Origin of the sequence: Chitinophaga sp. (assembly GCF_039596155.1) — a bacterium.
In the GTDB taxonomy this organism is placed as follows: domain Bacteria; phylum Bacteroidota; class Bacteroidia; order Chitinophagales; family Chitinophagaceae; genus Chitinophaga.
The window spans coordinates 1-57671 of sequence record NZ_JBCNKF010000025.1 but is presented as its reverse complement, the minus strand read 5'-3'; the positions used below and the strand labels follow the sequence as shown (position 1 = coordinate 57671).

The following is a 57671-nucleotide window of genomic DNA, read 5'->3' as shown; positions in this document are numbered from 1 at the left end:
CTGGATGCCGCGGTATTCTATTATAAACTACAGGATGCCATCGTACGTCAACTGCATGATGATGGTACTGAATATTTTATTAACGCAGGTGGTACTGAACAAAAAGGTATTGAATTACAAGGGATGACATGGTTGACAAAATGGCTGCAATTCAATGCCAGCTACGCATACAGTCATTTCATTTTCAGTGATTACAAAGCCGCAGGCAAAGACCTTTCAGGTCATGCACTCACAGGTGTACCAAAGCAGGTAGCCTACGCAGGGCTGCTGGCACAATTACCGGCACATCTTTCTGCATATGCACAATATACCTTTACAGACAAGTTACCGCTGGACGATGCGAATACTGCTTATGCCAAACAATATCATTTAGTGCAGGCCAAGATCAGCTGGCAGGCAATGCCGCATGTTTCTCTCTATGCAGGTGCGGACAATATACTGAACCAGTTTTACAGCCTTGGCAATGATCTGAATGCGGTAGGCAGCCGCTACTTTAATCCTGCTGCCCTGCGCAGTTATTACGGCGGGATAAGGGTCAGTCTCTAAAAAAAGAAAGGGGCCGCCTAAAGGCGGCCCCTACACACATTGGATCAAAAAAAACAAAAAAACATAGATTAAACGAGCTGCCCGCTTTTGTAATGGACTGCAGACAAAGTCCTCAGCCTTTCAGCTGCATATTCCGGCGTGATATCCCGCTGTGGATTTGCCAGCATCTCGTATCCTACCATGAATTTCTTTACTGTCGCGGAGCGCAGTAATGGCGGATAAAAGTGCATATGCCAATGCCATTCAGGATGTTCACTGCCATCATTCACCGGCGCCTGATGCATACCGGCAGAATAAGGAAATGATGTTTCGAATAAGTTATCGTAACGGATAGTCAGTTGTTTCAATATATCTGCCAATCCCGTTCTTTCATCTTCATTGAACTGCAGCACAGACTGTACATGACGGCGGCTGATGATCATGGCTTCGTAAGGCCATACTGCCCAGAAAGGCACCAGTGCCACGAAGTGTGCATTTTCAGCAATGATCCGCACTTGTTCTTTTACCTCTTTTTCAAGATAAGCAGACAGCAGGCTTTTACCATGCTTGTCAAAATACAGCTTCTGCTGGCGGGTTTCTTTTTCCAGCTCCATCGGAATATTCTCAGATGCCCAGATCTGTCCGTGTGGATGCGGATTACTACAACCCATAATATCTCCTTTATTTTCGAAGATCTGGATGTACCTGATATAGTCTACAGCTTTCAGTGCCTCATACTCTTTTACCCAAAGGTCTACTACCTGCCGGATAGCAGGAACGTCCATTTCAGGGAGTGTCAGGTCATGCCTTGGACTGAAACAGATCACACGGCACAAGCCTTTCTGTGACTGTGCTACCAGCAGATCATCCTCATTTACACCGCCAGATGGCGTGTCGGACAATAATGCAGAGAAATCGTTTGTAAAGGCGATAGGCCCTGTATACGCTTCATTTTTGCTACCATCAGCACGTGTATTGGTGGGACATAGATAACAGTCTTCTACGTAAGAAGGACGTTGCGCCACCGCAGAGGATTCTACTTTTCCCTGCCATGGTCTTTTAGAACGATGAGGAGAAACAAGCACCCATTCTCCGGTCAGGATATTCAACCGGGTATGGGGATGGGACGTTAAATCAAAGGTATTTTCAGACATTGCTCTTAGAAATTTCACTTGACAAGGCCATCTGCGTGAAAGCGCCCCTTCACGCAGATGGAAATGGTATTAATTATTCACCAGATTGTTAACAGTACGACAACCGTCTTCAATGCTGGTCACATACGCTTTCAAATTAGTATTGAACTGTTGTTTGTAACCTGCAGCTGCTTTTTCCAGCAGGGCTGGTACCGCAGTTTTCTTCACGATATTGATGGTACAGCCACCAAAGCCACCGCCCATCATACGCGCACCGAGTACGCCATTTTCACCGGCAGCGAATTCCGCCAGCCAGTTCAGTTCAGGGCAGCTTACATTATACAGCTTATCGAGGCCTTCGTGTGTAGCAAATACTTTCTGACCGAATGAGGTAAGGTCGTCATTCTGCAGATCGATACAGGCATCCTGTAAGCGCTGAATTTCTTCCACCACATAACGGCAACGATTATATACAGTCGCATTTTTCCCTTTTACATAGGCATCCAGCATATCCATACTTACATCGCGCAGGCTGTTCACATGCGGGTGGTGAGCCTTTACCCAGGCTACACCCTGCTCGCATTCAGCTCGACGGGTATTGTATTCAGAAGATGCCAGAGAGTGTTTTACCTGTGTATCCAGCAGAACGAGGTTGACATCATCAAAGTTGAACGGGATGTATTCATATTCAAGAGAACCACAATCCAGTTTGATCAGCTGTTGTTTCTTACCGAACATGCTGGCAAACTGGTCCATGATACCACAACGTACGCCTACGAACTGGTTTTCGGCAGCCTGCGACAAGAGCGCCATTTCCTTGCGCCCCAGGCCAAGGCTGAACAGTTCATTCAGACCAAATACGGTAGCACATTCCAGTGCTGCGGAGGATGAGAGGCCGGCGCCCAGGGGAACATTACCGCAAAATGCACATTCAAATCCACTGATGATATGACCACCCTGCTGCAATTGCTGCACAACGCCCAGCAGATAATCAGGCCAATGCTGTTTCGTACGCTCCAGTTTATCCAATGACCCGGTGTAAGTATCATTTACATCCAGTGCATGCATCACAATTTTGTTGTCGTTGCGCTTGATAATGGCGAGGTAGATAGCTTTGTCAATAGCAGCAGGTAATACGAATCCATTATTGTAATCCGTATGTTCTCCAATGAGATTAATGCGTCCTGCAGCTCTTACCATAATTGGTTCCTGATCAAAATGCTGCTGGCAATAAGCGTTTAGTTTAGCTTGCTCCACGTTCTAATTTTTTAATCAAAAGTTTATTGATCCTAATTTTTCCCGGTCAGTGATTTGATCACCGCGATCTCTTCCGTGCTGTAAGGTGTTCCATCTTGTCTGAAAATGTCGTGGAACCAAATTTTAGGTTCTGCGCCATCAGGCATAGGAGTATCCCAGGCATAGATAGTATTGGTCTTTCCGGATACAAGTCCCCAGTTGTAAGCAGCTACCTTTTCCTTCTTCAGGAGCGGCATAATGTTCGCGAAGAAGCTGTTACGGGAGCGGGCCATGTATTCAGTACAGATCAGTGGACGCCCATACCTGCGCAGGGTGTCTATTACTTCCTGGTGTTCCTTTTCGTCAGCATAGTTGTGATAGGTGATCACGTCTGAATTGTTCAGTTGGAACTCGTTCAGTTTCGTGAGACTTTTATTCCATACACCTGAGCTGATAGGCTGTTCTGTATTAGCCTCCCGGCCCCAGGTGAATACCAGTTGTAATAAAGGCAGGCTTTTCTCACCATAGTCAGAATTGCCCGGTTCGTTATAAAGATCCCACAGGAGGATACGTTTATCTTTCCTGAAGGAGGTCATTACATCCACTACATATTTATGAAGCGTATCGTTCAGCATAGGAGAGCTTTCCCTGCGGATACCCGGATCCTGCAGCCAGCCGGAATTGTGAATACCAGGTTTGGGCGCGGGTTGAGTACCGATCGCATACGTTTTATTCCAGCAATCGTCGAAGAGTACAAAAATGGTGGAGATACCGTACCTGTCAGCAATGCTGAGGTAAGTGTTTACACGGTCTTTGAAACCCTGTGGGTCCTGTTCCCAGGCAGCGTGATGCAGGAACACCCGCATAGAATTCATGCCAATAGAAGCAGCATAACCCAGGTCACGGCTGATGGTGGCGGTGTCAAAAGTAGCAGCCTGCCACATTTCCAGCTGGTTGATAGCAGTGCTGGGAATGAAATTGGCGCCGCGCTGCCAGGCATGGGACGCATACCATTTCTGCGCCTGTTTTTTGGACCATTGAGCTCTTGGCTGTGCTTGTGCAACAACGGCCATCGTTGCAATCAGCAGTGCAAGTAATGAAACTTTTCCTTTCATGCTTTTTCAGTTTTGTGGAGCAGTATAGATGTTGGATTTAATAAAGGAGGTTATTAGATCTTTTTTCTATAGCCATGGAATTATCATGTTTAAAAAAAGTGGAATTGCGATATAAAAATAGAAGATTTACGTAAACGATTACAATAAATCTTACAAAAGGTGAAAAATTTTATCTAAACTACTGTAAATGAACCAATTATTTTTTCGTAATCGTTTACATTTGGGGTCCTTTCACGTTAAAAAAGCTGTTTGCACACACTTGTATGCCCGCCAATTATTCTGCCTGTTAACAATCATTTCCGGGCACCTGATGCCCCAACTACCCCGGAAATAGGCACCGCTAATTGCCACCAGTTTTATCTCCGCATAGACGACTGCCTATATACCGGCAGCGGGTCTAATACCACTCTTGACTTTACCAATGTACTTTCTTCCCCCTCATTGATCAACTCCATCAATAATTTAAATGCCTCCTTCCCCATCTGTACTGTCTGCTGATCTATGCTGGACAAACTCGGCGTTATATGCTCATCAAATGATTCATTCGCAAATCCGACCACTCCAAACGCGCCCGGCATGTCAATCCCCCTGTCTTTCAATTCCTTCACTACCCCCAGGGCCGTAAAATCCTCCACAGCAAACACCGCATCCGGTGGCTGCGGCAGCCCGAGAAAATGCTGTATCGCCTGCCTGCCCGCCTCAATCGAAACATTCCCCTGGTAAATAAGAGCCGGCTCCACGGGTATACTATAAGCAGCCAGTGCAGCTTTGTATCCCTCTAAGCGGTCTTTAAAAATCTTCAGGTGCTGTTGCCCGGTAATATGGGCAATACGCTTATACCCCTGCCGGATCAGGTGCTCAGTAGCGTAGTAGGCGCCCTTATAGTCATCCACTACCACGGAAGGAATATTCAAACTATCATTTGCACGGTCAAAGAAGACCAGCGGTACACCCCGCTCCTTAATCTCCAGGTAATGGCTGAAATCTAAAGTCTCCTTGGCAATAGACGCGAGGATACCATCTACCCGTGTGCTCAGAAAGGTTTCAATTCCCTTCTGCTCATACTCCGGCAGCTCATTAGACTGGTAGATCAATACGTTGTAGCCATGCTGATTGGCCATGCTTTCAATACCGTGGATAACAGAGCCAAAGAAGTTGATCTCAGCACTCGGAATAATGACCCCAATAATATTGGTCCTGCCGGAGCGCAGCGACCAGGCGATCCTGTCTCTCCGGTAGTTCATCCTTTCCGCCGCTTCCTGTACCATCTTCCGGGTCTCCTCACTGGTGCCCTTGCGGTTATTCAACGCCCTGGACACAGTCGCACCCGTCAGGTTCAGCTCCCTGGCAATATCTGCTATAGTAACTTTGTGGTTCAATAAAGGCTGTGTTTACTACTAAAGTATAAAATGATTATTTAATACAGCAAAAATAATGGGGGAAGATAAAGGTTATTATTTCAATAGATTCATTGCAATAAGAAATTCGTTGCATTATATTTATACTAATCTAATCCTTACCGATGCAAGCAGCCAATCAACGCTTTTTACCACTGGATGTATTCCGTGGCCTTACCATCTGCTTCATGATCATTGTAAACACTCCCGGTAGCTATGATCATGTATTTGCACCACTGGAACATGCTGCATGGCATGGTTTCACACCCACCGACCTGGTTTTCCCGTCCTTCCTCTTCGCTGTGGGCAATGCAATGAGCTTTAGTATGCGCAAGTATTACGAAATGGACAATGCTGCCGTACTTTCAAAAATATTCAAAAGGACCCTGCTCATCTTCCTGCTGGGCTTCATTATGTACTGGCTACCTTTTGTACACCACACGCCCGATGGCGGACTTGCCTTCAACCCCTTCCATGATACCCGCATCATGGGTGTACTGCAAAGAATTGCCCTTTGCTACTGTTTTGCCTCGCTGATGATCCGCTTCCTGCCCGAAAAAGCAGTATGGGCTATCAGCGGACTGATACTGGTGGGTTACTGGCTCATCATGCGCTTCCACGGAGACCCTTCCGATCCATTTGGTTTCAGCAACAACGCAGCCGTTCGTTTCGACAGGCTCATTCTTGGTGAAAATCACATGTACCATGACAGAGGTACTATCTCCGAACCCGAAGGATTGCTCAGTACACTGCCAGCCATCGTGAATGTGGTAATAGGTTACTACACCGGCCTCTATATTCAAAAACGCAAGCCCAACACACTAAGTCTGCTGTTAAGACTAGGCTGTTTTTGTATCGTCCTGGCCACCTTCTGGAACAACGAATTCCCAATTAATAAAAAGTTATGGACCAGTACCTTTGTATTATTAACCGCCGGTCTGGACCTGTTGATCCTTACATTGCTACTCTATATAATAGATGTCAAAGGGCAAACCAGGTGGACCGGATTCTTCACCACCTTCGGGAAAAACCCATTATTCCTTTATCTTTTATCAGAAGTGCTGGTTATATTCCTGTTTTTCTTTACTATTGGGAACGAATCGGTATATGAATGGTTGAATAACCACATATTCCAGCCAATAGCCCCAGGTAAAGTAGGTTCTCTCCTCTTTGCAATTACATACATGCTGTTTTGCTGGTGTGTGGGTAAAATCCTGGACAAAAAACGTATATACGTTCGTGTATAAGAAAGGTGGTATAGTATATTGCCTTATCTTAGCTTCCTGAAACCCAACGTGTTTAGCTTTGTTTTGAGAAACTGTTAGTCATGAAATAGTATGGAACTATCTTTAAAGGGAAAAACCGCCCTGATCTGTGGTGCTACACAGGGAATTGGATTAGCCACAGCCAGGGAACTGGCCGCTTTAGGAGCCGAATGTATCCTGATGGCCAGGGACAAAGAGGCCTTAAAAGAAATAATACCTACGCTCGAAGCAGAACATTTCCAGGAGCATAGTTATCTTGTAGCTGACTTCAGAAACCCTAAAGAGGTCGAAGAAGCCATCAAAACAGTCACAGAGAAACAGACCGTTCACATCCTGATTAATAATACCGGCGGCCCTGCCAGTGGCCCGATCGTAGAAGCAGAAGTACAGGAGTTCACAGATGCCTTTAACCAGCACCTGGTGAATAACCATATACTGGCGCAGGCCGTAATCACAGGTATGATTGGCGCAGGTTATGGCAGGATCATCAATGTGATCTCTACTTCTGTAAAAGCCCCCCTTAAAAATCTCGGCGTATCCAATACCATTCGCCTCTCTGTTGCCGCCTGGGCCAAGACCATGGCGACAGAACTGGCACAATATGGTGTGACCGTCAACAATATTCTGCCTGGTTCCACTAATACTAACCGTCTTCAATCCCTGATAAAGACAACGGCCAAAAAGCGGAATGTAGAAAGACAGGTAATCGAACAGGAAATGCTGGGTGAAATACCAATGAAACGATTTGGAGATGCTAAAGAAATTGCAGCCGCAATTGCATTTCTGGCTACACCTGCCGCCGGTTATATCACGGGTACAAGTATTCCTGTTGATGGCGGCAAAACACCTACCTTTTAATATAGCTTATAATATAAAAGCCCCGACAAATGTCGGGGCTTAATTCATCACTTTTTACTATTACAAATTGAACAAGTGTGTATCTGATTGTGCAAAAATCCTTCATCTGAACGCATAACCAGGAGCGGAAAAGGAATTTTATTTACGCAAAGGGGAAAAACAAAAAAGGGGGGCAGTCTGAGACTGCCCCCCTTTTTTTCTTGCTGATTATCTTACATCGAACCATAACCTTGTCACTAGCTGATCCGCACCCTGGTTTGCTACCGCCGCTTTGTAATTAGCTCCATTCAGTGCCTGCTCTGCAGAAGGATAAGTCAACCGCAAAGGCATCTTTCCATCCAGGACACCGGCATAGGCAGGTTTCAGCACCGGATAATCCAGTCTTCTCCACTCTGCAAATCCTTCCAGCCCCTCACCAAACAGCGCCAGCCATTTCTGTTCGCCGATAGACTTCCTGTAGTTCGCCGCATCGTATGCTACGGAAGTTTGTGCCAGGTAGGTAGCCACCGCTGCGTCACTCAGATTATACTGTTTCAGCGAGGCTGTAACAGCCTGTCTGTACAGATCTGCCGCATCACCGCTCAGTAACCCCCGCTGTGCTGCTTCTGCTTTGATGAACAGCAACTCGGCGTAGTTAAAGATCACTGCGGGTGCAGTTGTTGCCGTAAATACCGCACCTACATCTGATGTTTTGTTGAAACCCAGTTTGGAAGCTGAATCCGTAGGCAGACCATTCGTAATGCCTACCACGGTATTGGTATCTCTTGGCACCGCACCATATATTGCCAGGCGAGGATCATTGTAAGCACGCAGTAAGTCGACCACAGTCTTACTGATACGATAGTCACTACGAGTTTCCCTGTTCTTTGCCACCGGATTCTGGTTAGGAGATGCCAGGTACACCAGTTGGGCATTTTCAGCATTTGTAGCAATCAGGCCACTGTTGTCAGCCCCGATTTCGTCGAACACTGCTTTCGCTGCATCGAACTCTTTGTCTGCTATTCTCAGTGCAATACGTAGTCTCAGAGAGTTGGCAAACTTTTTCCACTTATTCATGTCACCGTTATACAGCACATCTCCACCGATCGCATTGTCAGTAGTACTGATCAGTCCTGCCGCCGTCTTTAGTTCTGCCAGCAAACCCAGGTAGATGTCACGCTGGTTATCGTATTTAGGTGTCAGGTACTTTTCAATGTTCGCAGCCTGTGAATAAGGAACATCGCCATACAGGTCTGTCAGCACCTGGAAGATCCAGGAACGCATGATGATACCTACTGCTTTGTAATTCGGATTGTGCAGTGTATCGCCCAGCTGAATCAATGTTGAGAAATCCTCTACACCCTGTGCATAAAAGTTATTCCAGATGGTTTGAATGCTGGTAGCAGCAGGAATATATTTATCAGGATCTGTATATTGGATCTTTGCCCAGTACTGTACATACAGCAGGCTCGTTTCCATAGATGCATCCGTGCCCCAGTAGGTATCCACATTCGATTTGATACCATTCGTGAGCAGGTAATCCGGCTGGGCAGATGTTGCTTCGTTCGGATTTTTGTTGATCCTTTCCAGCTCTTTGGAGCAGGATGTGAGCACCACTGCAATACCAGACACCCACAATATATATTTGAATAATTTCATGATCTGATTTTTTGATGGTTGAATTAGAAGGATACTTTCAGGTTCACTCCTATACTACGGGTAGTAGGGATCTGCAATGTTTCCAGCCCCTGTCCGTTACCAGTATTAAAGGCTGTTTCCGGATCGATATTGGGCACTTTTTTATCGATATAGAACAGGTTGCGTGCAGTTAAGGTCAGGTTCACACCTTGTAATCCCCATCTATGTGCCAGCTCCTGTGGCAATGCATATCCTACCCTTACCTCTCTGAGTTTGATAAAACTGGCACTGTATACGCTGCTTTCATTCAAAGAGCTGCTGTATACTGCTTTGTAGTAACGCTGCGCAGGCAGAATTGCTTCGTTCTTTTTACCATCGGCAGTGACACCATCGAAGATGATACCATCATGATAGACAGTTTCACCATTTGGCGCCGCAGCGGTATGACTTTCCAGGCGGACTGCAGTACCCTGCTGGTTGTTGTTGGCATAGTAATAAGGAATACCACCATGCTCTGCATCACGACCTGGCATAGTCGATGCCAGTACACCGGTATAATTACCGGTATAGTTAGTACCGGACCATATCTGGCCGCCCTGGCGGGTATCGATCAGGAAGCCTACACTGAAGCCTTTGAAAGTAAAGTTGTTGTTGATGCTACCACTCCATTTCGGCGTATAGTACCCCAGCACTTTCTTATCATCAGCCACTACAGGTGCTCCGCTTGCACTTACGATGATCTCACCCTTATCGTTACGTTTGTAAGCTTTACCATACAGGGCACCATAGCGCTTGCCTTTAGACGCCAGTACCTGCATGTTGCCTGAGCTACCCATTACATAATCGTTCAGGAAACCTTCTTTGTCCAGCTCAATTACCTTGGAGATATTTTTCGCATAATTGATATTCACATCCCAACGGAAACCAGAAGCAGTTGTAACAGGCGTACCGCCCAGCATCACTTCCACACCGTGGTTGTTAATTTTACCTGCATTCAGGATCTTTTTCAGATCGCCGGTGGTCGCACTTACGTCTGCCAGCAGGATCTGGTTGTAACTGCTGGAAGAATAGTAAGTCACATCAGCATGGATACGGTCTTTCAGGAAACCTGCTTCCACACCAAATTCAGTAGCCTGTGTAATTTCCGGTTTAAGGTCTTTCTTCAGGAACTTGTCATTGACAGTCAACATCGGATAGCTACCAAATGGCTGGCTGAAAGGATAAGTATTCACCAGCTGGTAAGGATCGGTATCCTTACCGACCATTGCCCAACCACCTCTTACTTTCAGATTAGTCAGCACATTGCTTTGAATATGCAGGGCGTCGGTCAGCACAACGCTTGCATTTACAGAAGGATAGAAGTAAGAATTATTTCCTGCAGGCAGCGTGGAAGACCAGTCGTTACGTGCAGTTGCATTCAGGAATGCCCAGTTACGGTAAGACAGTGAGGCAGATGCAAAAGCACTGTACACCTTCAGGCGGGTAAATACATTTGTTGAAATCAGCGGATCGCGGGAGTTATTCAATGTGTACACATCTTTCACCGCCAGCTTGGGCGCCTGCTGATAGTTATTTTCATATTGGTTGGTACGAATGTTACCGCCTACCAGACCATCAATAGTGAAGTTGCTGTTCAGCTGCTTTTTCGCATTCAGGGTGAACTCACCGTTGGTTTCCGTTACTACGTAATTGTCTTCGGTATATGAACCGAAAGGTGTACCATTGGTGTAGTAAGCCACCTTGTATTTACGCTTATCGTTGTAAGTATCGGTACCTACACGGAAGTTAGCAGAAAGCCAGTCAGTCACATCGTAGCTCAGACGGGCATTACCGAAGAAACGGTTACGCGCCTGTCCTACAGTATTTTCATATTGTATCCAGTATGGATTGCTATAGTAACTATGGTTCCAGTTGAAATCTGTACCATCCGCATTTTTATAATTCCTGAGGAGGCGGGTATCTACCTGGCGGCCGAACCAGGTGTATTGCAATGTCACACTGTTGGCACGTTTACCATCGATCCCCGGCAGGTTATCAGCACCCGCTTTTACGTAGTTGGCATACGTACTCAGTGTGAGCTTCGGTGCCAGGTGGAAGGTGGTATTCACCGCAAAGGAGTTGCGGGTGATCCCTGTGTTGGGCATAATGCCCGTCTGCTTTGTATTATTAAAAGAGAAACGGTAATCTACCTTTTCATTGCTACCACTCACGGCCACTCCATTGTTCAGGGTGTAACCGGTCTGGTAGAAATCCTTTACATTGTCCGGGTGTGCTACGAAAGGAACGGCCACACCGTTGGAGAAAAACTGAGGGATCAGCCGGCCGTCCATTTTAGGCCCCCAGCTTTCATCCACGCCATCGTTGATACCACCTCCTTTACCATCTACATAAGAGAACTGTCCGCCGGAACCCTGTCCGTAGCTATTCTGGTATTTAGGCAATACCAGGATGTTTTCGAAGGTCGCGCTGCTATTTACAGTCACACCATAACCTTTTACGCCTTTGCCGGTTTTGGTCCTGATCACCAGTACGCCACCAGCAGCACGTGAACCGTACAGCGCAGCCGCGTTAGGGCCCTTCAAAACGTTCAGTGATTCAATATCATCAGCGTTCAGGTCGGCAATGGCATTTGCAAAATCACGACCGGTACCTACACCCAGCTGGCTATTATCCAATGGAATACCATCCACGATAAATAAAGGTTGGTTATAACCAGCGATAGAGGTCTCACCTCTGATCACGATACGGGAAGACCCCATACTACCCTGGCTGCTTGTTACTGTCACACCGGCTATTTTACCTGTCAGTGCATTGACAATATTGGATTCGCGGGCTTCAGCGATATCTTTCGATTTCAGTTCCTGTACAGCATAGCCCAGGGAACGTTTTTCCCGGCTGATGCCGAGGGCTGTTACCACTACTTCCTGCAGTTTGCTTTCGTTATTCTCCAGCGCGAAGTTCAGGGTGCGGCTGTTGCCAACTACCTGCTCAACAGCGGTATACCCAATAAAGGAAATGCGAAGTGTATCCTTTGGAGATACATTGATGGAGTACTTACCATCAGCATCAGTTTGTGTACCATGATTACTACCCTTGACAGCGATAATGGCGCCCGGAATAGGCGTAGCATCGGTACGGGAAGTGACAACGCCGGTAATCCGGGTGTCTTGTGCCTGCCCCCATTGATATGTGAGCATGAGAGCCAGTAAAATGCCGGCGATTCTGCGTAGTTGGTTGTACATTGGATCAGATTTCATGTAATTAATGCCCATGGCAATGCCTGGCCGGTTAGGAACCAGCAGTTGACATGACTCACAATTGCGTTGACTTAATATTTGATGAGTAGGAGAATTGCCACTACTTATACAGACGTTTAAACGACGATTGCTAAATACAGGGGCGAAATTAAGAAGGATTTTATTATCCTACAAGTTTTATAGACTAAGTTGTTAATATTTTTATAAAAATCACTCGCTTTTGAGGAAACCAGCAGACTCTAAAAGCCTGTGTATATTGGGATTACTACTATAATTAGCAATAGGGGTTTTTAATTCCTTTGTGATCAGGCTCAGTTTGCTATACTTATTGCCAAAGGCATTAGCGAAGGCGTTTCCATAGATGAGGTTCATAAATCCATGGTAGGGTTCATAACGGCCGTATCCCCTGTCCTGCCAGAATTTGTCCATTTTATTATTAAAGCCTTCCAGGGCGGCGCGGAATTCTTCTTCTGTAATTTTAGAGACAGGACCTTTGCGGCGTTCTGCGTCTACGACTTCTTTTTTAAATAAGGTAATATAGAAAGCAGAGCCTTTGTCTTTTGTGATGCCATCCAGGGCTTCGTTGAGTCCTTTGTACCCGTCTTCGCTCCCGTCGGCGCAGTACATCAGCACAGAATCGCCGGAAGCGGTTTTCCGGAGGGTGGTCACGAAATACAATCCATCGAATGACTGAAAGATGAGATAAGTACGGTCATTCTTCTCTACTTTCTTCAGGATCTTCAGGTGTTCAGCTTCCAGGTCACCTGACTTTCGGCCGCTGATCCCTCCCTGTCTGGAGGCAGGATCGGTACGGTCCAGCACTATTTCGTCACTGCCGATGGTCACATGGACCGCAGGCGTCGTGCCTGTGCTCCATGTATACCAATCGCCTTTCTGGGCCGTAGTAGCCGATATAAAGAAAAATAAACAAAAACAGCTACTGATTATCCGTTTCATATCAGTTATTCACTTTTTTGCATGAGGTTATAAAGGATCTTCTTCTCTCCTTCATCCAGTTTTATGCCGGTTAATGAATCGGCGGGTATAAAATGCCTTTTGAAGGCAATAATTGCAGCACTGGTATCCTTCACATCATAACCGAAAAGGCGCAGGGCCTGTTTGGTATTAAAATCTGCGGGCAGGGTCACATTGGTCGTATCGTACCAGAGGCCAAAACCTTTTTCTGCCAACTGCTGCCAGGGGAAATAGCGGTTGGGATCATTTTTACGGGTAGGCGCAATATCTCCATGACCAATAAAATTAGCTGCTGGAATGTTATACCGGTGTTTTAAGGTATCCAGCAGCACCATCAGGCTGTTGATCTGCTGCGGCTGAAAAGGCACGTGTCCATTATTATCCAGTTCAATGCCGATAGAGCAGGAGTTCATATCTGTTACATTCCCCCATTTGGACAAGCCTGCGTGCCATGCGCGGAGATAATCGTTCAGCATTTGTACGACAGTACCATCCTGACAGATTACGTAGTGAGCACTTACATTGGTACGGGTCAGGGTAAAGGTCCTGAATGTACTGTCGCATGTGCCTTGTGCGGTATGGTGAATGATCACATAATTAGGCTTCCGCATATTGAAGTTGGTTGTCCCAATCCATTGGCCTGTGCCGGGTTCTGCACGCAGGGTACGGGCGTAAGACCTGGCTTGCCTGCGGTATACCTTGTTCGTAGCACCGTATGGCGTATGTGCACAGCTGAATAGAATAGCCGGTAGGGCTAAGCAGAGTAATAATCTGACCTGTTTCATAGCTAACAAACATACAATTTAAATACCACGTTCCTCTATCTGCTTATGCCCTAAATGTACTTCAACGATACTATCAAGCGGTCACTATAAGGGCACTATAAGGGCACCTATATATCACCTCAATATCCAAAGGATATACAAGTGCCCTTATAGTGGCGGTTTAGTGGCGGTTTAGTGACGGGTTAGAGACGGGTTAGAGACGGGTTGGTAATACAGTCGAAGTATCGCTACACAAAAAAGCCCACTCTTCCGAGTGGGCTTTCTATCTATAATGGTATTATATTATCTTATTTAACCTCCTGAGTCATAGAATAAGGTACGTCTTTATCAGAGATACCTCTGCTCTTATTAGGCATTGCATCCATGTCAAAGTTGATCGTTGCGCCCTTCATCAGCGCATCATAATCCAGCCAGTTGTTAGTCAGGTTCTCCCCATTGAAGGTAGCAGATCTGATGTAACGGTTTTCTTCGCTGTTTCTGGGTGCATTGATCACGATTTCCTTCCCATTTTCCAGCTTTACAGTGGCTTTTTTGAATAAGGGGGCACCTACTACGTACTGTGGTGCACCTGGTGTAACCGGGTAGAAGCCCAGTGCACTGAATACATACCATGCTGAAGTCTGGCCGTTGTCCTCATCTCCGCAATAACCATCAGGAGTAGCAGAATACAGGCGGTTCATCACCTCTCTGAGCCAGTATTGAGATTTCCATGGAGCACCTGCATAGTTGTACAGGTAGATCATATGCTGGATTGGCTGATTACCGTGTGCATACTGGCCAAAGTTCATGATCTGCATTTCGCGGATCTCGTGAATGGTAAAGTTATAGTAGCTATCGTCGAATACCGGCGGCATTGCAAATACAGAATCCAGCATTTGTACGAAAGTCTCTTTTCCCCCCATCAGGTTGATAAGCCCCTGTACGTCGTGGAATACAGACCAGCTATAGTGCCAGCTGTTACCTTCTGTGAAGGCATCTCCCCATTTGTAAGGATTGAAAGGTGTCTGGAACTTCCCATTCTCGTTCTTACCACGCATTAATTTACTTTCAGCATCGAATACATTGCGGTAGTTACGCGCCTGTTTGGCAAAACGGTCAATTTCTGCTTTCGGACGCTTCAGGGCTACTGCCAGTTTCCAGATAGTCCAGTCATCATAGCAATATTCCAGGGTACGGGCAGTGTTCTCATTGATTTTCACATCGTAAGGCACATAACCTAGTTTGTTATAGTATTTCACTCCTTTACGGCCTACTGATTCCAACGGACCTTCGTTGTTGGAGTTCTTGATGATCGCTTCGTATGCCGTATTGATGTCGAAACCTCTTACACCTTTCAGGTAAGCATCCGCGATCAGGGAAGCAGAGTTGGAACCGATCATGCAATCGCGGTGACCAGGACTCGCCCATTCAGGCAACCAGCCACTTTCTTTGTATGCATTCACCATACCTTCCATAATGTGCGCGTTCATAGAAGGGTACATCAGGTTGAAGAACGGGAACTGTGCACGGAAAGTGTCCCAGAAACCATTATCAGTGAACATATAGCCTGGCAATACCTGGCCATTATAAGGGCTGTAGTGCACCACTGCACCTTTTGCATCGTACTCATAGAACTTACGAGGGAACAGCATAGAACGGTACAGGCAGGAATAGAAGGTACGGGTCTGGTCTGCAGTACCACCTTCCACCCTGATACGGTTCATTTCTGTATTCCATGCAGCTTTCGCCTTGTCCCTGATGGCCTCGAAAGTGCTGCTACCTATTTCCTGGTTCAGGTTCAATACCGCCTGCTCGGGGCTGATGAAGGATGAAGCTACTTTTACGTTTACTTTTTCACCTTTTATGGTTGAAAAACCAATCACGGCACCTACATGGTTCTCTTTTGCTTCTGCCACACCTCTGGTCAGCTCACCATTTTTAAAGGTAGCCACATATGTGAATGGCTTGTCGAAGGTGAGAACGAAATAGTTTTTGAAGTTGGCCGGTACACCACCGCTATTCTTTGTAGTATAGCCCACAATCTTACGCTCTTCAGGCAATACCTTGATATAGGAACCTTTGTCCAGCGCATCGATCACGACAAAAGCGCTGTCCTCTTTACCGTAAGTAAAGCGGATAGCGGCAGCTCTTTCAGTGGGCGTGATCTCTGTGGTCACATTATGATCTGCCAGGTATACGCTGTAGTAATATGGCTTTGCTACTTCCGCTTTGTGCGAGAACCAGCTGGCTCTGTCATCTTCTTTAAATTTTACAGATTTAGTCACCGGCATGATGGCAAACTGGCCATAATCGTTGATCCATGGGCTGGGCTGGTGGGTTTGTTTAAAACCACGCAGTTTGTCTGAATGATAGGTATATGCCCATCCGTCACCCATTTTGCCGGTCTGCGGCATCCAGAAGTTCATACCCCATGGGCAGGCAATAGCCGGATAAGTGTTCCCTGTTGACAAGGAACCCTTAGAATCGGTTCCCATAAGTGGATTGACCCATTCCACCGGGTCGGAGACGCTGTTCACAGTCTGGGCCTTCGCAAAACAGGATGCCAGCAAAAGGGCCGGAATGATGAGTTTTTTCATGTTGAGAATGTCTGGAATTTTAGCATGATAAAGGACGTAAAAATAAGTTTTCGCAGGTTAAAATACAGTTTATTTTATAAATGGAAGAATAGCTGTACTGGCGTGCAGAGAAAGGCTAAATTGTTTTAGCTATAATGGGTATTATCGGGACAATATTAACTTTTCCTTAAAAAGTAAACTTTAAACCAACCGCCGAGTCCAATACTCTCGTATTTACTATCACATTCATTGATAATCCATTCTTCTCATGAATAAAAGATTTACGCTGGCCGTACTTTTTGCGGGTACATTAGGTGCAGGCTTATTTTCTGCCTGTAAGAAAGAGAGTGAAGCCGGGGGTACAACTACCACTACCACGACTACCGGTACTGCTATCTCGGACGAGGACTCCCTGAAATACCTGATGTATAATACTATGCAGGTAAGCTATGTAGATGGCGGCAGAAGCACGACCACGAATCTGCCCACCTACTACTGGTATTCAAATGTACCAACACTGAACCCCCTGAGCAGTACTTACGCCAATGCCGATTCCCTGTTGTCAGTTATGAAAGGATATGCGGTAGGCACTGGCTCTACCGTACTGGACAGGTATAGCTTCCTGGATAGGACCGGATCTTTATCTTCGTCCCTGCAGGACGGTGTATCCGGCTCCCTGAAGAAAGTAGCCGCAACCTCCGGCGATTATGGTATGGAGGTAAGTTATGTATATGCTGATGCCAGCAAAAGTACCACTTACCTGTACGTACTTTATGCAGATAAGAATTCCCCGGCTGGCCTGGCAGGTGTACAGAGAGGAGACCGGATCACCGCAATTAACGGGGATACGAATATCTCTTACGATGGGGCTTCCGGCAGTAATACCACCAAGGTGAACAATGCGCTGTTTAACTCGACTTCAGTTACACTGAAAGTGCTCAAGGCAGGTACGACTGCGACGACCGCCTCCTATTCGCTGGCCACTACTACTTATAATATTAACCCGGTGCTGTTCGATACGACTTTTACCATCAATGGGGCTAAAGTAGGATACTTTGTGTTTTACACGTTCACCAACACCTATACGAGCAAAGGCGTGGCTTCCAATACCAAGACGATCCTGGATGCACTGTTTGCAAAATACAAAGCAGCGGGTATTACTAACCTGATCGTGGACCTTCGCTATAATGGCGGCGGTTCCGTTACGACCGCCGAGTACCTGGACAGTGCAATAGCTCCGGCCAGTGCTGCGGGTAAGACCATGTACTACTATCTGTACAACGATAAGCTGACGGCAAATCTGGATAAGGTAGGGCTGGATGCGAGTGTGAATTTCCCGTCTTCGACTGGCGGACTGGCATTGGACAATGTGTTCTTTATCGTATCTGGCAATACAGCGTCTGCAAGTGAGATGACGCTGAATAACCTGAAGCCCTATATGAATGTGAAGCTGGTAGGGGAAACGACTTATGGTAAACCTTGCGGGTTTATTACGTTTACGCTATCTGATTACGATAGTACAGGGAAAGAAAAGTACCTCGCAGATCTGTATGCGATCAACTTTGCGACCGAGAATGCCAATCATGTTGGCGGGTATTTTACCGGCATTAACCCAGACGCTTCCGCAGTGGATTATATTAATGTGCCCTGGGGAAATCTGAGTAATGATGATAACCTGGTAGCAATTTCGAATTATCTGACCACCGGTAGTTATACTTCCAGTGGCGGCAGATTATCATTGGGCAATACAGGTGGCATGCTGAAGGTATCCAAAACACCGCTGTCAACCAAGAGCTTCAATGGAATGGTGGACTTCAGGATTGGGAAAAAACTAAAGTAGGTTAATAACAACTTTCATAACAAAACCGCTTTTGCTTACGGCAAAAGCGGTTTTGTTTTTGGGGAGGGTCTACACCGGCCTTCCCGTGTTATCTATGCTGGTCATAAACGTTTGGTTGAATGGATTGCTGTAACAAGGTCATTTCCTGCTGCGTTAACGTCGCTGATCTGAACACCCCCACAGCTTCTTCCAGCTGGTTTTGCGTTCTGATCCCAACTACCGCAGCTGCAATTGCCGGCTGGTGCAATACAAACCGTAAGGCGGTCTGTGCCAGCGTACGGTCGGGCCCTGAAATATTTGCCACAGCCAGTGCCGCTTTAGCCACTGCTGCTGCATCGTAACTCAGGTAAGGTTCGGGATGCTTACCGGCGAGCAGGCCTTTTGCCACCCCTCCCCTTGCCAGCACTCCAATATTATTTGATTGTAACAGCTGCAGGCAGGTTTCTTCCGGTCTCCGGTCCAGCAGGCTATACTGCATCATCACACTCACGATATTCGAACGGTTGATATACTCCCTGATCACGTTCGGGCGAATAGAGGAAATACCATAATAACGGATCTTCCCTGCCTGTTGTAATTGTTCAAATGCGTCAATGGTCTCATCAATAGGATCTTCTATCATTCCTCCGTGCAACTGGTACAGATCGATGTAGTCAGTACCCAGGCGACGCAGACTCTCCTCTACTGCCTGCAGGATGTAGACTTTGGAAGGGTTCCAGTCCCACCCGCTTTTGTCCGCTCTCCACTGGTTACCCACCTTGGTAGCAATAATTGCCTTATCCCGTTTTCCTTTCAGTGCCTGGCCCAGCTGCACTTCGTTGTCTCCATGGTTGTAGAGATCCGCCGTATCAAAGAAATTGATCCCTTTTTCCAATGCCCTATGCACCAGGAAAGTGTTCTCTAAGGTATTTTCTCCCAACGACATACATCCGAAAGCAATTTCGCTGATCTGAAGGTCCGATTTACCAAGGGTGTTGTATTTCATAGTACTAATTTAACTGCCCTTGCAAAAAAATAGCACCATTATTAAAAAAATTTCTACATTTTGCATACATATCCTCGAATTGTCATTCTGTCACCATGGAACAAGTCCTCATTGGCAAATGTGTGTATATTATCAATACAGGGAAAAACCTTTACAAGATTGGGAAAACCCATGACCTGCAAAAAAGGCTTTCTTCCTATCATACCCACCTGCCCGTCATGTTCCGTGTGATCCGCCAGTACCCGGCAGCGAATATGGATGACCTGGAAGAATGTCTTCATGTGATCTTCCAGCACAAAAGAGTCAAAGGCGAATGGTTTGAGCTCCAACCTTCCGATCTCGTCATTTGTGACAATGTTGCCCGCAACTACGCACTCAGCCGTATACATAAGCAAGCCAAACAATATGGACAGATCCGCTATAGCGATGATCCGTTATTACAGGTAATGGAAGCGAATGAAAAGTATCTGCAGGATTATAGCAGGGTAGCGCAGGACATAGACCTGGGACTGAGTACCGATGAAGTATTTGAGCTCCACGAAGGCAGTGTACCCAAAGCTGTCATAGAAACTGTACGTAGATTACTGAAATATCGTACACCGAACTCGGCATTCCTGAGTAAATGGCTGCCGGTGGTCAACGAACTGAGCACAGGTAGCACTGAAGCTGCTATTTTAAATAAATACAAAGGACAAATAAGCCGCAACACGATCCAGATGATCAAAAGGATCCTCCGCAACCAACTGTTTTAATGCCATTTTAAGCGGGATTTAAGTCCTCCAATTTACCTTCACATAAAATGTTAAAGCAGGTTTTAACGTTAAACTAAGTGTATCCAAACCGATCTAATATATAAATTCAGGCAAGATGAAGAAGAGAATATATATGTTGCTGACACTTATAGCCCTGGTGAGTATGGCAACCATGGATAGTGCTTTTGCACAACGAGGACGTGGAGGAGGTCATGTTTCCTTTGGTGGTGGAGGCCGCGTGGCATTTAGTGGCGGCGGTCGTGTTGCATTTGGTGGTGGAAGCAGAGTTGCCGTTGGTGTAGGCGCCCGTTTTGGTGGTCCACATTTTTATGCAGGTGGTTATTACCGCTCTCCTTACCATTATCATTATTATCCCCGTCCATATTATTATCGTCCATACCGTTATTATGGGATGCCAGTAGGATTCGTAGTGAATGTACTGCCTTATGGTTTCCTTTCTTTTAACACTGCATGGGGTCCTTATTATTATTCTGATGGATTCTTCTATCAGCCCTATGCAGGAGCGGGCACAGAGCGTGAACAATACCAGGTAGTCGATCCTCCGATGGGTGTAGTGATTCCAAGTTTACCAAGTGGGGTAAATACCGTGGTGATTGACGGGAATACTTACTACGAAAAAAACGGTACTTATTACCAGGAAATCCTACAGGATAAACAAGTAAAATATGTGGTAGTAGGAAAAAACGGACAACTGGATACAGGCAAAGCACAGGATGAACAACCTGCCCCTGCACCAGACCCTGAGATACTGGATCAACTACCAAATGGTAGCAGAGGAGTCGAGATTAATGGTCAGCAATTATACGTGTCTCCTGATGGTATGTACTACCAGGAAGTCACTAACGCAGACAGTTCCAGAGGATATAAGCTCGTTGGAAAACAGTCTGCAGATTAATAAGTATCTGTTTTCAATTCTGGCAAGTGGCATGGGTTTCCATGCCACTTGTTTTTTTAGTAGTATCCCTTTCGCAAACCTACATAAGTATGATTAAATAATATTAATTTCCTGTTACGTACTTCAACTTGATCGCTAACCCCTATATTTTTTTCAAGGAAAATTCATTAGCTTTAACATAACATTAAGGTATTCCTGTAACACTAACCATGGATACATCTCAAATAACCAGATAACCTATAATTATATCTTTAAAGTCTATGAAGACCACAACCCGTAAACAGAACCAAACCCGGCAGGAGCGTGCAAAATCAATTGTACTTGTGCATCAGATTATCTTCGAACGTCACGTCAATTAAGCTATGTGCTTTATTCACATCGTATCAGGATAACCATTACCGGAATCGTTTTAATTTTTAGTAGGAATCGTCATAAATACAGCTGCAAGATCAGGACTCTTACAGCCATTTAACTTTCTGTAGTAAAAAGAACAGTTGTTCATGTGAGATCCGTTTAGCCTTTATAAGCCTGCGTTATGAAAAAAATCCAGTTCGTAAAAACAGGATGGAATGCTATGTCCAGACGTCAGCATAGCAGGCTCCAAGGCACAATAGCTATATTAAAATAATCAGGAAGCGCGGTATAGAATTACGATGATCAGGCATGATCACGCCTGGTATATCCATGCCCGTTACCTAACTCAAATAACCTAGTATGAATATGTCTACAATTATCGGGATTACCCCGTTTGAAAACCCGGACGTCCGTTTAGCTATCGCTTTATCACAAGCAAAAGCCTTCCCTGTACTCCATTTAGGACGAAACCGACAAGTAGCGGAACAGGCACTATCTGAACTGGCGCAACAACTTTCACAGCCATTTGGTGTATGCATCGTTCATACCAGTGTTGCTGATATCTCCCTCCCTGAGCAGGTAACACTGGTGATCGCCCCTTATGGTATGCAGTTAAAATTGCCAAAGAAAGTACAACTGTATTATCAGGTACACAGCCTTGCGGAAGCGAAGCTGGCAAAGAAAGAGAAGGCAGCCGGTCTCATACTCAAAGGAAATGAAAGCGGAGGTAAAACAGGTGATGAATCATCTTACATTCTTTTCCAGCAAGTAGTAAAAGCAATGCCGGATGCCCACATATATGTACAGGGAGGTATTGGTATTCATACTACAGCGGCCCTTATAGGCACTGGCGCAACAGGCGTGGTACTGGATAGCCAACTGGTACTCTTCCCCGAATGTAGCGCTCCTAAAGCATTAAAAAACGTATGCGAAAAACTGAACGGCAATGAGACCCGTGTCATTGATCATTATCGTGTACTGGTACGCCCCAATTCTCCGGAGCTACCAGAAAATGCGACCATGGCTGATGTAGAGCCATTGCTCCAGACTCTGGAACTGGACAAAGGCTACCTGCCGCTGGGTCAGGACATTGCCATTTCTACTGATCTCGTAAATCGATATAAAAAACTAGGCAGGCTTATCACCGGTATGCACCATGCCATTCGTGGTCATATCAGGCAGGCACAGACACAACCTGTTCTCAGTCCGAACAATGCACTCGCACAGCAACTGAACATTACTTACCCTATTGCACAGGGTCCCATGACACGTGTGAGTGATGTTCCTGCTTTTGCTGCTGCCGTAGCCCATGCAGGTGCGTTGCCTTTCGTGGCCCTTTCTTTATTGAAAGGAGAATCAGCGAGGAACCTGATCCGCGAAACCAAACAACTTGCCGGTAACAAGACGTGGGGGGTAGGTATACTGGGGTTTGCACCGCAGGAATTGAGAGATGAGCAAACTGCTTATATACAGGAAGAAAAGCCGCCATTTGTACTCATTGCCGGTGGCCGTCCCTCGCAGGCAAAAGCGCTGGAACAGCAGGGAATCCAGTCTTTCCTGCACGTACCATCCGCTTCTCTGCTGGATATGTTTATAAAAGAAGGCGCCCGAAAATTTGTGTTTGAAGGCCGTGAATGCGGAGGACATGTGGGCCCACTGTCCAGCTTTGTACTTTGGGAAAAACAGATCGACAGATTACTGCAGGAAGAAAATGCCGGGCAGTTCAGCCTTTTCTTTGCCGGAGGTATTCATGATGCGTTGTCCGCTGCATTTATTGGTATAATGACGGCTCCACTGGCTACTAAAGGTGCGAAGATCGGCGTGTTGATGGGTACAGCCTATATCTATACCAAAGAAGCGGTAGAAACAGGTGCCATCCTGCAGCAGTTCCAGGATCAGGCGATTGCACATAATCATACTGTACTGCTGGAAACGGCCCCCGGACACGAAACCCGTTGTCTGCGCTCTCCTTTCGCTGATTTCTTCAATAAGGAAAAGGAGCAGCTGATCGCTGCGAATGTGGATAAAAAAGAGATCTGGGCAAAACTTGAATCACTCAATGTAGGACGCCTGCGCATAGCGGCAAAAGGCGTGGACAGAACGGATGCCGGTTTAGTGAAGATAGCGCCGAAGCAGCAGTTGAGCGAAGGTATGTACATGATTGGCCAGGTAGCTGCTATGAGGAATGAAGTTGTGACCATGCAGGCGCTGCATGAAGATGTAGCTGTCATGAACCAGATCATTATTGATAAAGCGGTATTGCCGGCTCCATTATCTTTTGATCAGAAGGCACTGGATGTGGCCATCATTGGTATGGCATGTATTTATCCCGGTGCAAAGAATATTGACGAATACTGGGCGAATATACTAAACGGTGTAGACTGCGTGACAGAGGTACCAGATGATCGCTGGAATAAGGAATTGTATTTTGATAATAATAGTAATGATGGTGAAATGTCGCCGTCTAAATGGGGCGGTTTCATTCCACGCATTGATTTCGATCCGATGGCGTTTGGCATTCCACCGCAGTCACTGGCTGCCATCGATCCCACACAGTTGCTGGCACTGCTGGTAGCGAAACAGGCACTGGACAATGCAGGATATGGTGGCAAAGAATATAATGCAGAAGATGTATCAGTGATTATTGGTGCAGAAGGTGGTACCGACCTGGCCAATAGTTATGGCTTCAGGTCTACATACAGGCAATACCTGGGTGAGATGCCGGAAGAGTTAAAAGCAGTATTGCCTAAAATGACAGAAGACAGTTTTCCAGGTGTACTGGCCAATGTAATTTCTGGCCGTATCACGAACAGGCTGGATCTGGGTGGTCGTAACTATACCGTGGATGCGGCGTGCGCATCGTCACTGGCAGCAATCGATCTGGCTTGCCAGGAGCTGGTGTTGGGAAAATCAGAAATGGTGCTGGCAGGCGCTGCAGACCTGCACAATGGTATCAATGATTACCTGATGTTCAGCAGCACGCATGCGCTGTCCAAAAAAGGTCGTTGTGCCACTTTTGATAGCGAAGCAGATGGTATTGCACTGGGTGAAGGCGTGGCGATGATCGTGTTGAAAAGACTGTCAGATGCAAAGCGGGATGGTGATAAAATATATGCTGTAATAAAGGGTGTAGGAGGCAGCAGTGATGGTAAGAGTCTGGGGCTGACAGCACCCCGTAAGGCAGGACAAATAAAGGCGCTGGAACGCGCTTATGAGATGAGCGGTATCTCTCCTGCAAATGTTGGTCTGGTAGAAGCACATGGTACAGGTACGGTAGTTGGCGATAAGACAGAGATCAGCGCCATCTCGGATATGTTGATTCAGAACGGGGCTGTGGTTGGACAAACCTATCTGGGTTCTGTGAAGACACAGATCGGGCATACCAAGTGTGCTGCGGGCCTCGCAGGGTTGATTAAAGCGGCGTTGTCTGTGTACCATGGTATCAGGCCGGCCACCCTGCATATGAAGACACCGAATAGTTTCTATAACCCATCGAACAGTCCTTTCCTGTTTAATGCAGCTGCCGGTATATGGCTGGACGACAAGCGTACGGCAGGTATCAGTGCATTTGGTTTTGGTGGAACCAATTTCCATGCTGTGATAGAAAACGATGCCAGTGTACAGGATATGGGTACTGCGATGAAGACCTGGCCTGCAGAGCTATTTGTATTCAGAGGTAATAGTCAGCCGTTGTTAAAAGCGGTGAGCAACATACTCCAAAACAATGATAACATCTCACTGAAAGACCTGGCGTATAGCCTGGCTGTGTATAGCCAGGAGCCGGTAACCTTGTCAATTGTGGCAAGTGGTAGAGAAGACCTGATGATGAAGTTAGATCTGGCATTGGCCGGTGCTACCTCCAAAGAGATCTATGTAACAGCACCTGTGGAAGGTAAGCTGGCATTTCTGTTCCCCGGACAGGGTAGCCAGCGGATCAACATGGCGAGAGAATTGTTTGTGGCTTTCCCCGTCATGAGACAGTTGCTGAAGCAGCATCCTGCTTATGAGCGATTATTATTTCCTCCGGCCGTGTTCAACAATGAGGCGCTTCAGCAACAGAAAGAACAGATCAAAGATACACGCGTTGCACAGCCGGTGTTGGGTATCGTAGATCTTGCCATGGCGCAGTTCCTCCAATCATTGGGCATTGAACCTGATATGGTAGCGGGCCATAGCTATGGAGAGCTGCCGGCACTGTGTTTTGCAGGAGCATTTGCACCAGCGCAGTTAGTGCCGCTGAGCGAACAGCGCGCTAAGGCCATCCTGGATGGAATCAGTGATGACAAAGGGATGATGATAGCTGTAAGCTGTGCGGAAGAGGTGTTAAAAAACTTTACCGGTGAAGGAACAGGGGTATATCCTGTGAATCATAATTCGCCTACGCAGTGGGCGCTGGCTGGTAAAACGGCAGATATAGAAGCGCTGATGGTCCGCCTGCGAGAGGCGAAAATCACTTTCAAACAAATGGAAGTGGCGTGTGCTTTTCACAGCCCGGTAATAGCTGGTGCAAAAGCCTTGTATGCACAAGCGATTAAAGATGTGGATTTCTCCGCACTTTCAATTCCTGTGTGGTCCAATACGACAGCGCAGTTATATCCTGAACAACCTGAAGAGATCAGAGCGCGGCTGGCGGAGCATATCGTGCAACCTGTATTGTTTGCTGAAGAGATAGCGCAGATGTATGCAGCAGGTGCAAGGGTGTTTATTGAAGCAGGACCAGGTAAGGTATTGAGCAATCTGGCAAAATCTACTTTAGGCAAAGAGACGATCGTGCTACATACAGAAGATAACGCACCATCTGCAATCACGCACTTACTGAACACCCTGGCGAAATATATCAGCACCGGCAGAACGATTGATTGGGAACAGCTCTTTGCGGGAAGAGATGCAAAGGTGTTACAGCTGGATAACCCGGCGCAGTACAGGAAGAGTGCAACGGTCTGGCTGGTGAATGGACATATGGCAATACCATCCGTAGGTAAGTTGCCGGCACATGGCGCAATGCCGTTGTTACAGCCATTGAAGCTACAGGCTCCGGCAGCTGTACCTGCCGTGATCGCCCCCGTTGGTAATGCAGAACATATGGTGCAGGAGTATCTGAACAGTGTGAAACTGTTAGTGCAGGCACAAAGAGATGTAATACTTGGTTATTTAGGGCATACACCGGCCGCTATGCCGGTAGCAACACCTGTTATGACCCAGGCTCCGGTATCAGCACTAGTTCCTGCTGCAGTGCCACCCGTTGCACCAGCTCCTGCCAGAAGAGATACCAAACGCATCCTCATTGAAGTAGTCAGTGAAAAAACAGGTTATCCACATGAAATGCTGGGTCTTGAAATGGACATGGAAGCAGACCTGAGCATTGACTCTATCAAGCGTATGGAAATCATTGGTGAGCTTCGTACCAAAATGGGTGGCTTTAAATCTGCCGGTAAATCAGAAGAAGCCGTGGTAGAACAACTGGCAGGCATCAAAACACTGAATGGCCTCTTGCAATGGATCGCTGAAAATGTTGATGCACAGGCATTCCCTGATGCAGGTGGCGTATCTCTCCAGCATGCCATTGCACAGCAACCGGTTGTGGATATCAAGAATACCATCCTCCAAATTGTGAGTGAAAAAACCGGTTACCCACAAGAGATGCTGGGACTGGATCTCGATATGGAAGCAGATCTGAGCATAGATTCGATCAAGCGCATGGAGATCATTGGTGAACTACGTACCCGTTTGGGCGGTTTTAATACAACCACTCAAAGCGATGAATCTGTGGTAGAGCAACTGGCAGGCATCAAAACGTTAAACGGATTGCTATCATGGATTTCGGGCAATATGGCTCCACAGCAGCCAGCGCCTTCCGTTACAGCACAACCCGATGCCACCATATCATCATCCGCCACGTGGTCCGAAAGCGAAATTAAAAATATCCTGCTCCTCACAGTGAGTGAGAAAACAGGTTATCCTGCTGACATGCTGGGCATGGACCTGGACCTGGAAGCAGATCTCAGCATCGACTCCATCAAGCGTATGGAAATACTGGGTGAACTGAAAATAAAGATCGGCAGCTTCTCTCAGAATGGAGAAGATAAAACAGAAGCACTGGCTGGCATCAAAACACTGAATGGATTACTGCGCTGGATAGCGGACAATGTAGGTGGTAGTACCCCGGCAATACCTGTGTATAACAAGGCCAATGCAGTGGCAGCAGCGACAGCAGCAAGTCTTTCACGCCTTTGCTTTTCTTTGACGCCTGCTGTTTTTGGGGAAGCCGTTGCCATTAAAGGGGCACGCTTTGCTATCATGGATGACGGTAGTTCATTGCCGGCAACTTTGCAGTCGTTACTTGCGCAAAATGGTGCCACAGCTACTATTATCAATGGTACCGCCTTGCTGGATGACTACGAGGGGCTGATCATTCCAGACCTGCTTACATCTCCCGGCCGCCCCAACATCCTGACAGCATTTGATACCATCAAAAAGCTGCATCCGGAGAAAGCGAAATGGGTATATGCCATCTCCGGGGTACTGAATGGGGATGCCAAAGACCTGCGCAGTGTACAGGGTTATCCCGGCTTCCTGAAAAGCCTGGACAAGGAATGGGAAACGACCAAATGCCGTAGTATCACGCTCACCGGCCAATTCCCGGCGGACCGTATTCCGGGTATGATCATCGATGAAATACTACATCCCGATGAACCTGCAGAAGTGATTTATCACAACGGCAGCAGGCATACCTACAATCTGATTCCTTCTCAGTTGCCGGTAGGAGATACCAGCCAACTGCACCTGAACAGTGACAGTGTAGTACTGGTGTTAGGCGGTGCACAGGGCATCACGGCAGAGCTCATGGTCCGCTTCGCAAAGGACTACCCCTGCAATTATATACTGGTGGGACGTTCCGCCGATCCACGCAATACCGTGGCGTCACAATATACCTCCCTGACAACCAAAGATGCGATTAAGCAGCAACTGATTGCCGAAGGACAGCTCACCAGACCTGCGGACATCGAAAAGAAAGCATCAGACATTCACAAGGCTAACCAGATCTTAAGCACCATTCAATCACTGGAAAAGAATGGCGCAGTGGTGACCTATCGCTCACTGGACCTGCGCAATGAGCAGGAGATCAGTCAGCTCATCACACAAGTGTACAAAGACTATGGCCGGATTGATGGAGTGGTGCATGGTGCCGGATTACTGGAAGACAAACTCTTCCAGCAGAAGACCACTGAATCGTTTGAACGGGTGTTCACCACCAAGGTAACACCGCTCAGGATTCTCGCGGAACAACTGCGCCCCGATGTACAGTTTGTTATCTTCTTCTCCAGTGTTGCCTCTGTGTATGGCAACCGTGGTCAAACTGACTATGCCGCGGCCAACAGTGTAATGGACCGTTATGCATGGGAACTGCGCAATACTATTAAAGGCAAGGTGACGGCTATCAACTGGGGTCCATGGAAAGGTACCGGGATGGTATCGCCTGCACTGGAAAGGGAATATGAGCGCAGAGGTATTGCCCTCATCCCTCTGCAGGAAGGCATGGAGCTCTTTGTGAATGAATTGAAATATGGCAATGAGAGTCAGGTACTGATCATGGCTTAACCTTTTAAAATCGTCCGCAGATATGAATGTAGCTATCATAGGGATGTCCGGTATCTTCCCCGGTGCGGGCAATATCCAGGCTTTCTGGCAAAATATTATACAGAAAAAAGACGCCATACAGGCTGTGCCTGAAAACAGGCTGGACGCCACCTTCTTTGATACGGAGACAATAGCGGTGGACCGTTTTTATTGTCGCAAAGGTGGGTTCATAGACGAATACGCCAGCTTCGACCCTATCCGGTTTGGCATATTGCCACTGGCAGTAGAAGGCACAGAACCGGAACAACTGCTCACGCTGGCGCTTGCCCAGCAGGCATTGCAGGATGCGGGTGTGTCGGACAAAAATACCTCTTTAGAAAAAACAGGTATCATCATCGGGAAAGGGAATTACCCCGGACCCGGTGCTACCAGGGCTATTGAGATTGTACGCACAGGCGAGCAGATCGTACAGCTGCTACAAAACTTATTGCCACATCTGTCTGGTGCTGATCTTGAAAAAGTAAAGAAAGAGTTCCAGCAAAAGAAAGGTCGTTTTGGCCCGGACACGGCTATGGGACTGATCCCTAACCTGGTCGCCTCTCTGGTGGCGAATCGATTGAACCTCGGTGGTGTAGCCTACACACTGGATGCCGCCTGCGCCAGTTCTCTGCTGGCAGTAGATCATGCCATACAGGAACTCAGTTCCGGCAGGGCTGATATGGTCATTGCCGGTGGCGTACATGTATCCCAGAATGCACCTTTCTGGAGTATTTTCACACAGCTGGGAGCCCTCTCCAGGAACCAGCAAATCCGCCCATTCGATCAGCAGGCTGACGGATTGCTGATAGGCGAAGGTTGTGGCTTTGTCGTGTTAAAAACACTGGATGATGCACTACGGGATAACGATCGCATCTATGCTGTCATTAAAGGCAGTGGTGTCTCCAGCGACGGTGCCGGTACCAGCGTAATGAGCCCTTCTGTAAAGGGGCAATCTGTTGCTATCAGACAAGCCTGGCAACGTGCAGGGATTTCACTGGATGAAATCGGGTATATCGAAGCACATGGTACCGGTACTCCATTGGGCGATAAAACAGAACTGGAAACGTTGTCGCAGGTATTTGGTCAACATAGCCGCAAGGCAGGCATTGGTTCAGTAAAATCTATGATAGGCCATGCGATGCCGGCAGCTGGAATGGCTGGTCTGATCAAAACCGCACTGGCATTGTATCATAACACGCTACCTCCTACCCTGCATTGTGAGGAACCCATAGCTGCCATGCGCGAGACCCGCTTTGCCCCTGTACAGGAGGCGACTGACTGGCAGGCCACTGGTTTGCCAATGCGCGCAGGTGTGAATGCATTTGGTTTTGGTGGCATCAATGCCCACCTGGTGGTGGAAGGCTTCAACAGCATGCCGAAAGGAGTATTCAATGGATTTACCCCCACGAATGTTCTATTGCTGGCACGAAATAGCTCCGAAGCCCTGATCCGTGCATTAGAAAACAAAGAAACCGATCCGGGGCAGGGCAATTACCGCATTGCACTGTTTGATCCGTCTGGTGACCGTATCAAAAAAGCGGTGAAGATCGTAAGTAGAAATATCCCCTGGCGGAACAAGCAGGACATCTGGTTCACCAATGAACCATTGATTTCCAATGGAGGGAAAGTAGCTTTTCTATTCCCCGGTTTAGATGGATTAGGTGGTGGTGAAGTGGAGAGCCTGGCTGCACATTTTAAACTTCCAGGCACACACACCAGCAGTAAGGACAGCGTGTATGAATCAGCTATTACCCTGCTGGAAAGAAGCCGTATCATCGATACCGCCCTGAAGCAAATGGGTATCCGTCCTGATCTGAATGCAGGTCATAGCATGGGAGAATGGCTCGCAGGCCGCTCCGCAGGTATGGCGACTGAAGCTTCAATTCTTGAAATATTACAGGATCTGAATCCACAGGCATTGGAAACAGAGAACGCAAAGTTCCTGGTAACAGGCGTGGGATATGATCAGCTGCAGCCCCTGCTGGAAGGGAAAGAAGATATTTATCTTTCCATGGATAACTGTCCGCAGCAAGCCATCCTTTGTGGTACAGATGCAGCGGTGGCAGACTTTATAGAAATACTGAAAGCAAAACAGATCTTTCACCAGGTATTACCTTTCCAATCTGGCTTCCACTCACCTTTTGTGGCGAAGAAAACAGATATATTGCTGGCAGGCATCAGCAAGATCCAATGGTTAAAACCAGAGATCCCCTTCTGGTCAGCCACTACATTGGACCTGTACCCTGATACCTATGAGGCGATACGGGATCTGAGTGTAGATCACCTGATAAAGCCGGTTCGCTTCAGGGAGTTGACGCAAAAACTCTATGAGCAGGAAAATGTACGCGTGTTTATTCAGGCTGGTGCAGGTGGATTGATAGGATTTGTAGATGATACACTGAAAGGGAAAGCTTATAGTGCTATTGCCGCCAATGTGCCTACACGGGGCGGATTGGATCAGCTGTACCGGGTAATGGCGGCACTATTTGTAGAAGGCAAAAATGTAGATCCGGGATGCTTAGGCATCTCTCCTGGAAGAAAAACCACAATGCCGCTGCAACTGGGATCCCCATTTGTAAAAGAACTGGATAGCCTGAAGGGAATTGCGATGCCTGCTCCTGCATTAAAACCGGCGTTTCCTGTGAGTAAAAAACCGGTTTTACAGGCATTCCTGCAAAATGTAGACGAGATCACCGCTATCCAGGATGAAATTATTGCCTTGTTCAATGATCCCATCTCCGTACAGCCCATTTCACATACGCTTGATATTTCATTGGAGAACACACCTTACCTCATCGACCATGCGTTGGTAAAACAAAAGCCGGGATGGCCCATTAAAGAGGATATGGACCCCGTAATACCGATGACGATGATCTTCGAACTATTTGGTGACATTGCCCGGGCGAACGGCCAGAATAGAGCTGTAAAACGCATTTTCAATATACAGGTGTTCAAGTGGATGAACGTATCCTCCCCGTTCAGAAAAACCATTACCGGGAAGTGGGAAGGGAACGACACCGTACATATGGAATTGCCTGATTACGCCAATGCAAGTGTACAACTTACCCGGAGCTTTCCGCCACCTCCGGAAAAAGACTTTTCCATTGGCCGCTCCCTGGAAGAAGAATTATACAAAACACCCGCACAGATCTATGAGCGCCATATGTTCCATGGTCCGGGTTACCAGGGTATCAGGAAAATCGTTCACATGGGCGAAAAAGGCATCACGGGCATCATCGAAAGCAGCACTGGTAAAGGCTCTTTATTAGACAATGCCGGACAGCTCTTTGGCCTGTGGTTACAACTGACCTTACAAAAGGACAGGATCGCATTTCCTGTTAAGATCCATGAAATCGCCTTCTATGGAGATATGCAGGACCAGTCGGGTAGTTTTGAATGTACGTGCCAACTGACAGAACTGAACGATGAATTTGCCACGGCGGATTTTGTGATTAAAAAAGCCGGACAAATTTGGGCGATTGTAACCGGCTGGCAGAACAGGAGGCTGGAAATAGACGAAGCGCTCTGGCAGATCTCCATGGCTCCTTTACAGAACAAACTGGCCAGGGAAATCGCCCCCGGTGTATTCACTTTTCACAACGCTTACCAGCGCGTGGTATCCTGGGATTTTATTCAGAAGCGCTATCTGAACCAGGCGGAGAAAGCCTTTGTAAAAGGGCTCATGCCTATGAAACGCAAAGAGCGGATTATAAGTCGTGTGGCGGCAAAAGACGCAGTGAGGGCAGTTTTACCACAACACTGTTTCCCAATAGAATTTGAGATCAAAAACAATGGTGCCGGTGCGCCTTATGTAGACGGTGTGGAAGGTATTCATGTATCCATTGCCCACAAAGGGATGGACGCCGTTGCCATAGCGCGCTACCTGCAGCCGGTCGGCATTGACATAGAAGAAATAAAACCACAGAGTGAAGGTTTCTGTGAACTGGTATTCAGTGCAGCGGAACTGGCGCTACTACCTGCTGAGGATCGTGATGAGTGGATCATTCGGGCCTGGGTGGCTAAAGAAGCATACGGTAAGTACCTGGGCAAAGGCCTGCAAGGCAATCCCAAAGGATATACCATTACCGCTATCAACGGCCAGGAACTTCGTATCAATGATATCAACATTCAAACAATTAAACACAACAACTTTATAATCGGATGGACGCTATAGCTGCACACAAACTGAACAGCGAAGAGATCTTCGCCTTGCTGAAACAATTCATTACTGAGGTAATCGGAGAAGAGTTCGTAGAAGATATGGATATCTCCAAAGAAAGCTCTTTTACCAGGGATCTGGAAATGGACAGTATTGAGATCGTTTCATTTTCAGAGAAGGTAAAGAGCCACTTTGGTGAGCACGTAGACTTCACGGGATGGCTCTCTGGCATGGACCTCGACCAGCTGATCAATCTCAGTCTGGGTGACATTATAAAATATATTGAACAATGCCAGTAATCAAAATCAATAATACCTCCGTTCATGTACAGGAAATGAACAAGGGAGCGAAGGAAACCATTTTGTTGATCCATGGTATGTTCAGCAACCTGTCGGTTTACTATTTCAACATTGCCCCGATTCTGGCTAAACAATTTCATGTAGTCATGTATGACCTGAAGAGTCATGGCATGAGCGGCAAGGAGAAAGATGGCTATGACCTGAACTCCCTGACCGACGACCTGTTAGCCCTGATGGAAAACTTAGAACTCAAATCCGTACACCTGGTAGGTTATAGCTTTGGCGGACTTGTAGCCCTGCGCATGGCCAGCCGGTTCCCTGGCAGGGTAAAGAAACTGGCCGTAATTGAAGCACCGGATCCGGGCGAAAACGAGCGGCTGGGTATCATGGACATGTATAGCAAAGAGTTCCTGATCGACTATATCAACAACTTCACCGACACTACCAAATTCCGGATGGGCAAACGACAGCTTGAGAAAAACCATCGCATGTACGAATACCTGTTCAATGAAACCTCAATTAAATCTGATCTGAGCAAAGAACGTGGATTCTTCTCAGGAAAAGAGATCGGGTATATCAAACAGGATACACTGCTGCTGTATGGAAAAGACTCTGACTGTGTGCCTTCCGGACAAACTTTATACGACAGGCTCACCCGTTCTAAAATTGCATTACTGAACGGGGATCATAATCTGCCGCTGCAACAGCCGGAAGAAACGGCCATACGGTTAAAAGAATTCTTTGAAGGATGGCAGAGCAAATTCAGACAAATCAATAATAGAATATGGCAAGGTTTGCGTTTATAGTTCCTCCCTTACATGGGCATGTGAACCCAACATTGAGCCTCGGTGCTGAATTATTGAAAAGAGGGCACCAAGTAGGCTGGATTACATTAGATCCGTTACTGGGCAGCAGATTGCCGGCTGGCGGTCAGTTGTTGCAGGTAGCGTACGATGAAGATAGCGAAGCCTATCTGGACCAGATCACCAAAAAGAACGTATCCGGTATAGAAAGTATCAAGTTCCTTTACGAAGAAGTACTGGTACCACTGAACAGATTCATGTACGACGGGATCAATACACTCCTCGACCAATTCAGACCTGATGTAGTGATCAACGACCACCAGCTCTTTGCCGGTGCCATTGCGGCCTACAACAGGAATATGCCTTATGCGACTTCCGTGACCGCACCAGCAGCCATCAAAATGGTGGAAGATCTGCCCGGCGTGCACGATTGGGAAGTTAAGCAGATCGTAGGACTACAGCAGGAACTTGGCGTTCCCGGGAATGACGCCATCGTTCTTTCAGAAAAACTCACACTGGTATATACTTCAAAGGATTTCTTCGGATATATGGACACGCCGGATCATTATAAGTTCATCGGCCCGGTGTTCAATAACCGGAATACACCCCCACCGTTCAACTGGGAGCAATTGTCGCAGATGGGTGCCCATCCAAGAATACTGGTCTCGATTGGCACCACCTTCGATCATGCATATAAGAAAGAATTCTTTGGGAAAGTAATTGAAGCCTTTGCCGGGCAGGCAGTGACAGTGATCGTAGTATCTGATGAAAGCCTCTTTGATAGCTGGCCATCCAATTTCATTGTGCAGCGCAGGGTACCACAGCTGGATCTATTGCCACACCTGGATGGAGTCGTTTGTCACGGTGGTCACAACACTGTGTGCGAGACACTTTCACACGGATTACCGATGGTTGTGATTCCGATCGCCTATGATCAGTCGCATGTAGCAGGTCAGGTTGTAAAGGCGGAGAGTGGTGTACGACTGAACTATAAACGTTTTAAGGCAGCTCATCTCAGGGAAGCGGTATGGGAAATTCTGCAAACCCCCGTGTATAAACTGGCTGCACAAAAAATACAGGATTCCTTTGAGCGAGCGGGTGGCGCTGCTACAGCCGCTGATCTGCTGGAAGATCTGACGCCTGTGATACCTCCTTACGGTATGACCATGAGCCAGGCATTTTATCGTAACAAAGTCTATTAATCTATTTAAACCACTATCCTATGTCTAAATTCATGTTTGTAGTACCACCCTTCTTCGGGCACATCAGTCCCACCCTCAGCGTAGGCAGCAGCCTGATTGCCAAAGGACATGAAGTGATATGGGTAGGATTAAAAGAACTCCCTCCCGAGCATATACCTGCCGGAGGAAAATTTATAGTACCACATGCAGAACTGGCGGAATACCAGACAGCCATTCATCATATCTTACAAAAACAGGATGAAGGGCCGAAACTATCAGGTGTGGAAACCTTAAAACTGGCGCTGGAAGAGACGTACCTACCCTTCTGCAGGATCATGATCAACGGCGTAAACAGGGTCGCAGATGATTTTCAGCCGGATGTGATTGTGAGTGATTGTATCACCTTTGCAGGAGCAATTTGTGCTTATCAAAAAGATATTCCCTGTGTAACTACTACTCCCGTACCACCTGATGTAACAGCAGATAGTATGCAGTCACCAAAGATCTTTGAGTGGCAACAGAACCTGATCAGGGGGCTGCATCACGAGATGGGGATTTATTCAGGCGAGTTTGCCATTCATTCCAGGGAAATGAATATTGTGTTCACCTCCGAAGAGTTTTCAGGGTGTAAGCAACCGTTGCCACATATGCGTTTTGTGGGTCCTGTAAAGGGCAGACCGAATAACACACCTTTTGACTGGGAGCGTTTATCCAGTGCTACCGGTCCGAAAGTGTTCGTATCACTCGGCACATTGCTGGTTGATATCAGGAAAGAGTTTTTTGCTAAACTGATAGAAGCATTTGCCAATGAGCCACTGACCATAGTAGCAGCGACAGACCCTGCCATCTTCCCTGAATGGCCGGACAATTTCATTGTACAGGGTTATGTACCACAAACCCAACTGATGCCACATATGGATGCGGTAATCTGTCACGGTGGGTTCAATACAGTGAACGATGCTTTCCTGAATGGATTGCCCATGCTTATTACCCCCATTGCATATGATCATTTTCATACGGCATCACTCATTGAAAATGCAGGCTGTGGTATCAAACTGCGCTACAAACGGCTACGGGTAAATGATCTGCGGGCAGCTATGTGGGAAGTATTACAAAATGATATGTACAGGAAAGGCGCACAACATATCAGAGATACATTCATTCAGGCCGGAGGAAACGATAAAGCCGTAGAACTCTTAGAAACTTTTGCACAACGCACTAAAGCAAGGTTAACTGCATGAAAAGAAAATTACTTTTCCCAGAAAGGCTGATGTTGGGAGATGGCAACACACCTTTCAATGTCGTATCTACCATCCGCATCAAAGGTAGTATTTCAGAAGAGAACCTGTTACATGCCCTGGCTTGTATTCAGGCGAAACACCCTTTGCTAAGGGCCAGTATCATTGACGATCATTATGTAGTGCAGGATGCACCGGGCCCTATTCCCCTGAAGCTCCTTGATGACGCAGACTGGCAAGCGGTCACTTTATCAGAACTGGCCCTGCCTTTTGATGTGACGAATGCACCATTGGCAAGACTGACCTGGATCCGGTCAGGTGTTTACGCTGACCTGATCCTTTCCCTGCATCACTGTCTGTGCGACGGCGGTGGCCGTTGGGCGTTGATCAAAGAGATCATTGCCTTGCTGGATAACCCCGCCAAAGATATCGGGCTGCATCGCTCGCTACTAACACTGGAGGATATTATACCAGCTGCACAACGTAAAGGGTGGCCATTATTCAAAGCGAAGTTTACCGGTCGTATTATTAAGTACGGTTCTTTGTTACTCAGCTCACTGGTGGCGGCGAAAGGGAAATCAAAAACCACCCGGGAAAAGGATTACTTACTGCACTGGAAACTGGATACTTCCATGACTGCGGCGCTGGTACGTCAATGCAGTGCTATGGGCGTGACGGTGAACACAGCGCTCTGTGTAGCACTCACCAGCGCCTTCAGGAAAGTAAAAGGCCTCCAGGGCACGGCCAAGGTAACCTGCCCGGTAGACATCCGGAAGTATGTACCAGCCATTACCAAAGACACCATCTTTGCAGTAGGCCTTTCTATAACACTTGAAATTGGAGATGAACAGACCCAACCTTTCTGGACAAAAGTGCAGCTCCTGCAACCCATTGCTACCGACAAACAGCGGCGACTGAATACCTCCATGCTACACGCCCTGGAATACGCACATGCAGCCATTCCACACATGATCCGGTTCCTGACATATGGGAAGCTCAATTATAACCTGATGTTTTCCAATATGGGTAAACTGGATATTGAAGAGCATTGGAATTCCTTTGATATCGAAACGGTGTTTAGTCCGGCAGTGATTGGACCTTTCGCTAATCCAAACACTATCCTGACCTGTACATTTAAAGGGCAGATGGACTTCGTGTTTATTTCCAATGAGGACTTTTTACCTGAATGCGATGCTCTGGCTATCAGGGATACTTTTATGAAAATATTAAAAGAAGTGCTGCCCAGCACCACACCAATTTTAACCGCATGAACAGAAAACTAACTGTTGGGGAGCGAGTGATGTATGTATCCAAAGAGGCACCCGTAAATTGCATTTTCCCTGTCAAAATAATCGGCCGGATCAATCAGGAAAGACTGCAACAGGCCCTGCTGAAGTTGCAGCATAAACACCCGCTTTTGAGAGTTGTAATCAGGGAAGATGAAAAGGGTGCACCTTACTACGTGACGGATACACAAATTCCTCCGATCCCCGTTGATATACGTGAACGCTATACAAATGACGATTGGCAACAGGTAAGCGTAGATGAGTGGTACCGCCCGTTTGAGGTAACCAAAGGTCCACTGGCCAGGGTAGTCTGGCTAAGATCAGCTGCGGTTTCAGAGTTATTATTAGTTTGTCCACATTGTATATGTGACGGGAGTTCTATCCTCACATTATTGCGCGAGTTATTGATGACATTGGACAATCCTTCGCTGGATCTGACACCTTATGATTCTTTTGATTCAATTGAAGCGTTATTGCCCGCTTCTTTGCTGCATAATAAAAAATTCAGGCTGCGTGGACTCGTGTTTGGGAAAATAGCCCAGGTGGTACTGTGGTTTAAGACACGGGGATTAAAGCCTGTGATAAGCCGGGGGTATTTATTACACTGGAAATTGAGCCAGGAGTTAAGCAATGCATTGATACACCGTTGTAAAGAGGAAGGTACCTCACTCTTCGCCGCCATTTCAGTTGCATTCCTGGAGGCTTTCAGACAAGTCAGACCATCGGCAGCGCATAATAAGCTCATTTGTCCGGTAGACATCCGGCGATTTATACCTGAGATCGCACACGATGAATTGTTTGCCTTTGCGCCTATCGTAGAATTGTCTGCTGATACCAGTGCTTTGACAGACTTCTGGTCCAAGACACGGAGTTTTAAAAATGATCTGATGGGGAAGATTGATAAGATCAATATTCACGAACTGTTATATATGGGAGAACATTTCCATAGCTCTCTCCCGCGAATGGTGACCTTTCTCAAGACAACGGATGGCACCCATGATGTGACGCTGTCTAATATGGGGAAGTTACAATTGCCCGAAAAGTTTGACACCTTCGAAGTGGAAACGGTGTATAGCCCGAGTGCCGGTTTCCCATGGCGTAATCCAAATACATTAGTCGCTTCTACCTACAGGGGACTGCTGGACTTTACATTTATTTCCAACGAGGCTTTCCTTCCTGAGAATGATGCCCGGACCATACAAATGAAGGTAATATCTATACTTCAGGAGAAAAGCCGCATAAAACAAACTTATGGCGTCGAGAGACAAAATGCTAAAGATCTTCACACGTAGGCAGTTATATATTTACTTCTTTATCAACCTGCTGATTAATGCGATTGTACCTTATTTCGGATTTGAGGACAGGCATGCGGTCAGCTTATTTCACGGGGCGCATTCCATGGCGCGTTTCCTGATTCCAATGTCGTTCTTTGTTCCTTTTGGGATCACGTTCGACATATTAAAGAAATGCATAAACTTTTCAGAGAAAAATGGATTAGGTCCTTTTATACCGGTGGGTTATCCACAGACACCATTTATGCTAAAACTGGCCGGGGTGAATGCATTGGCGACGGGTATCCTGGTGGTGGGCGTCATGTGGACGGTACATGTGAATATGCCTGTGGGATACAGTTTTGAGGGAGGATGGCTGGCCCTGATATCGGGCGGTATAGCTGGTGGACTGGCCATTCTATTTACCTGGCTGCCGCTATATGTGGTGAAAAAACTGCCGTCTGCGTAATATTACATAATTTAGTGACAGTGATGCCCGTTATTAACCCGATAGCGGTCGTTGCTATCATTAAATTCACATGGATGAAAAGGTTTCTAGCATTTTTCATGCTCCTGCTCCCCATAGCACTGAGCGCACAGACAAAACTTTCCGCTAATATAGCAGAGGATTTTTCCAACAGGGTAGCTGAGCGCTATCAGCAAAAGAATCACCAGGCCGAGCTTTTCATTGCGGACCAGCTTTCCAAGAGCGGTACCGGCGGATTGGATATTGATAAGACTATGACCGATCTGAAAAGTGATCCGGCAGCATTGGATGAATCCCTGAAGTTTTTGTATCAGTATAACGACTGTAACCGTCAGACCCTGATCGCCTATTTCCGTGAGATGGGGGTGCTGAGTGGCAGTGTTTATCCGCTGGCCACCTATACGGTGAATAAGTATAAGAATGAGAGCAAGACGTTGATCGAAGAAAAAGCGACGATCATTAAGATGGGAGCTATGCCGGTAGCGGCGGCTACGCCACAACCTATTCCGGCTAAAAAACCGGCGTCTGCAAAAAAAGTTTCTTCTGAAGAAGAAGCCACGTCTGTATCTTATGATAATACCCCTACTGCAGCATCGGCAGGGGTAAAAGAACCCGGAGATTCAACTGCGGTGGCGACTATAGCCGGCGGTGATGATTATAACTGGGATGTACGTACCCTGTTTAAACTCCGTACACCGCAGGAACTGGAAAACCTGTACGGTAAAGAGAATGTAGTGTATCGCGGTACGACTGACCTGGCAGGGAATGATGCAGGTAATGCGTATTTTGTATTTCCTGATACGGACAATGAAATGCAGGTGATCTTTGACGGTGATAAAGGAACAACAATTACATTTACCAAGCCCCATTCGAAGTGGAAATCTCCATTTGGAATTAAAGTAGGTGATCCTTTGGATAAGGTGGTAAAAGTGAATGGCCGTGATTTCAAGATCAATGGTTTTGAGTGGACAGATGGCGGAATTGTAAATAGCTGGGAAGGAGGCTCCATTGCGGGGAAAGGCGTGTTAGTGTTGTTCAAGGCGAATAACTCAGGTGACCCGGGTATGTATGACAAGGTGACGGGAGATAAGAAAGTGAAGACGGATATGGGTGTATTGAAAAAACTGGAAGTGGTAGTGGATAAGATAGAATTCAAAAGTAATTAATATAGAATTTAAGCACTTATTAGTATAAAAAAAGCGTTTGCCAAAGGAAGGCAAACGCTTTTTTTATACTAATAAGTTGTTATCAACTGCGTACTTTATCAACATAGCGGTATTCTTTACTTCAAGTTTAGCCAGCAGGTTCTTCCGGTGGCTATTTACAGTATCTGCACTAATGAATAACTTCTCCGCTATTTCAGGGTTTGTATTTCCTTCGGCGATCAGGAACAATACCTCTTTCTCTCTTCGTGTCAGGTGGTGTTTTTTATGACTCTCCTCTCCCAGCAACTGGTTCACGCCCGGTGAGAAGTAGGTTCCGCCATTATGCACAGTGTAAATTGCTTCGAGTAGTTCCTCCCTGTCTGCATCTTTCATTACATATCCACTTGCACCATGGGCTATCATATTGGTAATGTACTTCACATCTCTACAGGAGCTCAGTGCCAGTACCTGCACCTGTGGATGTTCTACTTTTATAGCAGCACATAGATCCACCCCATCAATATCAGGCAGGCATACATCTGTCAAAATTACGTCAATAGCATGTGCTGAAAGAAATGACAGGCAGGTGGTACCATTGCGGGCTTGTCCTGCGACGATCATGTCGGGTACACTTTTTAGCAATGCACGCAGCCCTTCCAGGATCAATGGATGATTATCCACAAAAAACAGGCGGATCATGGGTTTCTCAATTATATGTAATTTACTAATTTCTAGGAGAGCAGGATACACCTATCCCAGGCTGGGTCCGTATCCTTATCTATAGCAGCAATCAGGGCCAGTCCTACGCCTGCTATGCCTTCAAGCAAACCTTCCTTCATTTCATATTTTCCATCCACATAAAATCCCAAACCGGCCGGACTTTCATAAAAATCAATTGTGTGTTGTAACCATTTCTCGGCTCCCTGCCGGAAGAGTGGCTCCTGTGTCTGCAAATACGCCCTGTTGAAGATATGGGCAATACCAGCACTTCCGTGGCAAATGCAGGTGTCGTGCACCATGCCATTTTTAATATCTCTGTTCTGTACGCTATGCGTGAGAATGTCGCAGGCTTTGTCTGTATAACCACCCTGCAACAGGGTCATGGCCACAGGCAGATCTCCATAGCACCAGCCCATACGGCTATGGCTGGCAGTTAATGCTACGCCGGCGTTGTTAACAACCGTAGGATATAATGAGGGAAAGCCAGGGGGATTACTCACAGAGAGCATCCAGTCGAGCCCTTTTTCTACCAGGTTGCCGGTATCAATACCTTTTGCTTTTATCCTTGACAAGACGCCAATAATTGCCGGCATACCATGCGCCAGGCCCAAATTATAACAAGGCTCATCCGGCAACGTTGGTACCGTATCCCGGGCGAAGTGATCTTCCCAGCTGATGCCCCCGGGAAGATCGGTAGCAGCAGTTTCCAGTGCCTTCACGGCCTGCGTTAAACAGGGAGAAGGTGTTTCCTTTTCTAAAAAATATAACGCGATTCCCAGCCCTTCGTGCAGGAAATCGTATTGTTTACTATTCAGGTCTGCGATCATCTGGTTGCCCAGCAGCACGTCCACTTCAGCAAAAATATCCTCCATATCGCCATCTACAAATCCCTGATTCATGAGGTGCTGCACACACCAAACCATACCCGCAATACCATTGCAATGTGTGGGTAACAATGAAGTGGTTGCCATGGCATCTATACTGCTGAGTACAAGCTCATGAACTTTGTTCAGGTATTTTTCTTTTCCGGTGAGTTGGTAGTAGTAAGCGTAGAATAATGCACAGCCTGTATGCCCGCCCAGTAGTCCGGGCTGATGGTTTGTTTTGAGGAGTTGGTCCAGCTGTTGGCTGATGTCTTTCAGAATATGGGTTACTCTCTTCTCGTACATGACCGTAAGCTACGAAAAGGGACTCACTTTCCGGCAAGCCCCTTTTCCAATACTCAATATCTGCAGGAGTCAATACTGCATATCGAGTTTATCTGACTGGCATTATTGGTACATACCGCAAATGATACAGTAACTGCTTTTACTTGTTTGGCGCCTTGCAGGGAAGCGATTTTCACTTTGTCCAGGCTCAATTTTTTGGTGGATTGCTTTTTCATAAATAGTATTTTGAGAGTGAATTAAACTGTCGGCGTGCATTTTCTATAACTGCAGCCGGTGACGAGCGTAGGTTTCTCTTCAACGTGTTGGGCCTTCAGGTTCGCAATGCGGATCTTGCCGAGGGAGAGCTTTTTAGCATTTTGCTTTTTCATGGTTAATAGAATTTATTTTAAGTTAAACAGAAATTATCCGGAGGCCCGGTGATTTTGACAACTTATTGTCCAGTTGCCAAAATTTCCCCCTTTCAGGGTATCTTGCACGCAAGACATTAATGTTATCTTACTATACTTAGCCCATCCTATATGATCACCGTTAAGGATTTTTACTTAGTACGCACACCTTTACAGTCTATTCAGTTCTTAGATCAGTTTGAGCAGATTGATATGGCCGGATTACCTGCCAGACTGAAGTCGCTTTTTCAGGATCCGGCTATGCAGGAGGCAATCTATATCGCATCGCCTGAATTGTACCAGGAGCTGATGAAGTGGTTGCAGGGTGGTACGGGTAGTGAGAAGATGTGTATGGCGCTATACAGGTATGTACTAAGAATGAGTACCCGCTGTACGCCCTATGGATTATTTGCCGGGTGTGCTACCGGTCACTTTTCCCTGGCAACGACGATTGAATTAGGCACCCGGCATAAAAAACATTGCCGGCTGGATATGAACTATGTAGCAGAACTGGCAGCGATGATCACACAATTGCCAGAGGTAAAGGTGCAATTGCGTTATTTCCCTAACAATTCTATTTACCCGGTAGCGGATACTTTCCGTTATGCCGGGTTCACCGTAAAGAATAAATTCAGGAACTATGAGCTGGCAGCAGTAAGCAGGAGTCCTTACCTGGAAACATTGCTTTCTGTGGCTGCCGGTGGTGCTACGATTGGTCAGCTTTGTGCTGCGATTGTAAATGACGAGATCACGGAAGATGAGGCGCGGGAGTTTATTGATGAACTGATTGTAAACCAACTTGTGGTAAGTGAGCTGGAGCCGACAGTGACCGGGGAAGAATTCTTCACTTACTTATTGTCAAGGCTATGTACCCTGTCGGGTACAACAGCTATAGTAGCGACGCTCCGGGAAATTCAACAATTATTATCGGACCCTGTCACCGGCGTGGATAAGTACCTGCGTACTCATGCTTTGGTACAGGAATTATTGCCTGATACAAAGAGTAAAGATCTTGTGCAGACAGACCTGTTTCTGGATGCTACGCAGAACACTATTAGCCATCAGTTGATAAAAGACTTGCAGGACCAGGTATTGCCATTGTGGAAAATAGCCAGTACGAATACGAATACGGATATGACCAATTTCATTAATCGCTTCAGGGAGCGGTATGAAGACGAGGAAGTATCGCTGGCACTGGCGCTGGATAATGAAGCAGGCATAGGCTATGGAAATAGTCAGTCAGATCATACACCATTGATCGATGACCTGGTGATCAACAATAATGAGGAACAGACAACCCTGCAATGGAGTAAACTTCGCAGTTTTCAGCTGGAGAAATTACACCAGTGCATGCAACAGGGAAAGTCTGAATTAGCGTTGACGGATGCAGATTTAGAGAGTTTGAAAAACCCCGTACCAGTAATATTGCCCTCCAGTATGTACCTGATGGGAAGCCTGCATGGCAGCAGCGGGGAAGCTATTGATGACGGGGAGTATTTATTTGAGTTCAATGGATTTAGTGGTCCTTCTTCTGCTAACTTATTAGGTAGATTTTGTCATGGCGATGCGCAGTTATTAGCGCATGTAAAAGCGTGTTTACGGGAAGAAGAGCAACAAGATCCAGATGTGATCTATGCAGAGGTTGTGCACCTGCCGGAGGCGAGAACAGGAAATATCCTGCTGCGTCCCCAGTTGAGAGAATATGAAATAGTCTATCTGGGAAATGGTAGTGTACCGGTGGAAAAACAATTCCCCATTACAGATCTGATGGTCAGTGTGCGTCAGAATAAAATCATCTTACGTTCAAGGCGATATAATAAACGAGTGATACCCAGACTTAGTACGGCACATAACTTTACCCGAAACAGTCTGCCAGTCTACCATTTTCTTTGTGATCTGCAATCACATATGGTAACCGGGTGGCAATGGCATTTGCCGGTACAACCCACCTTTCTACCAAGAGTGAGTTATAAAAAGATCGTCCTTGCAAAAGCTACCTGGCATTTAAAGAAAACGGATACATTAGACACATTGCATTTACCCCGGTATATCACTATCATGGAAGGCGATAATGAGCTGTACATAGATATGAAAAACGAGGTGAGTGTGAAACTGTTACAGACCATGCTGGAAAAGAAAGAAAAGCTGACTGTACAGGAGGTAATTGGTACCCCTGATCAATGTTGGATCAAGGGGGTAACCGGCCGTTTTACGAATGAGGTGATCATTCCATTTGCCAATAAGGTAACGGCGACTCCTCTAGTGGAGGCTACCGAATCAGGACTTGTTCGTAGGTTTATGACGGGTAGTGAATGGTTATATATCAAACTATATGGAGGTAGTAAGACCTCAGAAGATGTGCTGACTTCAGTAGTAGCGCCACTGATCGCACAGATAGAGGCTGCGCAGCTGGCAGATAAATGGTTCTTCATACGGTACAATGACCCACACCATCACATTCGTTTACGTTTTCATAATAACAGAGATCCTGCTTACTGGCACCAGATCATGCATCTGCTCTATGAACAAATCAGCCAATATCAAAAACAGGAGTTAATATATAAAATACAGACGGATACATATGTGCGGGAGATTGAGCGGTATGGAGCCGCGACAATGGAATTCAGTGAGCAGGTGTTTCATGCAGACAGTAAAGCGGTTTTAAATTGCATTTGCCAGCTGGAAGGTGAAGAAGGAGAGCGGTATAGGTGGCTACTGGGAGCCAGAGGTGTAGATGTGTTACTGCAGGACTTTGGATATGATCTGGCCAGAAGAGCGACTATCATGAAAGCCATCAGGGATGGGTTCTTTCAGGAATTCGGTGGTTCGCAGGATTTGCAGACACAGCTTAATAGTAAATACAGACAAGAAATGCGGCAGTTAAGTAGTTACCTGGATCCGCAGCAGGATAGGGATAATGGTATTGAGGGATTATTTGATGAACGATCTGCTTTTATCAGGGCGATGGTACCAGCGGGTATTAATGCTGACTATTTACTGCCTAGTTATATCCACATGTTTTTGAACAGGATTTTATTAACAGGGCAACGTAAGCATGAGTTGGTGTTGTATCACTTCCTGAGTAAGTATTATGACTCACAGTTGGCGATACAGAAAAAAACGAGGTTGCCTCAAGCGTAATTCGAAAACGTTTCATACGAAATTTCGTTTCATTGGGTATGTGCATATTATTTACGCGGGGAGACAACCTCGGTGTAATCATTTTAAAACGCCTGCCGGTACTCTTCCTTCTACAGCACCTAAGTCAAGTTTTAATAACGCTGCAATGACTGGGGCAACATCAATCACATTCATTTCCTTTATACGTCCGCCCTGTTTAATACCAGCACCATAAGCCACAAACCCTGTCTGAATTTCTTTAAAATCAGGGTAATAACCATGCGTACCTCCTTTAGCCGCTTTCACGACTTCACCTTTCTTTGCTCCGCCGATGGTTACATGTCCTAAAGCAGCTATTGCCATCGCTGCATCTGGATCAGCCCCTATTTTATCCAGCTGGGAATGGTCTAATATTCTGAACATCTTCTGCTGATCAGCAGGCAAAGCTTTCAGTATGGTAATTACTTTATCAACAGTCGCTATATCATTTTTATCATCGAGGTGCAGGAATGCGGAACCTCCACATGCATGGAACTGTGCCTTGATGCCGTTTTTAGCCAGCAATACATTTGGGTTAAAGGACTTTTCAATATTCACAAAACCGTGGTCACCGGTTACGATAATTGTCGTGCTATCTTTAATCCCTGCTCTTTGTACAGCTTCGAGGATGGTAGCAATTGCTCTGTCAGCACCGGATACTGATTTCCTTACGAGATAACCATCACGCCCGATCTGGTGCTCGTAGTGATCCGTACATGGTAAGTGCAGGGTAATAAATGCCGGTTTGTACTGCCGGATCAGGTAACCACTTATTCTGGCAATGTTCTCATCGAAGATCAGCTCTCCATTGTTCATCGCCCAATCATATGGCTGCATCTTACCAGTAGCGCTATCCTGCACTTCCTGCCATAAGTTAGCAGGATTTGCATTTTCGGCAACCGCTACCCTTCTGTCATTATTCTTACCCAGTGGCCATACATCTGGTATGTTATAGTCGATTGGTGCATGCACTGATACGGGCCAGATGACACTGGCAGATTTTTTACCTGCTTTATGGACAGCATCCCACAAGCTGGGAACCTTTAATGAATCGTAATAGAAGTACCAGACGCCGGTAGCACCCTTGGTATCATAAGGAGTGTTGTAATAAATACCGTGTTTCATTGGCGTAACGCCAGTGATGAGAGAGGTGTGATTTGGATAGGTGACAGTTGGGAATACGCTGTTTACACCATCGGCATAGGTACCGCTATCTTTCATCATACGCAGGTTCACCATTCCCCAGGAAGCGTCCTGATAAAAGTCTGGCCGGAAGCCGTCGATAGTGATTAAGATGACATGAGCTGCCTGTTGGGCGTAGGTTGTGAAGGTGAGCATGAGTAATGCTGAGACGAGTAATATTCTTTTCATAATCGAGCGTTTCTTTGTATAAATAACAGCCCGATCATGAGGGTACCGCCAGCTTACGGCGGTAATTCATAATTACTTAACAATAGATAACTTTCAAGTCCTTTGCAATAGAGATATACAATTCCACTATCTTTCCCTTTAATGATACCGTTTATATAGATGATTGGCTCTCTGCTTTCCGGATATTAACAAAAATGAAAATAAAAGAAGTATGTATTTCTGTGTAAGCTTCAAATTAAAAAAATAACCTGATGCACTATTGTGATAGCCCTCCGGGCAAAAGAATGTAGATAGGAATAAGATTGCCATTACTTCTAATCAATTAACCGTTACTAAAAGCAAAGCTCGTTGTTGAAGTCTGGTATATCTGGGCTATCATCCTTCCAACATTAAAAATTTCCATGTCCTCTTCTGAGATATGCTTTTGGAGTAGTTCGATCTGACCATCTTCTTCGTAAAAATAGATTTTGCGTTTCTTCTCATATATAATTGGGCATCCAGTCTCCTTTATTTCATGGATATAACTGTTAAGTAAACTTCTGCTGATAAAGGGGACGCTAATACAATACGCTGTTCAGGTAAGCGAGTTACTTCCCGATACAGAACTTGCTAAAGATGAAGTCCAGCTGGTCTTCATTGGTAATTTGTCCGGTGATCTCACCGAGGAAGTGAAGGCATCTCCTGATGTCGAGAGACAGCAGGTCGCCGGGGAGTTGATTATCCAATCCATTTTTTACATCGATTAGTGATTTCATTACTTCCTGCAGGGCTGCATGGTGGCGGGCGTTGGTAACAATTGTGGCTTCCGTGTTGATATCTCCACTCATCACTTTATGTACCAGCTTATTTTTCAGCTCTTCGATATGTTCATGTTGACGGGCAGAGATGTACAGTATATCTTCTATACCGGCAAATTTCGCTTTGTTGGCTTCCAGTCCGGCGATATCTGTTTTGTTTCCAACCAGCAGATAGTTGATATTGTCTTTTTTGAAGGCATTGACTTGTTCCTGCAGGTCTTCCACGGTGGTCTGGTTTACATCAAACATATAAAGTACCACCCCTGCTTCTCTGATCTTCTCCATGGTCTTTTGGACCCCGATGCTTTCGATGGTATCATTACTTTCGCGGATACCGGCAGTATCTATAAGTCTGAAGAGGATACCCTGTATATTAAGGACTTCCTCGATGGTATCGCGGGTAGTACCGGCTATGTCGCTTACGATAGCCCGGTTTTCATTGAGCAGGGTATTGAGCAGGGTAGATTTACCGGCATTAGGTTTTCCTACGATGGCCGTGTTCACACCATTTTTAATGACGTTGCCCATCTGGAAAGAGTCTGCCAGGTGTTTAACAACCGTCATCGCTTCACTGATGAGTTTATAGAACTGGGTACGATCTGCAAACTCTACATCTTCCTGGCTGAAGTCCAGCTCCAGTTCAATAAGTGCGGAGAAACTGATCAGTTGTTCTCTCAATGCAAATAGTTCTTTTGAGAAACCACCTCTCATCTGCTGCATAGCTGTTTGATGGCTGGCGGCGGAGTTGCTGGCGATCAGGTCAGCGACAGATTCTGCCTGCGTGAGGTCAAGCTTTCCATTAAGGAAGGCGCGCATGGTATATTCTCCGGGTTTGGCCATTCTGGCGCCGGCACGAATACAGGCGTCAATGATTTGTTGCTGGATATAGGGAGAGCCATGACAGGAGATCTCGGCGATGTTTTCACCGGTATAAGAGTGGGGAGCTTTATAAAGTCCTACCACTACTTCATCGATGATACGTCCGTTTTCCACAATGCGACCGAAGTGGAGGGTATGGCTAGCCTGTTTATGCAGGTCTTTGGCAGGGAAGAGCTGGTTGCAGATCTCTATGGCATTGGTTCCATTGAGGCGCAGAACAGCAATAGCGCCTATACCGGCGGCGGTAGCGGGAGCTATAATAGTATCATCGTATCCAGTAAGATTATTCCCAAGCATCATAATACATTTGCAAATCAGACAGCAATATACCAATAAATAAAAGCACCCTGTCATGGCGAGGCCTTGACAGGGTGTTTTCTATAAAGCGTACGTTAGTACTACTCTTGCAGTGTGAAGCGGATAGGCAGGTTGAACTGAACTGATACCTGACGGCCGTTCTGTTTACCAGCTTTCCATTTAGGCATGATTTTCACCACGCGGATAGCTTCTTCTTCAAGACCGCCACCTTTCGCAGCACCTACAGTTTTCACATCTTTGATGTTACCTTCTGAGTCAACTACGAATTGTACGAATACAGTACCTGAGATTGCATTTTCCTGCGCTACGCGAGGGTAGTGGATATTCTTGCTCAGGAACTTCGCCAGTGCTTCTTCACCACCTGGGAAGGTAGGAGGCTGTTCTACGAATGTGAAGATCTCTTCTTTAGCCGGAGCTGGAGGAGCTTCTACCACACCAGTACCTTTACTGTCTTCCAGCAATCCTGGGTCGATACCATTAGGATCACCTTCAACTGTTTTAGTACTTACAGCTTTATCTTTCAGGTCCTCTTGCTTAGGTGGCACCTCATCTGGTGGCACTTCGTTATCTTTTTTGATAACAGGAGGAGTGAACTGCACTGATGGCTTCACCGGTGGTGGTGGAGCTGGTGGTGGTGGAGGTGGAGGAGGTGTTTTTGGATCGTCTGGGATCTTTACGTCCTCCATCTTGAGTGTTTCGATAACGGGCTTAGTGGGATGTTCCCTCTCAGCCTTCACTATCGCTGTATTGATAGCGTAACCTCCGATGACAAGCAACATCAGTGCTGCGCTACCGATGAGGGCATTGCGCACCCTTTTGTTGTATTGTCTTCTAAGGTCATAAGCTCCATATTCCTTATTCCTGTTCTCAAACAGGATGTCCAGAAAGTCGGAGTTTAAGATTTTAGCGGTATCCATTGTTTCAATTTTTAAGATGGATGCAAAAGTTAGTTAGTTCCTTAATTACTGGTTGCCGCCACCACCGCCGTTAGCAGCTTCTGTCTGATGGATCCAGGTTTTATCCTGGTCGCTGATGTCGACAGTTGCGTAACGTTGAATACGGTTGATAGCCATTTCATCCAGGATGTCTACAAAGTTCTTATACTTGGCATCATCATCTGCCTTGATAATCACTACAACATCTTCAGGTTCGCCTTTTGCATTTCTCATTTTTGCAACCTCATCCCGCTTTCTGATAATTACATCACGAATGCCGTCTTTGTTAGCAAAGGTGGTCGCTTTGAAAAAATCAGGATTAGCAGAAGCGTTAGGGTCCTGTGCTAAACCTTCGTAATAGTATACCTGATTGTTTTTTCCAAGCAATATAGTGAGGGCTGTACTTTCTTTAACCTTGTTCTGCTCCTCTTCATTTTTTGTATCCTTCGGCATGATCAAGTCCATTGTTTTGGGCTTGCTCATGGTAGTAGTCAACATGAAGAAAGTGATCAAGAGAAAGCCGAGGTCCACCATCGGAGTCATGTCTACGCGTGTAGAATGCTTCTTAGATTTCGTACCCTGGTGTTTCTTCCCACCGCCACTACTGCTGGTATCCATTTCTGCCATAGTAGCTCTTTTTTTTAGTTTTCAAAAGCAACTCAGCGCCTCAACGCTGCCTGCCGTTTACTTCTTACTATTCTTCTTTCTTGTCACCGCCTTGTGCACGAGCTAAAGCAGCAGCAGATCCTGGAGGTGGTGCCTCAAGGTTAGTCACCAGATTCAGCTTCTGAATGCCCTTCTTTTTGAAGGTATCCAGCACGTCCTTAATCTTAGGATAAGGGGTGGCATTGTCGGCTTTAATACAATACTGCAACCTCGGATTACCGCCCTGTGCAGATCTTGCATACTCAATCCATACTGCTACCTCATTGTTAGCGGAGTCAGTAGGGATACCTGTTTCGAGACCGGATTTCTTACGATCAGCCGCTTTCAGAGCCAGGTAACCTTTGAGATTCTTTATTTCAGTACCAACACTGGAACCGATAATGAAGTTGTTCATCTCATTGGCATCAAGATTCAAATGATACTGGGTATTCAGGTCTTCGATCAGTTTCTGACGCTTCGGCTGGCCATCCATACTAAAGAATACCCTTCCTTTGTCGTCAATTGTTAACATGATTACGTCAGAATCAGGTAACAGTTTGGTGTTGATTGAAGACGGAGTTACCACAGTTACCGGTTCATCCGGCTTAAATTTAGTCGCCAGCATGAAGAACGTGAGCAGCAGGAAAGCCACATCACACATCGCGGTCATATCAACCAGCGTGCTCTTCCTAGCCATTTTAACTTTTGGCATCTTTACTCCTTTTTGGTTTACTTATAAGATTCAAAACCGCGTGTTTTCCACACAAATAATTAAAAATTATTTGTGGTTAGCAGCGAAGCTCTGTGTTAAAGTAAAGCCAGACTCGTCGATAGCGTAAGTGATGCTATCAATATTAGTAGTAAAGTAGTTGTACATGATGATCGCAACTGCAGAAGTAGAGATACCCAGCGCGGTGTTGATCAACGCCTCAGAGATACCACCTGCCAGTTTACCAGAATCTGGTGCACCTGCTGCAGACATCGCAGAGAAGGATTTGATCATACCCAATACTGTACCGAACAGACCTAAGAGGGTAGCTACTGAAGCGATAGTGGACAGGAACACCAGGTTCTTTTCCATCATTGGCAGTTCCAGAGAAGTAGTTTCTTCGATCTCCTGCTTGATAGCACTGATCTTCTGCTCAGTATCCAGCTCGGTGTTAGTGATCATTTCTTTGTACTTCTTCAGACCAGCTTTCAGTACGTTACCAACAGAACCTTTCTGTTTGTCGCACTCAGCCAGCGCTGCGTCAACGTTTTTATTAGCCAGGTGATATTGAACTTTTCTTACCAGCTCAGCACCGCTAAATTTACCTTTCGCTCTGGAGATATAGAGGAAACGTTCGATTACGAAAGTGATACAAATCAGTAATACAGAGATCAGGATAGGTACGATCACACCACCCTCGTAAACTGTACCAAACCATTTACCTAAACCCTCTTCAACTGGTTTTGCACCTTCGCCGGTAATACCACCCTGGAAGTTGTTAGGATTACCTAATACAAACATGTAGAAAAGAATACCTATTACGATACAAACAGGCACAGCAAGCATTGCAAACGTGTTGTTTGATTTCTTAGGTTGATGAGATGAATTCGCTTTGGCAGAAGCTGCAGTCACAGTTGTTTTAGTCTCAGCCATGTTGATTGAATTTTAGTGTTAAAGATTAAACTATTGTTTTTTTGTTATTTCTGCAATGTTAAATACGTGATTCGCAAAGTTATACGGTTGACTTAAAAAAACAAGTGCAGCTCAAAAAATCTCACAAAATTTAACCTCCCTCCCCAAAAGCCCGCCTGTAGCAGACTTCAATGCATTCTGATTTTTATTTGAGCAACACTTAATTTGTTTAAATACAATCTAAATCAAAGAATGGATCATTCCCCTTAAGAAATACTATCCCTGGAACCTGAAATTTATTGATTTTTTTCAAAGTTGGACGCACAATTTAAGAAATATTTTAAATGTTCCAACAGAAATTTTATCTCATTTCTATTACTAATTCCCGCTACCAATCACACTTTGCGTCAATTTGCCTGAATTGATGGTTATCTTGCCGCTATGCATTTTCAGCTATTCACATATAGCTTGCGTAACACTCTCCGATTCTCATAAGCGTATCCAATTGATGAAAGACTCTGCGAACGTGGATATCACTGAATCCTAATCATAGCCTAATATAAATATAAAAGCTACCATATCAATAAATTTATTCATAATCTCCGGATTCACCCTATCACTTTAACATACCTTTATATAAATCTACCCCACATAGAGCAGAACTTCCACTCCTAAAGGTATTAAAGCGCTTATGGATTTCCCGCATAAGTTACTGCTTAATATGTTTATTTGCAACTTACTTTCTAAAAAAACACTTAAATCAAGAACAACTACTTAATAACTATCAATGAATAAACGCTTTATCCGCTCATCTGCGGCTATCTTTTTCAGTTCTTTCCTGTTGATTGCAGCGACTTTCAGCTCCTCGTCAGCCCAAAGAAAGAAGAAACATGAAGGTAACACCACAACGACCGATTCTACCGCCCGCCCCCCTCTGCCTGCTAAAAGTGGTCCAAAGACCGCTCCAAAAAAGTTCAGTGATGTGATCACAGGCAGCGCCAGGAAGGATTCCGGACTGTTCATTATCTATAAACAAGACGATAAAATCTTTGTAGAAATACCAGATTCCCTCCTGGGAAGAGATATTCTCGTGGTAAACCGTATTTCCAAATCCGCCGCTGGCCTCCGTTCTTCCGTTTCTATGTATGGTTATGGCGGTGATGAGATCGGAGAAAACGTAATCCGATTCGATAAAGGTCCAAATGACAGGATATTTCTTAAAAGCATCTCCTATACCGAGATTTCAAAAGATTCTACTCAGCCAATGTTCCGCGCTGTGATGAATTCCAATATCCAACCTATTGCAGCATCTTTTGATATTAAAGCATTCTCTGATAGTTCACACGGCAGTATCATTGACTTCACAGATTTCATTCAGGGAGATAATGACATCCTCTTTTTTGATCCCCGTATCAAGTCTGCCCTCAAACTAGGAGGCCTGCAACAGGATAAGTCATATATCGTGGATGTAAAGTCCTACCCTATTAATACGGAGATAAAAACAGTCAAAACCTACTCTAAATCCGGTGGTGGCCAAGGTCCGCAGGCCGGCCCCCAGGGTGGTAATGCCACCCTGGAACTGAATAGTTCTATTATTCTACTGCCTGCCACCCCAATGAAGAGCAGATACTTTGATCCACGCGTAGGTTACTTTACTACCTCTGTTACGGACTTTGACGCCGATCCTCAAGGTGTTAAAAGATTGTCCATGATCACCCGCTGGCGCCTGGAGCCCAAGCCGGAAGACAGGGAAAAATATAACCGTGGGGAACTCGTGGAACCCGCGAAACCCATCATATTCTACATAGACCCCGCCACCCCTAAAAAATGGGTGCCGTACCTGATCCTGGGTGTGAATGATTGGCAGAGTGCCTTTGAACAGGCTGGCTTTAAAAATGCAATCATCGCTAAAATAGCCCCTACCCCGGCAGAAGATTCTACCTGGAGCCTGGAAGATGCCCGTTTCTCGGCAATTGTTTACAAGCCCTCTGATGTTCCTAACGCAAGTGGGCCGCATGTGCACGATCCCCGCTCCGGTGAAATTCTTGAAAGCCACATCAACTGGTATCACAACGTTATGCGCCTGCTGCGTAACTGGTACTTTGTGCAATGTGCCCCCAATGATCCAAGAGCCCGCAAAATGGAATTCGATGACCAGTTAATGGGAGAACTGATTCGTTTTGTATCCTCTCACGAAGTAGGACATACCCTGGGCCTTCGTCATAACTTTGGATCCAGCTCTGCATACCCTGTGGAAAAACTGAGAGACAAAGAATGGGTAAAGGCTAACGGTCACGCCCCCTCTATCATGGATTATGCGCGTTTTAACTACGTTGCACAACCCGGAGATGGCATTACCGGTGCTGATCTTTATCCACGTATTAACTTCTACGATAAGTGGGCCATCGAATGGGGATATCGCCAGATTCCCGGTGTGACTGATCCTACAGCAGAAGAACCTATTCTGAATAAATGGACGATCGAAAAACTGAAGGATAAGAAATACTGGTTCGGTACTGAAATGAACCCTGACGACCCGAGATCTCAGAATGAAGATCTGGGAGACAATGCCATGAAAGCAAGTGAATACGGTATCAAGAATCTGCAACGCATCATGCCCAACCTCCTTACATGGACCAGCACTCCGAATGAAGGTTACGCCAACCTCACTGAGTTGTATAAAGAGGTCAATACACAGTTCGGCAGATACATGGGCCATGTAGCAAAGAACATTGGTGGTATATATGAAACCCCTAAAACTGTTGAACAGGAAGGTGGTGTATATGCAGCTGTTCCCAAAGCCCTGCAGCAGGAAGCCGTTCAGTTCCTGCAACAGCAACTCTTCACGACTCCTAAATGGTTGCTGAATAAAGAGATCCTCAGTCGCACAGGCAATAACGCCACTACCATCATTAGCGCACGTCAGAATCCAATTCTTCAGCGAATCATGAGTGCAGGTACATTGACAAAACTGATCAACGCAGAAGCTAATGAAGGCAATAACACTTATACCGCTGTCGCCCTGTTAGCCGATCTGAAAAAAGGAATCTTTAGTGAGTTGACCTCACATCAGGCCATCGATGTGTTCCGCAGGAATCTGCAAAAGAATTATGTGGATAACCTGATAGACCTGATCAGTGAGCCTTCGGCTGATGCAGCACCTGCAATGATGATGATGATCAGTGCAAACAGTAGTATGTCTGCCACGCCTGCCGATGTAAGCAGCATTGCCCGCGCACAACTGGTATCATTGAAAGGAGAGGTGAAAGCAGCAGCAGCAACGGCTGGTGATAATATGAGTCGTTACCACCTGAATGATCTGTACGAAAAAATCAATCAGGCATTAGATCCTAAATAATAGCGCATGCTATCGATAGCAAAAAACGCTTTCTGCCAGTAGCAGAAAGCGTTTTTTTTGAGTTGCAGCATTTGAATTATATTTATGTCACTGAACCTCAAAAAAGTGAAAGAACGCACGTCAAAAGTCACCATTTACGACATAGCTAAAGCGCTGAATCTATCGGCTTCCACGGTCTCCAGGGCACTTCAAAACAATACCCTGATCAATCAGGAGACACGTGAAAAAGTACGACAGACTGCCACTGATATGGGCTATGTCCCCAACTGGATCGCATCCAGTCTTCGAAAGAAACGCTCCAACATTCTTGGGCTGATCGTTCCACGTACCTCTATGTATTTCCAAAGCACCGCTATCAGCGGCATCCAGCATGAAGCACATAAATATGGCTTCAGCATTGTGATTGGTCAATCTGATGATACGGTAGCGATGGAAAAAGAACTGGTGCAAACCTTTTACTCCTTAAGAGTAGATGGATTACTGGCAGTTTCTTCAATGTTTACCACAACATTTGAACATTTCAATCCTTTCATTAAGAACAACATTCCACTGGTATTCTATGACCGCGTGCCGTCTGATTTTAATGGTTATACAATTACCGGAGATGACTTCAGAGGAGGATACCTGGCTACGGAACACCTGATTAAACAGGGATGTAAACGTATTGCCCATTTCTCGGGGATTCTGACCTGTAACCTGTATCAGCAAAGACTAGGTGGTTACAAAGCTGCCCTGGCCCAATATGGACTTCCCTTCGATGAATCACTGGTACATGTACATAACCTGACCACAGATGCCGCCATTGCAGCCTCCAGACAGTTATTATCACAGGAAGTACTGCCCGATGGATTATTCTCTACCAACGACACATCTGCTATTGCTTTCATACAGGAAGCAAGGCATTTTAATATTCAGATTCCGGAACAGATTAAGGTGGTAGGTTATTCAAACGATCAGTCATCCCGTATCATATCTCCTTCGTTAAGTACGATAGAGCAATCTGGTTACTCAATGGGGCAAAAAGCTGTAGAGACATTAGTGCAGTTGATCAATCAGGATGAGACAGTGAAGATTACACAGAATTATGTATTTCCTGTTGAATTAATAGAACGGGCTTCCAGCAAGGTATAAAACGAAAAAAGCCTCTGATTCATATCAGAGGCTTTCTAATAAATATGGCAGCTACCTACTCTCCCGCATGATAGTGCAGTACCATCGGCCATAAGGGGCTTAACTTCTCTGTTCGGAATGGGAAGAGGTGA

39 protein-coding genes and 1 rRNA gene (1 of these 40 running past the window's edge) are annotated in these 57671 nt (G+C 46.1%); 19 read left to right on the top strand and 21 right to left on the bottom strand.

Translation table 11 applies throughout. From position 1 onward, the window contains the following. Positions 1-546, top strand: partial view of a TonB-dependent receptor gene (locus ABDW33_RS22170; protein WP_343692291.1) — the end only. It extends 1464 nt beyond the left edge of the window; 546 of the gene's 2010 nt are visible here — the last part of the coding sequence; its start codon lies off the left edge, out of view; the stop codon is at positions 544-546. 68 nt (positions 547-614) lie between these two features. Here the strand turns inward: ABDW33_RS22170 and ABDW33_RS22165 are convergent, their stop codons facing one another. From ABDW33_RS22165 to ABDW33_RS22150, 4 genes are all read right to left on the bottom strand, one after another. Next, complete coding sequence (locus tag ABDW33_RS22165; RefSeq protein ID WP_343692290.1) at positions 615-1679, bottom strand: UDP-glucose--hexose-1-phosphate uridylyltransferase; 1065 nt, start codon at positions 1677-1679, stop codon at positions 615-617. Positions 1680-1748: 69 nt separating this feature from the next. Beyond that, a complete protein-coding gene (gene galK, locus ABDW33_RS22160) occupies positions 1749-2915 on the bottom strand; it encodes a galactokinase (protein WP_343692289.1) in 1167 nt (388 codons plus the stop codon). Between the two features lie 32 nt (positions 2916-2947). Beyond that, positions 2948-4009, bottom strand: coding sequence for a 1,4-beta-xylanase (locus ABDW33_RS22155; protein ID WP_343692288.1), 1062 nt, complete (start codon positions 4007-4009; stop codon positions 2948-2950). 356 nt (positions 4010-4365) lie between these two features. Next, positions 4366-5388, bottom strand: coding sequence for a LacI family DNA-binding transcriptional regulator (locus tag ABDW33_RS22150; protein WP_343692287.1), 1023 nt, complete (start codon positions 5386-5388; stop codon positions 4366-4368). A gap of 143 nt (positions 5389-5531) precedes the next feature. On the opposite strand from ABDW33_RS22150, the gene ABDW33_RS22145 reads away from it, so the two are divergent. Both ABDW33_RS22145 and ABDW33_RS22140 read left to right on the top strand, forming a co-directional pair. Next, entirely contained in the window at positions 5532-6653 is a 1122-nt protein-coding gene (locus ABDW33_RS22145) for a heparan-alpha-glucosaminide N-acetyltransferase domain-containing protein (protein WP_343692286.1), read from the top strand. Positions 6654-6743: 90 nt separating this feature from the next. Further along, positions 6744-7529, top strand: coding sequence for an SDR family oxidoreductase (locus tag ABDW33_RS22140; protein WP_343692285.1), 786 nt, complete (start codon positions 6744-6746; stop codon positions 7527-7529). A gap of 207 nt (positions 7530-7736) precedes the next feature. Here the strand turns inward: ABDW33_RS22140 and ABDW33_RS22135 are convergent, their stop codons facing one another. The 5 genes from ABDW33_RS22135 to ABDW33_RS22115 form a co-directional block, all read right to left on the bottom strand. Then, positions 7737-9167 (bottom strand): SusD/RagB family nutrient-binding outer membrane lipoprotein, encoded by a 1431-nt coding sequence (locus ABDW33_RS22135; protein ID WP_343692284.1) that lies wholly within the window; start codon positions 9165-9167, stop codon positions 7737-7739. Between the two features lie 23 nt (positions 9168-9190). After that, positions 9191-12388 (bottom strand): SusC/RagA family TonB-linked outer membrane protein, encoded by a 3198-nt coding sequence (locus ABDW33_RS22130; protein ID WP_343692283.1) that lies wholly within the window; start codon positions 12386-12388, stop codon positions 9191-9193. Between the two features lie 225 nt (positions 12389-12613). Then, positions 12614-13360 carry a hypothetical protein gene (locus tag ABDW33_RS22125; protein ID WP_343692282.1) on the bottom strand — a complete coding sequence of 249 codons (747 nt, stop codon included), beginning with the start codon at positions 13358-13360 and terminating at the stop codon, positions 12614-12616. Positions 13361-13365: 5 nt separating this feature from the next. Further along, on the bottom strand, positions 13366-14163 hold the full coding sequence (locus ABDW33_RS22120; protein ID WP_343692281.1) for an N-acetylmuramoyl-L-alanine amidase: 798 nt from the start codon (positions 14161-14163) through the stop codon (positions 13366-13368). 287 nt (positions 14164-14450) lie between these two features. Next, entirely contained in the window at positions 14451-16739 is a 2289-nt protein-coding gene (locus tag ABDW33_RS22115; RefSeq protein ID WP_343692280.1) for a GH92 family glycosyl hydrolase, read from the bottom strand. A gap of 247 nt (positions 16740-16986) precedes the next feature. On the opposite strand from ABDW33_RS22115, the gene ABDW33_RS22110 reads away from it, so the two are divergent. Continuing rightward, positions 16987-18558, top strand: a complete 1572-nt coding sequence (locus tag ABDW33_RS22110; protein ID WP_343692279.1) for a S41 family peptidase — start codon at positions 16987-16989, stop codon at positions 18556-18558. 88 nt (positions 18559-18646) lie between these two features. Here the strand turns inward: ABDW33_RS22110 and ABDW33_RS22105 are convergent, their stop codons facing one another. Then, a complete protein-coding gene (locus tag ABDW33_RS22105; RefSeq protein ID WP_343692278.1) occupies positions 18647-19543 on the bottom strand; it encodes an aldo/keto reductase in 897 nt (298 codons plus the stop codon). A gap of 95 nt (positions 19544-19638) precedes the next feature. Between ABDW33_RS22105 and ABDW33_RS22100 the strand changes: the two genes are divergently transcribed. The 12 genes from ABDW33_RS22100 (at position 19639) to ABDW33_RS22045 (ending at position 41072) form a co-directional block, all read left to right on the top strand. Next, the gene (locus tag ABDW33_RS22100; RefSeq protein WP_343692277.1) at positions 19639-20295 is read left to right on the top strand and encodes a GIY-YIG nuclease family protein; all 657 of its coding nucleotides are present in this window, start codon (positions 19639-19641) and stop codon (positions 20293-20295) included. Positions 20296-20410: 115 nt separating this feature from the next. Then, complete coding sequence (locus ABDW33_RS22095) at positions 20411-21211, top strand: DUF6515 family protein (RefSeq protein WP_343692276.1); 801 nt, start codon at positions 20411-20413, stop codon at positions 21209-21211. Between the two features lie 720 nt (positions 21212-21931). Then, positions 21932-29164: an SDR family NAD(P)-dependent oxidoreductase gene (locus ABDW33_RS22090; protein WP_343692275.1), complete on the top strand. Its 7233-nt coding sequence runs from the start codon at positions 21932-21934 to the stop codon at positions 29162-29164. A gap of 22 nt (positions 29165-29186) precedes the next feature. Beyond that, the gene (locus ABDW33_RS22085; protein ID WP_343692274.1) at positions 29187-33356 is read left to right on the top strand and encodes a beta-ketoacyl synthase N-terminal-like domain-containing protein; all 4170 of its coding nucleotides are present in this window, start codon (positions 29187-29189) and stop codon (positions 33354-33356) included. Beyond that, entirely contained in the window at positions 33344-33640 is a 297-nt protein-coding gene (locus ABDW33_RS22080; RefSeq protein ID WP_343692273.1) for an acyl carrier protein, read from the top strand. Before ABDW33_RS22085 ends, ABDW33_RS22080 begins: the two co-directional genes overlap by 13 nt. Next, the gene (locus ABDW33_RS22075; RefSeq protein WP_343692272.1) at positions 33631-34446 is read left to right on the top strand and encodes an alpha/beta hydrolase; all 816 of its coding nucleotides are present in this window, start codon (positions 33631-33633) and stop codon (positions 34444-34446) included. Before ABDW33_RS22080 ends, ABDW33_RS22075 begins: the two co-directional genes overlap by 10 nt. Further along, positions 34425-35645, top strand: a complete 1221-nt coding sequence (locus tag ABDW33_RS22070) for a nucleotide disphospho-sugar-binding domain-containing protein (RefSeq protein ID WP_343692271.1) — start codon at positions 34425-34427, stop codon at positions 35643-35645. Before ABDW33_RS22075 ends, ABDW33_RS22070 begins: the two co-directional genes overlap by 22 nt. Positions 35646-35665: 20 nt before the next feature. Beyond that, on the top strand, positions 35666-36865 hold the full coding sequence (locus ABDW33_RS22065; RefSeq protein ID WP_343692270.1) for a nucleotide disphospho-sugar-binding domain-containing protein: 1200 nt from the start codon (positions 35666-35668) through the stop codon (positions 36863-36865). Further along, positions 36862-38133, top strand: a complete 1272-nt coding sequence (locus ABDW33_RS22060) for a hypothetical protein (RefSeq protein ID WP_343692269.1) — start codon at positions 36862-36864, stop codon at positions 38131-38133. The genes ABDW33_RS22065 and ABDW33_RS22060 overlap by 4 nt, the downstream gene beginning before the upstream one ends. Next, positions 38130-39440, top strand: coding sequence for a condensation domain-containing protein (locus tag ABDW33_RS22055; protein WP_343692268.1), 1311 nt, complete (start codon positions 38130-38132; stop codon positions 39438-39440). Before ABDW33_RS22060 ends, ABDW33_RS22055 begins: the two co-directional genes overlap by 4 nt. Next, positions 39400-39888, top strand: coding sequence for a hypothetical protein (locus ABDW33_RS22050; protein ID WP_343692267.1), 489 nt, complete (start codon positions 39400-39402; stop codon positions 39886-39888). The genes ABDW33_RS22055 and ABDW33_RS22050 overlap by 41 nt, the downstream gene beginning before the upstream one ends. A gap of 74 nt (positions 39889-39962) precedes the next feature. Beyond that, positions 39963-41072, top strand: a complete 1110-nt coding sequence (locus ABDW33_RS22045; RefSeq protein WP_343692266.1) for a hypothetical protein — start codon at positions 39963-39965, stop codon at positions 41070-41072. Between the two features lie 63 nt (positions 41073-41135). On the opposite strand, the gene ABDW33_RS22040 is transcribed toward ABDW33_RS22045, so the two are convergent. From ABDW33_RS22040 to ABDW33_RS22025, 4 genes are read right to left on the bottom strand one after another with little or no spacing between them, the layout of a single operon-like run. Next, complete coding sequence (locus tag ABDW33_RS22040) at positions 41136-41750, bottom strand: response regulator transcription factor (RefSeq protein ID WP_343692265.1); 615 nt, start codon at positions 41748-41750, stop codon at positions 41136-41138. A 32-nt stretch (positions 41751-41782) separates the two neighbouring features. After that, complete coding sequence (locus ABDW33_RS22035) at positions 41783-42940, bottom strand: lanthionine synthetase C family protein (protein WP_343692264.1); 1158 nt, start codon at positions 42938-42940, stop codon at positions 41783-41785. A 53-nt stretch (positions 42941-42993) separates the two neighbouring features. After that, positions 42994-43155 carry a class I lanthipeptide gene (locus tag ABDW33_RS22030; protein WP_343692263.1) on the bottom strand — a complete coding sequence of 54 codons (162 nt, stop codon included), beginning with the start codon at positions 43153-43155 and terminating at the stop codon, positions 42994-42996. A 21-nt stretch (positions 43156-43176) separates the two neighbouring features. After that, a complete protein-coding gene (locus ABDW33_RS22025; RefSeq protein WP_343692262.1) occupies positions 43177-43308 on the bottom strand; it encodes a hypothetical protein in 132 nt (43 codons plus the stop codon). 150 nt (positions 43309-43458) lie between these two features. Between ABDW33_RS22025 and ABDW33_RS22020 the strand changes: the two genes are divergently transcribed. Next, a complete protein-coding gene (locus ABDW33_RS22020; RefSeq protein WP_343692261.1) occupies positions 43459-46467 on the top strand; it encodes a lantibiotic dehydratase in 3009 nt (1002 codons plus the stop codon). A 78-nt stretch (positions 46468-46545) separates the two neighbouring features. On the opposite strand, the gene ABDW33_RS22015 is transcribed toward ABDW33_RS22020, so the two are convergent. The 6 genes from ABDW33_RS22015 to ABDW33_RS21990 form a co-directional block, all read right to left on the bottom strand. Continuing rightward, positions 46546-47856 carry an ectonucleotide pyrophosphatase/phosphodiesterase gene (locus tag ABDW33_RS22015; protein WP_343692260.1) on the bottom strand — a complete coding sequence of 437 codons (1311 nt, stop codon included), beginning with the start codon at positions 47854-47856 and terminating at the stop codon, positions 46546-46548. A gap of 587 nt (positions 47857-48443) precedes the next feature. Beyond that, positions 48444-49832 carry a tRNA uridine-5-carboxymethylaminomethyl(34) synthesis GTPase MnmE gene (mnmE, locus tag ABDW33_RS22010; RefSeq protein ID WP_343692259.1) on the bottom strand — a complete coding sequence of 463 codons (1389 nt, stop codon included), beginning with the start codon at positions 49830-49832 and terminating at the stop codon, positions 48444-48446. A gap of 98 nt (positions 49833-49930) precedes the next feature. Next, positions 49931-50767 (bottom strand): TonB family protein, encoded by an 837-nt coding sequence (locus tag ABDW33_RS22005; protein WP_343692258.1) that lies wholly within the window; start codon positions 50765-50767, stop codon positions 49931-49933. Between the two features lie 45 nt (positions 50768-50812). Continuing rightward, the gene (locus ABDW33_RS22000; RefSeq protein WP_343692257.1) at positions 50813-51412 is read right to left on the bottom strand and encodes a biopolymer transporter ExbD; all 600 of its coding nucleotides are present in this window, start codon (positions 51410-51412) and stop codon (positions 50813-50815) included. A gap of 67 nt (positions 51413-51479) precedes the next feature. After that, a complete protein-coding gene (locus ABDW33_RS21995; protein WP_343692256.1) occupies positions 51480-52142 on the bottom strand; it encodes a biopolymer transporter ExbD in 663 nt (220 codons plus the stop codon). A 66-nt stretch (positions 52143-52208) separates the two neighbouring features. Beyond that, entirely contained in the window at positions 52209-53072 is an 864-nt protein-coding gene (locus ABDW33_RS21990) for a MotA/TolQ/ExbB proton channel family protein (RefSeq protein ID WP_343692255.1), read from the bottom strand. 766 nt (positions 53073-53838) lie between these two features. Here ABDW33_RS21990 and ABDW33_RS21985 point away from each other — a divergent pair. Beyond that, a complete protein-coding gene (locus ABDW33_RS21985) occupies positions 53839-56409 on the top strand; it encodes a zinc-dependent metalloprotease (protein WP_343692254.1) in 2571 nt (856 codons plus the stop codon). Between the two features lie 84 nt (positions 56410-56493). After that, positions 56494-57540 carry a LacI family DNA-binding transcriptional regulator gene (locus ABDW33_RS21980; RefSeq protein WP_343692253.1) on the top strand — a complete coding sequence of 349 codons (1047 nt, stop codon included), beginning with the start codon at positions 56494-56496 and terminating at the stop codon, positions 57538-57540. Between the two features lie 42 nt (positions 57541-57582). Here ABDW33_RS21980 and rrf read toward each other — a convergent pair. Beyond that, a 5S ribosomal RNA gene (gene rrf / locus ABDW33_RS21975) occupies positions 57583-57671 on the bottom strand; the annotation flags it as partial.

Bases quoted from the DNA above. Each gene is read 5' to 3' on its own strand.
- ABDW33_RS22165 (WP_343692290.1), bottom strand. From the start codon at position 1,679: ATGTCTGAAAATACCTTTGATTTAACGTCCCATCCCCATACCCGGTTG.
- ABDW33_RS22075 (WP_343692272.1), top strand. From the start codon at position 33,631: ATGCCAGTAATCAAAATCAATAATACCTCCGTTCATGTACAGGAAATG.
- ABDW33_RS22090 (WP_343692275.1), top strand. From the start codon at position 21,932: ATGTCTACAATTATCGGGATTACCCCGTTTGAAAACCCGGACGTCCGT.
- ABDW33_RS21995 (WP_343692256.1), bottom strand. From the start codon at position 52,142: ATGCCAAAAGTTAAAATGGCTAGGAAGAGCACGCTGGTTGATATGACC.
- ABDW33_RS21985 (WP_343692254.1), top strand. From the start codon at position 53,839: ATGAATAAACGCTTTATCCGCTCATCTGCGGCTATCTTTTTCAGTTCT.
- ABDW33_RS22005 (WP_343692258.1), bottom strand. From the start codon at position 50,767: ATGGATACCGCTAAAATCTTAAACTCCGACTTTCTGGACATCCTGTTT.
- ABDW33_RS22105 (WP_343692278.1), bottom strand. From the start codon at position 19,543: ATGAAATACAACACCCTTGGTAAATCGGACCTTCAGATCAGCGAAATT.
- ABDW33_RS22080 (WP_343692273.1), top strand. From the start codon at position 33,344: ATGGACGCTATAGCTGCACACAAACTGAACAGCGAAGAGATCTTCGCC.
- ABDW33_RS22045 (WP_343692266.1), top strand. From the start codon at position 39,963: ATGAAAAGGTTTCTAGCATTTTTCATGCTCCTGCTCCCCATAGCACTG.
- ABDW33_RS22130 (WP_343692283.1), bottom strand. From the start codon at position 12,388: ATGTACAACCAACTACGCAGAATCGCCGGCATTTTACTGGCTCTCATG.
- ABDW33_RS22140 (WP_343692285.1), top strand. From the start codon at position 6,744: ATGGAACTATCTTTAAAGGGAAAAACCGCCCTGATCTGTGGTGCTACA.
- ABDW33_RS21980 (WP_343692253.1), top strand. From the start codon at position 56,494: ATGTCACTGAACCTCAAAAAAGTGAAAGAACGCACGTCAAAAGTCACC.
- ABDW33_RS22070 (WP_343692271.1), top strand. From the start codon at position 34,425: ATGGCAAGGTTTGCGTTTATAGTTCCTCCCTTACATGGGCATGTGAAC.
- ABDW33_RS22145 (WP_343692286.1), top strand. From the start codon at position 5,532: ATGCAAGCAGCCAATCAACGCTTTTTACCACTGGATGTATTCCGTGGC.
- ABDW33_RS22120 (WP_343692281.1), bottom strand. From the start codon at position 14,163: ATGAAACAGGTCAGATTATTACTCTGCTTAGCCCTACCGGCTATTCTA.
- ABDW33_RS22095 (WP_343692276.1), top strand. From the start codon at position 20,411: ATGAAGAAGAGAATATATATGTTGCTGACACTTATAGCCCTGGTGAGT.
- ABDW33_RS22035 (WP_343692264.1), bottom strand. From the start codon at position 42,940: ATGTACGAGAAGAGAGTAACCCATATTCTGAAAGACATCAGCCAACAG.
- ABDW33_RS22020 (WP_343692261.1), top strand. From the start codon at position 43,459: ATGATCACCGTTAAGGATTTTTACTTAGTACGCACACCTTTACAGTCT.
- ABDW33_RS22065 (WP_343692270.1), top strand. From the start codon at position 35,666: ATGTCTAAATTCATGTTTGTAGTACCACCCTTCTTCGGGCACATCAGT.
- ABDW33_RS22030 (WP_343692263.1), bottom strand. From the start codon at position 43,155: ATGAAAAAGCAATCCACCAAAAAATTGAGCCTGGACAAAGTGAAAATC.
- ABDW33_RS22000 (WP_343692257.1), bottom strand. From the start codon at position 51,412: ATGGCAGAAATGGATACCAGCAGTAGTGGCGGTGGGAAGAAACACCAG.
- ABDW33_RS22100 (WP_343692277.1), top strand. From the start codon at position 19,639: ATGGAACAAGTCCTCATTGGCAAATGTGTGTATATTATCAATACAGGG.
- ABDW33_RS22060 (WP_343692269.1), top strand. From the start codon at position 36,862: ATGAAAAGAAAATTACTTTTCCCAGAAAGGCTGATGTTGGGAGATGGC.
- ABDW33_RS22085 (WP_343692274.1), top strand. From the start codon at position 29,187: ATGAATGTAGCTATCATAGGGATGTCCGGTATCTTCCCCGGTGCGGGC.
- ABDW33_RS22025 (WP_343692262.1), bottom strand. From the start codon at position 43,308: ATGAAAAAGCAAAATGCTAAAAAGCTCTCCCTCGGCAAGATCCGCATT.
- ABDW33_RS22125 (WP_343692282.1), bottom strand. From the start codon at position 13,360: ATGAAACGGATAATCAGTAGCTGTTTTTGTTTATTTTTCTTTATATCG.
- ABDW33_RS22110 (WP_343692279.1), top strand. From the start codon at position 16,987: ATGAATAAAAGATTTACGCTGGCCGTACTTTTTGCGGGTACATTAGGT.
- mnmE (WP_343692259.1), bottom strand. From the start codon at position 49,832: ATGATGCTTGGGAATAATCTTACTGGATACGATGATACTATTATAGCT.
- ABDW33_RS21990 (WP_343692255.1), bottom strand. From the start codon at position 53,072: ATGGCTGAGACTAAAACAACTGTGACTGCAGCTTCTGCCAAAGCGAAT.
- ABDW33_RS22015 (WP_343692260.1), bottom strand. From the start codon at position 47,856: ATGAAAAGAATATTACTCGTCTCAGCATTACTCATGCTCACCTTCACA.
- ABDW33_RS22055 (WP_343692268.1), top strand. From the start codon at position 38,130: ATGAACAGAAAACTAACTGTTGGGGAGCGAGTGATGTATGTATCCAAA.
- ABDW33_RS22040 (WP_343692265.1), bottom strand. From the start codon at position 41,750: ATGATCCGCCTGTTTTTTGTGGATAATCATCCATTGATCCTGGAAGGG.
- ABDW33_RS22155 (WP_343692288.1), bottom strand. From the start codon at position 4,009: ATGAAAGGAAAAGTTTCATTACTTGCACTGCTGATTGCAACGATGGCC.
- ABDW33_RS22050 (WP_343692267.1), top strand. From the start codon at position 39,400: ATGGCGTCGAGAGACAAAATGCTAAAGATCTTCACACGTAGGCAGTTA.
- ABDW33_RS22115 (WP_343692280.1), bottom strand. From the start codon at position 16,739: ATGAAAAAACTCATCATTCCGGCCCTTTTGCTGGCATCCTGTTTTGCG.
- ABDW33_RS22135 (WP_343692284.1), bottom strand. From the start codon at position 9,167: ATGAAATTATTCAAATATATATTGTGGGTGTCTGGTATTGCAGTGGTG.